Annotated in this window: 44 protein-coding genes and 1 pseudogene; 12 read left to right on the forward strand and 33 right to left on the reverse strand. The window is 56.5% G+C overall.

The genetic code is table 11. The annotated features are described in order from the left end of the window. The coding region (locus A1830_RS23115) for an S-type pyocin domain-containing protein (RefSeq protein ID WP_231877539.1) at positions 1-725 on the reverse strand (725 nt) is incomplete at its 3' end. A gap of 197 nt (positions 726-922) precedes the next feature. On the opposite strand from A1830_RS23115, the gene A1830_RS00010 reads away from it, so the two are divergent. The 4 genes from A1830_RS00010 to A1830_RS00025 all read left to right on the forward strand — a co-directional run bounded on the left by A1830_RS00010 (position 923) and on the right by A1830_RS00025 (position 7,749). Beyond that, positions 923-3,244 (forward strand): Tex family protein, encoded by a 2,322-nt coding sequence (locus A1830_RS00010; protein WP_067699886.1) that lies wholly within the window; start codon positions 923-925, stop codon positions 3,242-3,244. 148 nt (positions 3,245-3,392) lie between these two features. Beyond that, positions 3,393-3,617: a ferrous iron transporter A gene (feoA, locus tag A1830_RS00015; RefSeq protein WP_067699889.1), complete on the forward strand. Its 225-nt coding sequence runs from the start codon at positions 3,393-3,395 to the stop codon at positions 3,615-3,617. 13 nt (positions 3,618-3,630) lie between these two features. Then, positions 3,631-5,931, forward strand: coding sequence for a Fe(2+) transporter permease subunit FeoB (feoB, locus tag A1830_RS00020; protein ID WP_067699892.1), 2,301 nt, complete (start codon positions 3,631-3,633; stop codon positions 5,929-5,931). A 114-nt stretch (positions 5,932-6,045) separates the two neighbouring features. Next, a complete protein-coding gene (locus A1830_RS00025) occupies positions 6,046-7,749 on the forward strand; it encodes an alpha-amylase family glycosyl hydrolase (protein WP_067699895.1) in 1,704 nt (567 codons plus the stop codon). A 35-nt stretch (positions 7,750-7,784) separates the two neighbouring features. On the opposite strand, the gene A1830_RS00030 is transcribed toward A1830_RS00025, so the two are convergent. Then, positions 7,785-8,054 carry a YdgH/BhsA/McbA family protein gene (locus A1830_RS00030; RefSeq protein WP_067699898.1) on the reverse strand — a complete coding sequence of 90 codons (270 nt, stop codon included), beginning with the start codon at positions 8,052-8,054 and terminating at the stop codon, positions 7,785-7,787. A 171-nt stretch (positions 8,055-8,225) separates the two neighbouring features. After that, positions 8,226-9,002: a pimeloyl-ACP methyl ester esterase BioH gene (bioH, locus tag A1830_RS00035; protein ID WP_067699901.1), complete on the reverse strand. Its 777-nt coding sequence runs from the start codon at positions 9,000-9,002 to the stop codon at positions 8,226-8,228. Positions 9,003-9,036: 34 nt separating this feature from the next. On the opposite strand from bioH, the gene gntX reads away from it, so the two are divergent. Together gntX and nfuA are read left to right on the forward strand one after the other, a co-directional pair. Beyond that, entirely contained in the window at positions 9,037-9,720 is a 684-nt protein-coding gene (gntX, locus tag A1830_RS00040) for a DNA utilization protein GntX (RefSeq protein WP_067699904.1), read from the forward strand. A 58-nt stretch (positions 9,721-9,778) separates the two neighbouring features. Then, positions 9,779-10,354, forward strand: a complete 576-nt coding sequence (gene nfuA, locus A1830_RS00045) for a Fe-S biogenesis protein NfuA (RefSeq protein WP_067699907.1) — start codon at positions 9,779-9,781, stop codon at positions 10,352-10,354. Positions 10,355-10,358: 4 nt separating this feature from the next. On the opposite strand, the gene malQ is transcribed toward nfuA, so the two are convergent. The 4 genes from malQ to glpE form a co-directional block, all read right to left on the reverse strand. Then, the gene (gene malQ / locus A1830_RS00050) at positions 10,359-12,419 is read right to left on the reverse strand and encodes a 4-alpha-glucanotransferase (RefSeq protein ID WP_067699911.1); all 2,061 of its coding nucleotides are present in this window, start codon (positions 12,417-12,419) and stop codon (positions 10,359-10,361) included. Between the two features lie 221 nt (positions 12,420-12,640). Next, positions 12,641-13,399: a DeoR/GlpR family transcriptional regulator gene (locus tag A1830_RS00055; RefSeq protein ID WP_067699914.1), complete on the reverse strand. Its 759-nt coding sequence runs from the start codon at positions 13,397-13,399 to the stop codon at positions 12,641-12,643. A gap of 44 nt (positions 13,400-13,443) precedes the next feature. Beyond that, on the reverse strand, positions 13,444-14,259 hold the full coding sequence (glpG, locus tag A1830_RS00060) for a rhomboid family intramembrane serine protease GlpG (protein WP_067700692.1): 816 nt from the start codon (positions 14,257-14,259) through the stop codon (positions 13,444-13,446). A gap of 221 nt (positions 14,260-14,480) precedes the next feature. After that, positions 14,481-14,807, reverse strand: a complete 327-nt coding sequence (gene glpE / locus A1830_RS00065; RefSeq protein ID WP_067699917.1) for a thiosulfate sulfurtransferase GlpE — start codon at positions 14,805-14,807, stop codon at positions 14,481-14,483. Between the two features lie 225 nt (positions 14,808-15,032). Between glpE and glpD the strand changes: the two genes are divergently transcribed. Continuing rightward, on the forward strand, positions 15,033-16,541 hold the full coding sequence (gene glpD, locus A1830_RS00070; RefSeq protein WP_067699919.1) for a glycerol-3-phosphate dehydrogenase: 1,509 nt from the start codon (positions 15,033-15,035) through the stop codon (positions 16,539-16,541). A 124-nt stretch (positions 16,542-16,665) separates the two neighbouring features. On the opposite strand, the gene glgP is transcribed toward glpD, so the two are convergent. The 5 genes from glgP to glgB form a co-directional block, all read right to left on the reverse strand. Then, on the reverse strand, positions 16,666-19,113 hold the full coding sequence (gene glgP, locus A1830_RS00075; RefSeq protein WP_067699921.1) for a glycogen phosphorylase: 2,448 nt from the start codon (positions 19,111-19,113) through the stop codon (positions 16,666-16,668). Between the two features lie 21 nt (positions 19,114-19,134). Beyond that, a complete protein-coding gene (glgA, locus tag A1830_RS00080; RefSeq protein WP_067699923.1) occupies positions 19,135-20,568 on the reverse strand; it encodes a glycogen synthase GlgA in 1,434 nt (477 codons plus the stop codon). Positions 20,569-20,649: 81 nt separating this feature from the next. After that, positions 20,650-21,939 (reverse strand): glucose-1-phosphate adenylyltransferase, encoded by a 1,290-nt coding sequence (glgC, locus tag A1830_RS22875; protein WP_067699925.1) that lies wholly within the window; start codon positions 21,937-21,939, stop codon positions 20,650-20,652. Positions 21,940-21,951: 12 nt separating this feature from the next. After that, a complete protein-coding gene (gene glgX, locus A1830_RS22880) occupies positions 21,952-23,937 on the reverse strand; it encodes a glycogen debranching protein GlgX (protein WP_197473269.1) in 1,986 nt (661 codons plus the stop codon). After that, positions 23,934-26,120: a 1,4-alpha-glucan branching enzyme gene (glgB, locus tag A1830_RS00095; RefSeq protein WP_067699927.1), complete on the reverse strand. Its 2,187-nt coding sequence runs from the start codon at positions 26,118-26,120 to the stop codon at positions 23,934-23,936. Before glgB ends, glgX begins: the two co-directional genes overlap by 4 nt. 63 nt (positions 26,121-26,183) lie before the next feature. Here glgB and A1830_RS22425 point away from each other — a divergent pair, with 63 nt between their 5' ends. Further along, entirely contained in the window at positions 26,184-26,480 is a 297-nt protein-coding gene (locus A1830_RS22425) for a hypothetical protein (RefSeq protein WP_156484900.1), read from the forward strand. A gap of 83 nt (positions 26,481-26,563) precedes the next feature. Here A1830_RS22425 and asd read toward each other — a convergent pair whose 3' ends face one another. Further along, positions 26,564-27,673: an aspartate-semialdehyde dehydrogenase gene (gene asd / locus A1830_RS00100; protein WP_067699930.1), complete on the reverse strand. Its 1,110-nt coding sequence runs from the start codon at positions 27,671-27,673 to the stop codon at positions 26,564-26,566. A 281-nt stretch (positions 27,674-27,954) separates the two neighbouring features. On the opposite strand from asd, the gene A1830_RS00105 reads away from it, so the two are divergent. Next, positions 27,955-28,548 carry a YhgN family NAAT transporter gene (locus tag A1830_RS00105; RefSeq protein WP_067699932.1) on the forward strand — a complete coding sequence of 198 codons (594 nt, stop codon included), beginning with the start codon at positions 27,955-27,957 and terminating at the stop codon, positions 28,546-28,548. 453 nt (positions 28,549-29,001) lie between these two features. On the opposite strand, the gene gntU is transcribed toward A1830_RS00105, so the two are convergent. The 4 genes from gntU to A1830_RS00125 all read right to left on the reverse strand — a co-directional run bounded on the left by gntU (position 29,002) and on the right by A1830_RS00125 (position 32,921). Further along, positions 29,002-30,342, reverse strand: a complete 1,341-nt coding sequence (gene gntU, locus A1830_RS00110; protein ID WP_067699935.1) for a gluconate transporter — start codon at positions 30,340-30,342, stop codon at positions 29,002-29,004. A gap of 6 nt (positions 30,343-30,348) precedes the next feature. Beyond that, positions 30,349-30,888, reverse strand: a complete 540-nt coding sequence (gene gntK / locus A1830_RS00115) for a gluconokinase (protein ID WP_067699937.1) — start codon at positions 30,886-30,888, stop codon at positions 30,349-30,351. A gap of 245 nt (positions 30,889-31,133) precedes the next feature. Then, on the reverse strand, positions 31,134-32,129 hold the full coding sequence (gntR, locus tag A1830_RS00120) for a gluconate operon transcriptional repressor GntR (RefSeq protein WP_067699939.1): 996 nt from the start codon (positions 32,127-32,129) through the stop codon (positions 31,134-31,136). A gap of 96 nt (positions 32,130-32,225) precedes the next feature. Beyond that, positions 32,226-32,921: a pirin family protein gene (locus A1830_RS00125; protein WP_067699941.1), complete on the reverse strand. Its 696-nt coding sequence runs from the start codon at positions 32,919-32,921 to the stop codon at positions 32,226-32,228. Between the two features lie 349 nt (positions 32,922-33,270). Between A1830_RS00125 and A1830_RS00130 the strand changes: the two genes are divergently transcribed. Then, the gene (locus A1830_RS00130; RefSeq protein ID WP_067699944.1) at positions 33,271-33,765 is read left to right on the forward strand and encodes a GNAT family N-acetyltransferase; all 495 of its coding nucleotides are present in this window, start codon (positions 33,271-33,273) and stop codon (positions 33,763-33,765) included. Between the two features lie 125 nt (positions 33,766-33,890). Here the strand turns inward: A1830_RS00130 and ggt are convergent, their stop codons facing one another. Beyond that, positions 33,891-35,624, reverse strand: a complete 1,734-nt coding sequence (gene ggt / locus A1830_RS00135) for a gamma-glutamyltransferase (protein WP_369815681.1) — start codon at positions 35,622-35,624, stop codon at positions 33,891-33,893. 170 nt (positions 35,625-35,794) lie between these two features. On the opposite strand from ggt, the gene A1830_RS00140 reads away from it, so the two are divergent. Then, entirely contained in the window at positions 35,795-36,088 is a 294-nt protein-coding gene (locus A1830_RS00140; RefSeq protein WP_067699951.1) for a DUF2756 domain-containing protein, read from the forward strand. Positions 36,089-36,253: 165 nt separating this feature from the next. On the opposite strand, the gene A1830_RS00145 is transcribed toward A1830_RS00140, so the two are convergent. From A1830_RS00145 to A1830_RS00195, 11 genes are all read right to left on the reverse strand, one after another. Further along, a complete protein-coding gene (locus tag A1830_RS00145) occupies positions 36,254-37,207 on the reverse strand; it encodes an Rpn family recombination-promoting nuclease/putative transposase (protein WP_067699955.1) in 954 nt (317 codons plus the stop codon). A 394-nt stretch (positions 37,208-37,601) separates the two neighbouring features. Next, positions 37,602-38,345, reverse strand: a complete 744-nt coding sequence (gene ugpQ / locus A1830_RS00150; protein WP_067699958.1) for a glycerophosphodiester phosphodiesterase — start codon at positions 38,343-38,345, stop codon at positions 37,602-37,604. Further along, positions 38,342-39,415, reverse strand: coding sequence for a sn-glycerol-3-phosphate import ATP-binding protein UgpC (locus A1830_RS00155; RefSeq protein WP_067699961.1), 1,074 nt, complete (start codon positions 39,413-39,415; stop codon positions 38,342-38,344). The genes ugpQ and A1830_RS00155 overlap by 4 nt, the downstream gene beginning before the upstream one ends. A 3-nt stretch (positions 39,416-39,418) precedes the next feature. Next, positions 39,419-40,264, reverse strand: coding sequence for a sn-glycerol-3-phosphate ABC transporter permease UgpE (ugpE, locus tag A1830_RS00160; RefSeq protein ID WP_067699962.1), 846 nt, complete (start codon positions 40,262-40,264; stop codon positions 39,419-39,421). Next, entirely contained in the window at positions 40,261-41,148 is an 888-nt protein-coding gene (gene ugpA, locus A1830_RS00165) for a sn-glycerol-3-phosphate ABC transporter permease UgpA (RefSeq protein ID WP_067699964.1), read from the reverse strand. Before ugpA ends, ugpE begins: the two co-directional genes overlap by 4 nt. A gap of 56 nt (positions 41,149-41,204) precedes the next feature. Beyond that, complete coding sequence (ugpB, locus tag A1830_RS00170; protein ID WP_067699969.1) at positions 41,205-42,527, reverse strand: sn-glycerol-3-phosphate ABC transporter substrate-binding protein UgpB; 1,323 nt, start codon at positions 42,525-42,527, stop codon at positions 41,205-41,207. Positions 42,528-42,726: 199 nt separating this feature from the next. After that, a complete protein-coding gene (gene livF, locus A1830_RS00175; RefSeq protein WP_067699972.1) occupies positions 42,727-43,428 on the reverse strand; it encodes a high-affinity branched-chain amino acid ABC transporter ATP-binding protein LivF in 702 nt (233 codons plus the stop codon). A gap of 10 nt (positions 43,429-43,438) precedes the next feature. Then, positions 43,439-44,203: a high-affinity branched-chain amino acid ABC transporter ATP-binding protein LivG gene (livG, locus tag A1830_RS00180; protein ID WP_067699975.1), complete on the reverse strand. Its 765-nt coding sequence runs from the start codon at positions 44,201-44,203 to the stop codon at positions 43,439-43,441. Continuing rightward, positions 44,200-45,474, reverse strand: coding sequence for a high-affinity branched-chain amino acid ABC transporter permease LivM (locus A1830_RS00185; protein WP_067699980.1), 1,275 nt, complete (start codon positions 45,472-45,474; stop codon positions 44,200-44,202). The genes livG and A1830_RS00185 overlap by 4 nt, the downstream gene beginning before the upstream one ends. Further along, positions 45,471-46,397: a high-affinity branched-chain amino acid ABC transporter permease LivH gene (gene livH / locus A1830_RS00190; RefSeq protein ID WP_067699983.1), complete on the reverse strand. Its 927-nt coding sequence runs from the start codon at positions 46,395-46,397 to the stop codon at positions 45,471-45,473. Before livH ends, A1830_RS00185 begins: the two co-directional genes overlap by 4 nt. Positions 46,398-46,490: 93 nt before the next feature. Beyond that, entirely contained in the window at positions 46,491-47,606 is a 1,116-nt protein-coding gene (locus tag A1830_RS00195) for a branched-chain amino acid ABC transporter substrate-binding protein (RefSeq protein ID WP_067699985.1), read from the reverse strand. Between the two features lie 388 nt (positions 47,607-47,994). Here A1830_RS00195 and panM point away from each other — a divergent pair, with 388 nt between their 5' ends. Further along, a complete protein-coding gene (gene panM, locus A1830_RS00200; RefSeq protein ID WP_067699987.1) occupies positions 47,995-48,390 on the forward strand; it encodes an aspartate 1-decarboxylase autocleavage activator PanM in 396 nt (131 codons plus the stop codon). Positions 48,391-48,645: 255 nt separating this feature from the next. Here the strand turns inward: panM and rpoH are convergent, their stop codons facing one another. From rpoH to ftsY, 4 genes and pseudogenes are all read right to left on the reverse strand, one after another. Next, complete coding sequence (gene rpoH, locus A1830_RS00205; protein WP_067699990.1) at positions 48,646-49,500, reverse strand: RNA polymerase sigma factor RpoH; 855 nt, start codon at positions 49,498-49,500, stop codon at positions 48,646-48,648. A 262-nt stretch (positions 49,501-49,762) separates the two neighbouring features. Then, a complete protein-coding gene (gene ftsX, locus A1830_RS00210) occupies positions 49,763-50,755 on the reverse strand; it encodes a permease-like cell division protein FtsX (protein ID WP_067699993.1) in 993 nt (330 codons plus the stop codon). Then, on the reverse strand, positions 50,745-51,413 hold the full coding sequence (gene ftsE / locus A1830_RS00215; protein WP_067699995.1) for a cell division ATP-binding protein FtsE: 669 nt from the start codon (positions 51,411-51,413) through the stop codon (positions 50,745-50,747). Before ftsE ends, ftsX begins: the two co-directional genes overlap by 11 nt. Positions 51,414-51,418: 5 nt before the next feature. After that, a pseudogene (ftsY, locus tag A1830_RS00220) lies at positions 51,419-52,459 on the reverse strand (signal recognition particle-docking protein FtsY); the annotation flags it as partial. Positions 52,460-52,635: the final 176 nt, after the last annotated feature.

Genomic DNA, 52,635 nt, shown 5'->3' on the forward strand with positions numbered 1-52,635 from the left:
GCTACCGCAGGCAGCGTGATGATATCCAGCCCTGTCGCTGCATCCCGCACCGCCGTCAGGACCGGTACCGCCGACGGTAATCCACCCTCTCCGGTTTTCAGCAGTTTTAACGCCAGCTCACCGTTGCTCATCACCAGCGAAGCGCGTACCGCCAGGTCTGCCGTCCGTACGCCCGGCTCCAGCCCTTTCCTGTTAGGTAACAGAGTGCTGGCAGGCATTGCGAACATCGCAGCGACATCACGCCCCGGCACTCTGTCGCTGCCAGCCCCCACCTCCGGAGAATGGAAAATGGCGGCAATCGCAATGCCGCCTGCCGCGCCTGCGGCCACAGCCGAGGCGGCCCGGCCTAACGCGGCCAGCAAGGAGCTGGCAGCACCCATCACCCCTTCTCCGGCGATTGCCAGCTGTACCGCGCCCGGGGCTCGCGCCAGCGCCAGCGCGCCAGCAGCAGTCAGAGACGCTTCGGCCGCTTTAACCGTTTCCGGGGTATACCGGGGTGACTCTGAAACGCCCAACATGGCCAGGGCGAGCTTAATTTCCCTGTCTGACAAAGGCATGCAAAACGCAATGCCCCCGTCACCTCTGTCCATAACCCATGCCCAGCTTCCGCCATTCATTAATGTCAAATAGCAGGCTTTCTGGGGGCCCTTAAACTGAAACTTTCCGTCGCCCAGATAAATGGGGGTAATGTCCCGCGAGCGCGGGTTTCCTTCCTTTTTACTCATCCTTAAGTTCCTTTTCCGGGGTACTTTTTATTTAATCCGGCCGACGCTTTTACTACGCCAGTGACGGCTCACGCTGAAACAAACCGGGGAGAACAGGNGAACAATTCCTAATGACGTGGATTTACCGCCCCGCCGCTGGCAATTTTTGCCCGCAATCCGTATAACTGTCCGCTGACTCTTAAGCCACAAAGTAACCGATGATGAAAGAATCACTGAGCCGCATAATTGCAAATGAACTCCAGGCACGGACAGAGCAGGTTGATGCCGCTGTTCGTCTGCTGGATGAAGGGAACACCGTGCCGTTTATCGCACGCTATCGTAAGGAGGTGACCGGTGGCCTGGATGATACCCAGCTACGCCAGCTGGAAACCCGGCTGGGCTATCTGCGCGAGCTGTCCGAGCGCCGCCAGGCGATTCTCAAATCCATCGGCGACCAGGGCAAGCTGACCGACGAGCTTGCTAACGCCATCAGCAACACCCTGAGCAAAACCGAACTCGAAGACCTCTACCTGCCCTATAAGCCAAAGCGCCGTACGCGTGGAATGATCGCCATTGAGGCCGGTCTGGAACCGCTGGCCGAGACGCTGTGGCAGGATCCATCTCACCTCCCGGAGACGCTGGCCGCCCGCTTCGTAGATGCCGATAAGGGCGTTGCCGATACCAAAGCCGCGCTGGACGGCGCCCGCTACATTCTGATGGAGCGCTTTGCAGAAGACGCCACGCTGCTGGCTCAGGTACGTGCCTGGCTGTGGAAGAACGCCCACCTGGTCTCGCGCGTGACGGAAGGCAAAGAGGAAGAGGGCGCGAAGTTCCGCGACTACTTTGATCACCATGAAGCGCTGGCATCCGTGCCGTCCCATCGTGCGCTGGCGATGTTTCGCGGCCGCAATGAAGGCATATTGCAGCTATCGCTTAATCCGGACCCACAGTTTGACGAGCCGCCGCGCGAAAGCCACGGCGAGCAGATTATTATCGACCACCTTGGCCTGCGGCTGAATAACGCCCCAGCGGACGCATGGCGTAAGGCCGTGGTCAGCTGGACGTGGCGTATTAAGGTGCTTCTGCACCTGGAAACCGAGCTGATGGGTACGGTACGCGAGCGCGCTGAAGATGAGGCAATCAACGTTTTTGCCCGCAATATGCACGACCTGCTTATGGCGGCACCCGCCGGGATGCGGGCGACCATGGGCCTGGATCCTGGACTGCGTACCGGCGTAAAAGTTGCGGTCGTTGACGCCACCGGCAAGGTGGTTGCCACCGACACCATTTACCCGCATACCGGGCAGGCGGCGAAAGCGGCCGCCGCGGTGGCCGCACTCTGCACCCGACATCAGGTGGAGCTGGTGGCGATCGGCAACGGCACCGCCTCACGTGAAACCGAACGCTTCTTTATCGACGTCCAGAAGCAATTCCCCCAGGTACAGGCGCAGAAGGTGATCGTCAGCGAAGCGGGCGCATCCGTCTATTCCGCCTCCGAGCTGGCTGCGCTGGAGTTCCCGGATCTGGACGTCTCGATCCGTGGGGCCGTCTCCATCGCGCGCCGCCTGCAGGATCCTCTCGCTGAACTGGTGAAGATCGACCCGAAATCGATCGGCGTGGGCCAATATCAACACGACGTCAGCCAGAGCCAGCTGGCGAAAAAGCTGGATGCGGTCGTGGAAGACTGCGTAAACGGCGTCGGCGTGGATCTGAATACCGCCTCGGTGCCGCTACTGACCCGAGTGGCCGGGCTGAGCAAAATGATGGCACAGAATATCGTCAGCTGGCGTGATGAGAATGGTCGCTTTCAGGACCGCCAGCAGCTGCTGGCGGTGAGCCGTCTGGGGCCAAAAGCCTTTGAACAGTGCGCTGGCTTTCTGCGCATCAGCCAGGGTAAAAACCCGCTGGATGCCTCAACGGTTCACCCGGAGGCTTACCCGGTCGTGCAGCGCATTCTGGCCGCCACCGAACAGTCGCTGGATGTGCTGATGGGTAATCCGACGGCGCTGCGCACCCTGCGCGCGGTGGACTTTACCGATGAGCGGTTCGGCGTACCGACCGTCAGCGATATTATCCGGGAACTGGAAAAACCCGGCCGTGACCCGCGTCCGGAGTTTAAGACGGCGCAGTTCGCTGAGGGCGTGGATACCATGAACGACCTGCAGCCGGGTATGGTGCTGGAAGGGGCGGTTACCAACGTGACTAACTTCGGCGCCTTTGTCGATATCGGCGTTCATCAGGACGGGCTGGTACATATCTCCTCCCTCTCCGATAAGTTTGTCGACGATCCGCATAAGGTGGTGAAAGCGGGCGATATCGTTAAGGTCAAGGTGATGGAGGTTGACCTGCAGCGCAAGCGCATCGCGCTGACCATGCGTCTGGACGAACAGCCGGGTGAAGCCGCTTCACCGCGCCGCAGTCCGGCCAGCAACAACCGTGATGCAGGCCGTCCGGCGGCGAAATCCCGTCCGCGTCCGGCACAGCCCGCCAGCAATAGCGCTATGGGCGATGCGCTGGCGGCGGCGTTCGGCAAAAAATAACGGCATTACCCCAGGGCGGATCGCCGTATCCGCCCTTCCCACTCCCCTGAAAATTGTTTTGCGTCAATACCGACGAGAATAATTCTCATTATAATTACCCCCCTCAATTATCACGATGCGGCAATTTTCCACGCCACGGGGTAAAAATATGCCTGTTGTACCCTTGCAGCACTACAAAATCGTTAGTTTCTCGCCCACCATCAATACCGCGTTTCGCCAGAAGCTGCTGTCACACGGCCTGCTGCCCGGCGCGACCTTCCAGGTAAAGCGCGTAGCGCCCTTTGGCGACCCGGTGCAAATCGAAACGCGCCGCGTCAGCCTGATGCTGCGTAAAAAAGATCTGGCGTTTCTTCGCCTTGAATCCCTGAACTGAGGCGGAGGTAAGGATGAAAACGTATACCATCGGGCTGATTGGCAACCCTAACGCCGGTAAAACCACGCTGTTTAACCAGCTCACCGGCGCGCGGCAGCGGGTCGGGAACTGGGCTGGGGTAACGGTTGAACGCAAGGAAGGCACCTTTACCACCGCTCAGCACAAGGTGCGGCTGATTGACCTGCCCGGTACCTATTCCCTGACGACGGTATCGGAACAGGCCTCGCCTGACGAGCAGATCGCCTGTCGCTATATGCTGAGCGGCGAAGCTGACCTGGTCATTAACGTCGTGGATGCCAGCAATCTTGAGCGCAATTTGTACCTTACCCTCCAGCTTCAGGAACTGGGGGTACCCTGCATCGTTGCGCTGAATATGCTGGATATTGCTGAAAATCAGCATATCGCGCCTGACGTTGCCGCGCTGGAAAAACAGCTCGGCTGCCCGGTGATCCCTATGGTGTCGAACCGGGGAACGGGCATCGACAGGCTGAAAAAAGCCATTGACGACGCTCATCGCTCCATCGGTAACGTTAACATCCCCTACCCCGCGGATGTCGAGGCTCGCGTCCGGCAGCTGTGCGACGCCATGCCGGAAAACCTTCCCCCGGTACAGCAGCGCTGGCTGGCGCTCCAGGCGCTGGAAGGGGATGTCTACAGCCTGGCCCGGGTGGCAACACCCGCAGGATCGCCTGATGCACTTAATCTGCACGATGCCCCGCTAAAGATTGTCTCTGCCCGTTATCAGGCCATTGAGGCCGTTTACCGCACCGTAACGGATACGCACCTGGCCACGCCGCACCGCCTCTCTGCCCGCCTCGACAGCCTGGTGCTTAATCGCTGGCTTGGACTGCCCATATTTCTGCTGATGATGTACCTGATGTTCTTTCTGGCCATTAATCTCGGCGGGGCGCTACAGCCGCTATTTGAGATTGGCTCGGCGGCGATTTTTATTCATGGCATACAGTGGATCGGCGCAGTGCTGCATTTCCCACTGCCGCTGACGCTGTTCCTGGCACAGGGCATTGGTGGTGGCATCAATACCGTGATGCCGCTGGTGCCGCAAATCGGCCTGATGTACCTGTTCCTGTCCCTGATGGAGGATTCCGGCTATATGGCCAGAGCCGCTTTTGTCATGGATCGACTGATGCAGGCGATAGGATTACCGGGTAAATCCTTCGTGCCGCTGATTGTCGGTTTTGGCTGTAATGTCCCGTCGGTCATGGGCGCCCGTACGCTGGATGCCCCGCGTGAGCGCCTGCTGACCATCCTGATGGCGCCCTTTATGTCCTGCGGCGCGCGGCTGGCTATCTTCGCGGTATTCGCTTCCGCCTTTTTTGGTCAGCGGGGATCGCTGGTGGTTTTCAGCCTTTATCTGCTGGGCATTGCCGTGGCCATCCTCACCGGGCTGCTGTTAAAGCATACGCTTCTGCGCGGCGAGGCCACGCCCTTCGTAATGGAGCTGCCCACCTGGCACGTTCCGCACCTGAAAACCCTGCTATTACAAACCTGGCAGCGGCTGAAAAGCTTTGTGCTGCGGGCCGGGAAAGTGATTGTTTTGGTCTGCGTGGTGATAGGCGGCCTGAACAGCTTCTCGTTCAGCGGACAGCCGGTATCCACGATTAATGACTCCGCGCTGGCCAGCGTCAGCCGCCATCTGACGCCGCTGCTGTCACCGATGGGCATACATGATGATAACTGGCAGGCAACGGTTGGCCTGGTCACCGGCGCAATGGCAAAAGAGGTGGTAGTCGGCACGCTGAATACGCTCTATACCGCACAGGCGCTGCATGAAGAGCCGTTTGATGCCGCCAGTTTCAGCCTGACCGGGGAGCTGGCGACGGCGGTCCAGGAAACCTGGGATGGAGTAAAAGAGGCGTTCAGCCTTAGCGTGCTGTCTAATCCCGTTGAGGCCAGCAAAGGCGACGGCGAGATGGCCGGCGGGGCGATGGGTGTGATGCACAGCAAATTTGCCAACGATGCCGCCGCCTATAGCTACCTGATTTTCGTGCTGCTGTACGTGCCCTGCGTATCGGTGATGGGCGCGATTGCCCGTGAAAGCAGCGGCCGCTGGATGCTGTTCTCTATATTCTGGGGGCTGAACCTGGCCTGGTGCCTGGCAACGCTGTTTTATCAGGTGGCGACCTTTAGTGAACATCCTCAGTACAGCACCATCGTGCTGCTGGCGGTATGTGCCTTTAATGTCGTGCTGTGGCTGGTGCTGCGGAGTATCACGCTCCCTGCATCGCCGCTGGCGGTCAGGCCCGTTGCTGAAAAGGGCTGCCCCGGCTGCCCCCGTAACGGCAGCTGTCACTGATTTAGCGGCATCATGCCCTTGTCGACCGCTTCGTTGCAGTTGCGGTTTTGCTTCCAGGGTCTACAGTGAAAGTTAACGTAGCTGTCCAAAAATGCGGTGGCGCACTGTATAAAAATGGAAATTATCAACAGCCTGCTCGATAAAATCTATGACCATGCCTTTCCCGCCGCCTGTCGGGAAAGGCTGACAGAAAGCATTCAACATACCCGCAGCGCCATCAACCACCCGCGCAAGGCCCACTGGGATGAAAAAGATGTGGTGCTGATCACCTATGCCGATCAGTTTCGTGAAAGTGATGCCCCCACTCTGCAAACCTTCTGCCGTTTTTATCAGCGCTATCTTCACGCCAGCTTTAACCTGGTTCACCTGCTGCCTTTTTTTCCCTGGTCGTCCGACGATGGTTTTTCGGTAATGGATTACCATCAGGTCAGCCCGGCCTGTGGCGAATGGTCCGATGTCGCCGCGCTGCATCAGCGCGTCCGGCTAATGTTTGATTTCGTCTGCAACCACATGTCAGCGCACAGCGCCTGGTTCAAACACTACCTGGCAATGGATCCCGGCTGGGATGATTTCTTTATCAGTATGCCCCCGGCGACCGATCTCAGCAGCGTCACCCGGCCAAGAACCTCCCCTCTGCTCACCCCTTTTACGCTGGCCGATGGCAGCACGCGGTTTATCTGGACGACTTTTAGCGCGGACCAGATTGACCTTAACTTCGCCAATCCCAGGGTGCTGGTGATGATGGTGGAGGTGCTGCTGGACTATCTGGCGAAGGGGGCAGACTATGTCCGGCTGGATGCAGTGGGCTATATGTGGAAAACCCCCGGTACCGCCTGCATTCATCTGGAAAAAACCCATCTGCTGGTTAAATTATTTCGCGCTATCGCCGGTGAGGTCGCGCCCGGTACGGTGATTGTGACGGAAACCAATGTGCCGCACCGGGACAATATCAGCTATTTTGGCAACGGGCAGGACGAGGCGCAGATGGTGTATCAGTTTTCGCTGCCGCCGCTGGTACTGCATGCCATCCATTACGGTTCGTCCCGCGCGCTGAAGCAGTGGGCCAGCTCGCTGCCAGCGGGCGACGGCAGGACCACCTATTTCAATTTTTTGGCTTCCCATGATGGCATCGGTCTGAATCCACTGAGGGGGCTTTTACCTGAGACGGAAATAGTGTCGCTGGTGCGGGATCTGGCGATGGAAGGCGCGCTGATTTCTTATAAAAATAACCCTGACGGCACCGCCAGTCCCTATGAAATTAACGTCACCTATATGGACGCACTAAACAGCAAAGAGGAGAGTGACGATATTCGCCTGCAACGCTTTATGCTAGCGCATGCGCTACTGCTGGCTTTCCCTGGCGTTCCCGCGATATATATTCAGAGTATTCTCGGCTCGCGGAATGATATGGCGGGGGTTAAGGCGGCGGGGCATAACCGGGCGGTTAACCGCGAGAAATATGCGCTCCACGACATTGAAGCGGCGCTCGCCAATAAGCAAACGCTGCGCCATCGGGTTTATTACGCACTCAGCGGACTGATTCAGCTGCGGATCCGCCAGCCTGCCTTGCACCCTGATAATCCAATGACGGTACTGGCGAGCGATAATGCCCTGTTTATTTTCCGCAGGCAGGCAGTTAAGGGGGGGGAGGCTTTGCTTTGTGTTTACAACCTCAGCAGTCGGGAAATAACCTGGTCACCGCCGGAGAGAGAACGCTACCGTGATATTTATCACAATGTCATTATAGAGAGCGAGGCGGAACTGACGCTGGCCCCATGGCACTGGCTGTGGCTGGAAAGCTGCCCACAACGGGCCTGAGGGGAGTCGGGCGGGGGGAGACCCCGCCCGCCATATTATTTATAAACGTCTGCAACGGCGCTGAATTTACCGTGCTCACGACCGGCGATAATCAGATAGTATTTACCGCCTTTCTCATCAGCCAGTTTGGATAACGCATGTTTGGCATCCATCGGTGACGTCGTTTCCGCCGTCGTATTGACCGTGCCAATTTTTTCCAGCTTCATGCTTTTCACTTCTTCTTTGGTGACTTCTTTTGCCGCAAAGGCACCGAAAGAAACAGAACCCATCACTAAAGCAATCGCAACAGTTTTAATCATTTTCATCAAAGATACTCCAGTTAATATTGTTGTAAGGAATAAGCAGCCGCTTGATGATCAGACAGGGAGGAAACCCGGGCCCGCTCCCTGGACAGCTCAGAGGTAAAAGTAAGCGCCCCTGCTCACCTCACTGATTATTACCGGAAACGAATAAATTGCCAGTTTTGTAAGCGAAAATTAATGGGGGATTTCAAGGGCGAATTCCTTAAGTCGATCGCAAAAAACGTCCGGGTGGGAAATAAAGGGCGCGTGTGCCGCTTTTTCAATAATAACCGACCGGCTGCCGGGCCATGCTTTATCCAGCACTGGCGCTATCCGGCGCGGGACCAGGCCATCAAGGGCGCCATAAATACGCAGCAGCGGCACGCTGAGCGTCAACATTTCCTGGCGCAGATCGAGGGTGCGCAGCGTTTCCAGCCCGCCATTCAATACCTCAACCGACGGGGATGGCAGGGCCAGTACCACGCTCTTTAACAGGCGCGCATCCTGACGGGCCGATTCCGTACCCAGCGTTTGCAGGGCAAGAAACCGCTCAACGGTGCGCTGAAAATTTTCGCTAAGCTGGTGCTGAAAGCCGCTTAGCGTTTCAGGCCTGATGCCAGGCCACTCCTCTTCGGCGGTGAAACAGGGTGATGACGCCACGCTAACCAGTCCGGCTACGCGCCCGGGGTGCAGCAGCGCCATTTTGCTGGCGACCAGGCCACCCAGTGACCAGCCCAGCCATATCGCCCGCGCAGGAGCCTGCGGCAACAGAGTTTCAACCATCTCCTCAACGTGCATCGGCGGAAAGGCCTGGCTGCGACCGTAGCCCGGCAGATCGACCAGATGCAGACGAAAATGAGGGCTGAGCCGCGCAATGAGATGCTGCCATACGCCCGCATTCAGCCCCCACCCGTGCAGCATCACAAGATCGCGATCGCCGTCGCCGATAGTCTGCCAGTAAAGCTGAGTCATCCGTTAATATCCTGTTTTTGCCATGGAGGCCGCTATGCTATCAATCCCTGCCCTCTGTTGGCTATGCCAGATGCCGTTAGCCATCGCCCATCATGGCTGCTGTAGCCTGTGCCTGCGCCACCTGCCCCGTCTGCCCCCGTGCTGCCCACGCTGCGGATTGCCCGCTCTGCATGAGGGAACCCCCTGTGGTCGCTGCCTGGTCCACCCCCCGGCCTGGAGCAGGATCGTTGCGGTTTGCGACTGGCAGCCGCCCGTTAAGGCGCTGGTTAAGCGCCTGAAGTTTTATCGCGTCACCGCGCTTTCGCTGATGCTGGCCAGGCTGATGCTGCTCGCCTGGCTCGCAGCCCGCCGTCAGCACGGGCTGCGTAGACCTGATGTGATGATGACGGTACCGTTACAGAAGAATCGCGCCTGGCAGCGGGGCTTTAATCAGATGGATGACATCGCCCGCTACCTGGCCCACTGCTGCGGCTGCCGCTATCTCCCCGCAGCTCTTAAACGCACCCGTAAGGCAAAAATCCAGCACCGCTTAACTGCATCTGCACGGCGGCGTAATTTACGCGGTGCATTCAGGGTTGAAATTGACGTCAGGGAGCGGCATATCACTCTGCTGGACGATGTGGTCACCACGGGCAGTACCGCTCAGGAAATTAGCCGCATACTGCTGGCCGCCGGTGCGGCCAGCGTAGAGATATGGTGCCTGTGCCGAACCTTGTAGAGCGTCGGCGATGGGCGTATTATAACCAACTAAATTAGTCAACTATTGAGCAATCGCCATGATCCGAATTACTGATTCTGCGCAAGAGCACTTTGCAAAACTGCTTTCGAAACAGGAAGAGGGCACCCAGATCCGCGTATTCGTTATTAATCCGGGTACGCCGACCGCGGAATGTGGCGTCTCTTACTGTCCACCCGATGCCATTGAAGCCACCGATACTGAACTTAAGTTCGACAAGCTTTCGGCCTTTGTTGACGAACTGAGCGCGCCGTACCTGGACGACGCTGAAATCGACTTCGTTACCGATAATCTGGGTTCTCAGCTTACGCTTAAGGCACCCAATGCCAAGATGCGTAAGGTCAGTGATGACGCCCCGCTTATCGAGCGCGTGGAGTACCAGCTACAGGCACAAATTAACCCGCAGCTGGCCAGCCACGGCGGCAAAGTTTCGCTGATGGAAATTACCGACGACGGCTACGCTATTCTGCAATTCGGCGGCGGCTGTAACGGCTGTTCAATGGTTGACGTGACCCTGAAAGAAGGCATCGAAAAAGAGCTGCTGGTGGCCTTCCCTGAACTTAAGGGCGTGCGCGACCTGACCGAGCATCAGCGCGGCGAGCACTCTTTCTACTAAAACGTCACCGTCTGCGATCAACATCTTTGATTAAGCGGTTAACGCGCGGATCGGCAAACATCTCCTCCAGCGTGGCGCTCAGTTTGCGCCGCCAGTTGGGGTACTGTTCGGTGGTTCCGGGAACGTTAACCGGCTTGTCCATATCGAGCCAGTCTTCCGGTTGCAGGCCGAGTAAAGCGCTTTCGCTATCAGCGATAAATCGCTGCATGCCGCGATTCAGTTCGTGGCTCATTTTCATCCGGCTGGCTTTTTTACCGCTATGCTTTGGCAGGCAGCCATACTGATGCAGCGCATTCAGCAGGGCCTGTTTCTGCCGGGCGCGGTCCTCATAAAGTCCGCGCAGGATGACTTTGTCCGGGTAAAGCCCCAGCCGCTCGCCCAGCGCCAGGTCATCTGCCGTCCAGAAACCCCGTAAGGTAGGCAAGTCGTGCGTCGTGGCGCTGGCCATTGACTGCCGTGGCCAGGCCTCGGGGGAACGGTAGCTGTCCTTATCCTGCTGCTCGAAATAGAGCACCTTCCACGAGTAGATACCGCTGTCCCTTAGCAGGGCGACGATCTCCTGTGGGACGGTTCCCAGATCCTCCCCGATCACCATGCACTGGTTGCGCTGACTTTCCAGCGCCAGGATCGCCAGCAAATCCTCCACCGGGTAATGGACATAGGCACCAAAATTGGCCGTTTCCCCGGCGGGGATCCACCACAGGCGCAGCATTGACATAACATGATCGATGCGCAGGGCGCCGCAGCTCGCCATATTGGCTCGGATCATGTCGATAAAGGGCTGGTAGCCGCGCGCGGCCATAACATGCGGATCCATCGGCGGCAGCCCCCAGTTTTGCCCAAGCGGGCCGAGGATATCCGGCGGCGCGCCAACCGACGCCCCCAGGCAGTAGAGCGCTCTGTCGCACCAGGTTTCCGCTCCGCCTTCTGAAACGCCAACCGCCAGATCGCGATATAATCCTACCGGCATCCCCCGCTGCTGGCTAAGCTGCCAGCAGGCGTCAAACTGGCCTGCGGCCAGCCACTGAAGCCAGAGCCAGAAGCGGATCTCCCGCTTATTTTGCTGACAAAACTGCTGCACCGCCTGGCCGCCGGGATCCTGCATCACCTCCGGCCAGGCTGGCCAGCCCCAGCGTGCTGCATCCTCCTGCAGCATCGCACCATGCAGCGCATCGTAGGTCGCCTGCCACCAGAGACCTGATCCACCACCGACAATAAACGCCTCAAATTCGCTAACGGCCGGGTCATCTGCTGTGCGCTGCTCAAACTGCTGCCAGGCATGCCGCAGGCCGGCAATTTTCAGCTCTGCCACCCGGGAGTAGTCCACCCAGTCGCTCTGTCTGGCCTTCGCCAGCTGCGCCTGGGTGTTTTTTTGCTGCCACCAGCGCTGAGCAGCGACGCTCTGCTGGAAGTCCGGCACCGCCGCTACGTCGATATAGAGCACATTCAGCCAGCGCCGTGATGAAGGGCTGTATGGACTGGCGTTTTCCGGGCTGGCAGGGTAAAGCGAATGAATTGGATTGAGTCCAATAAAGGCACCGCCGCGATCGGCAAGCTCCGCCAGCATCTGTCTCAGATCGCTGAAATCACCCATCCCCCAGTTACTTTCGGACCGCAGGGTGTAGAGCTGCACGCAGGCACCCCACAGCTTTGCCCCCTGCCGCAGCGGTTCAGGCTCGAAGCAGCGCGTTGGCGCGACGATAATCCGGCACGTCCAGTCTTTTTTACCCTGGTGAAGATGAAGCTGATGATAGCCAAACGGCAGGCTGCCCGGCAGCGGCAGCGCCTGGCCCGCACTTACCTGGCCACTGTATTCCCGTCCGCTTTCCAACACCAGCTGCCACTGATACTCGCCGCGTCCGGCAATATCGACCTTTACGCTGCGCCGACGGGTAAACACTTTGCAGGCCGGGATCGGACCAGGCTTCGTCCTGCCAGCTTCAGACATTGCAGCCAGCAGGCGCTGACGAACCTGCTGGCTTATTGCCTCGGGTTCACCTTTTGCATTGATATAGTTTGCGGCTATTCCCGCTGCCGCTGAAGCCTGCTCAAACTTGTTATCCATTGTCCCGTCCTTACGGTTTGCCCTGCCTGACAGGCTGTTGATCATGATGAAAGGCGCGTTCCACGCTGTGGTTCACCGTTGATAAAAAACACAATTACAGGCTCTTACAGTTAAGACCGGATCGGATAAAAAAGCTTCCCGGCGGAGAAGATATTCTGGTGTGAGGGCAACGTTCTGAAAGCGGAGCAGCATCCATGCTACAACTTGATAAGGGTCAAACTTCAGCAAAGCTCAAGATGCACATCATGCTGTTCAATCATCTTCAGCACGCCAGGGGGCGGGGCTTCGTCGGTAAACAGATAATCGATCAGGCCCATATCCCCCAGATTGATCATCGCATTGCGGCCAAACTTGGAGTGGTCGACCGCCAGCATCACGCAGCGTGAGTTCTCGATAATTGCCCGCTTGGTGCGCACCTCGTGGTAGTCGAAATCAAGCAGCGAGCCATCCATATCAATACCGCTAATGCCCAGAATGCCGTAATCCAGGCGGAACTGGGAGATATAGTCCAGCGTCGCTTCGCCGATGATACCGCCATCACGGGTGCGTACCTCGCCGCCAGCGATAATCAGGCTGAAGTCGGGTTTCGACATAAGCAGCATCGCCACGTTGAGGTTATTCGTCACCACCCGCAGATTGCTGTGATTAAGCAGCGCATGGGCCACCGCCTCAGGCGTGGTGCCAATATCAATAAACAGAGAGGCACCATCGGGAATGTGGCTGGCGACCCGCTGGGCGATACGCGCCTTTTCCGCCGACCACATTCTCTTGCGATCCTGCCAGGCCGTATTTTCCGAGCTGGACGGCAGGGCCGCGCCGCCATGATGACGCTGAATTTTGTTCTGTTCAGCCAGATCGTTCAGATCGCGGCGAATCGTTTGTGGGCTGACGGTAAAATGCTCCACCAGCTCCTCCGTACTGACATACCCCTGACGACGCACCAGCTCGATGATGGCGTCATGACGTTGCGTCTGCTTCACATAGCTCTCCTGTTTTCGCGACCGTGCCCGCTATACCTACAGGCTCATTTGACATTACGGGTATCAACAAAGGCCATTGCCAGCCCCACCAGCAGCCCGGTCACATGCGCGGCGTTGGCAATGGACAGCCCAAACCACCCCATATAGCCTACCACCAGCCAGACCACCGCGAAGACCATCATCCCACGCTCCAGATACACGCCGCTATCGGGATCGCGCTCGCCTCTGAGCCAGGCATAGCCCATCAGCGCATAGACCGCGCCGGAGAGTCCGCCAAACATTACGCCGCTGAAGCGGGACTGCATCCAGCCGCTGAGCAGGGCGGATATCACCAAAATCACAAAGAGCTTACCGGCCCCGAGACGTTTTTCAATGGCCCCGCCGAGATACCACCACCACAGCAGATTGAAAGCGATATGGAGAAACGAGAAGTGCAGCAGAGCCGGGGTAAACCAGCGCCACAGCTGAAAATGCTGGTTTTCACTGGGCCACGCCAGCCACGACATGACGGTTTGATCGCCCAGCAGCTGCATCAGGATAAAAACCAGGACACAAAGACCGATAACCGTCAGCGTAAGCGGTCCCGCGCGCTGGGTGATGTTAGCCATCAGCGACGATCCCTGATAGCGAAGGCCGCTGGAGGTGGTGCCAGAGTGCCAGCTCGCGGCCTGGTAGCGTGGGTGATTAGGATCGCGGATAAACCGCTCAAGTTCGCTTTCAACCAGGCTGACCCTGGTATCATCATCCAGCCACAGGATGCTTTGGTTCTCGTGTTCAATCCTGATCGCTACGCCCTGGGTAGCCATATAATCCACAAAGGCCTGCGCCATACGGGGATTGGAAAATTCAGTAATGCGCATCATCACCGTGGAAGTCCCTGTTTATCATCAAAAAAGAACAGTATATACCCTAAATAATTCGAGTTGCAGGAAGGCGGCAAGAGAGTGGATCCCCGGGAGCTTAAAAAGGTAAATGACTGGGGTGAGTGAACGCAGCCAACACCCCTGCAACCTGAAATTTGACGGGGATATCTTACTGTTTTACCGGGTACAGGCTGTTACACCCAACCTGCGCTCACCCCTTATGCCAGGCTTTCCACCCGCAGCGGGAAAGCGGCCTGCCAGGCCTCGAACCCGCCATCTACGCTGTAGACCTCAGTAAAACCCTGAGTCAGCAGGTACTGCGCCGCACTTTTACTGCTGATGCCGTGGTAACACATGACCAGCACCGGCGTGGCCACATCGGTCTGTTCAATAAAGGCACTCAGTGAGTGATTAGTCAGGTGGATCGCACCGGTGGCGTGTGCCACCGCATAGCTTTGCGGATCGCGTATATCGACCATCTGCGCCTGTTTTTCGATTAGCTGTGCCTGGGCCTGCTGCACGCTGATGCACTGAAATTGATCCATGATGGTGTCCCGTAAGAGCGAAATAAGATCCATTGTAACGCGAACGATGAAGACTATAACCCGGATAGCCGCAGGGTTAATCCTCTTTTCTGGGGGCAATTTTGTTACCTGCATCACGCATAAATGTTTTTATTCGGTTAACGCTGGCATCAATGTTGGTTTGCGATTATTATTATGCTCGAAAACGAACATTTGAGAACTATTCCGAACATCGGAGGGGATGACGTGGAAACCAAAGACTTGATCGTAATCGGCGGCGGTATCAACGGCGCTGGGATTGCGGCAGATGCTGCTGGACGCGGCCTGTCAGTACTGATGCTGGAAGCGCAAGATTTGGCCTGCGCCACCTCTTCAGCCAGCTCCAAACTGATCCACGGTGGCCTGCGCTATCTGGAACACTATGAATTCCGCCTGGTCAGCGAAGCGCTGGCGGAGCGTGAAGTCCTGCTGAAAATGGCCCCGCATATCGCGTTCCCTATGCGTTTCCGTTTGCCACATCGTCCTCATCTGCGTCCGGCCTGGATGATCCGGGTAGGCCTGTTTATGTATGACCACCTGGGCAAGCGTACCAGCCTGCCCGGCAGTAAAGGTGTGCGATTTGGTGCAGATTCAGTGTTAAAGCCCGAGATCGTGCGCGGTTTCGAATATTCAGACTGCTGGGTTGATGATGCCCGCCTGGTGGTGTTAAACGCGCAGGAAGTGGAAAAGCGCGGCGGCGAAGTCCGTACCCGTACCAAAGTGACCCGTGCATGGCGTGAAAACAATCTGTGGATGGTGGAAGCGGAAGACGTCGACAGCGGTAAAACCTTTACCTGGCAGGCCAGGGGTCTGGTCAATGCTGCGGGTCCCTGGGTTAAAGAGCTGTTTGACGACGGCCTGAAGCTGAAATCCCCTTACGGCATCCGCCTGATCAAAGGTAGCCATATCGTGGTGCCGCGCGTTCACACCCAGAAGCAGGCCTATATCCTGCAAAATGAAGATCACCGCATCGTGTTTGTGATCCCCTGGATGGATGAGTTCTCCATTATCGGCACGACCGACGTCGAGTATAAGGGCGACCCGAAAAACGTGCATATTGATGAGAAAGAGACGGCCTATCTGCTGAACGTGTTTAACAGCCACTTCAAAAAGGCGCTGACCGCTGAGGATATCGTCTGGTCCTATTCCGGTGTCCGTCCGCTCTGTGATGATGAATCGGATTCGCCTCAGGCTATCACCCGTGACTACACGCTCGACGTCCGCGATGATAACGGCCAGGCACCGTTGCTGTCGGTATTTGGCGGCAAGCTGACCACCTATCGCAAGCTGGCTGAACACGCGATGGAAAAGCTGGCGAAGTATTATCCTAAAGCAGGCCCGGCATGGACCAAATCCTGCGTGCTGCCCGGGGGCGATATTGCCGGCACCCGTGAAGACTACGCCGCCAGCCTGCGTCGTCGCTATCCGTTTATCAGTGAGGCCATGGCGCGTCACTATGCCCGTACCTATGGCAGCAACACCGAGCTGTTCCTGAAAGAGGCCAAAAGCCTGGAGGACCTGGGCGAGCTGTTTGGCCATCATCTGTATGAAGCGGAACTGCGCTACCTGGTAGCCAATGAGTGGGTGCGTGAGCAGGATGATGCACTGTGGCGCCGTACCAAGCTGGGTATGTGGCTGAATGATGAGCAGCGCGCGCACGTTGGGGCATGGCTGGCGCAGCATGCGAAAAAGCCTGCGCTATCGCTGGCTTCTTAATGACGAAATAACAGCGGGACGGGGTAAAACTGCTGTCAGCATTAACTAATACCTGGTCAGGAGACTGCTGTCAGCCATAACTGACAGCAGTGCGAACCGGTCCGGTGTGCCCCCCCGCCTAAACCTAAAGCTGTACCGGCTTTATCCCCCAAATCTCATCCGCATATTCCTGAATGGTGCGGTCAGAAGAGAAATAGCCCATATTGGCAATATTCAGCAGCGCCCTTCTCGTCCAGTCGTCGGGATTGCGATACAGCTCATCTACCTTATCCTGTGTGTCCACATAGCTGCGATAGTCCGCCAGCAGCTGATAGTAATCGCCCAGGCTTACCAGGGAATCAAAAATATTCCGGTAACGCCCTGCATCCTGTGCGCTGAATTGCCCGGTGGCAATCTGCGTCAGCGCCAGATGAAGTTCGGCATCCTGCTCATAGATTTCGCGCGCGTTATAGCCAGCCGCTCGCAGTGCCTCTACCTGCGGCGTGGTATTTCCGAAGATAAAGATATTCTCTTCACCAACGTGCTCCCGCATTTCAACGTTGGCACCATCCAGCGTACCGATGGTCAGCGCGCCGTTAAGGGCAAATTTCATATTACTGGTGCCGGAAGCCTCGGTACCCGCCAGTGAAATTTGCTCAGAGAGATCGGCGGCCGGAATAATGATCTGCGCCAGGCTGACGCTGTAGTTGGGAATAAAGACCACCTTCAGCTTATTGCGTACCTGGGGATCGTTGTTGATCACCTCTGCCACATCATTGATCAGATGGATAATATGCTTCGCCATGGTGTATGCCGAGGCGGCCTTACCGGAAAAGATGTTCACCCTCGGTACCCAGTCTGCATCCGGGTCGGCCTTAATGCGGTTATAGCGGGTAATGACGTGCAGCACATTAAGCAGCTGGCGCTTATATTCATGGATACGTTTGATCTGCACGTCGAACAGCGCGTGGGGATCAACAACAATATCCATTTTCTGCGCAATATATTCTGCCAGGCGTTTCTTATTTTTCAGCTTGGAATCGCTGATTTGCGTCAAAAAGCTGGGGTAGTCAATATACTGATTCAGCTCGTCCAGCTGGCTCAGGTCCACACGCCAGGTCCGGCCAATCGTTTCGTCCAGTACGCCGGAGAGCGACGGGTTAGCCAGCGCCAGCCAGCGACGCGGCGTCACGCCGTTCGTTTTATTGGAGAAGCGGCCGGGAAACAGCGCGGCAAAATCGGCAAACAGCGACTGGACCATCAGCGTAGAGTGCAGTTCAGAGACGCCATTAACCTTATGGCTGACCACGACTGCCAGCCAGGCCATCCGTATTTTACGTCCGTTATTTTCATCAATAATCGAAATGCGCGCCTGCAAATCCCAGTCGTCGGGATAGTGTTCCTGAATGGTTTTGAGAAAGTAATCGTTAATATCGAAAATAATTTGCAGGTGGCGCGGCAGGATTTTCCCAATCATATCCACGGGCCAGGTTTCCAGCGCCTCCTGCATCAGGGTGTGGTTGGTGTAGGAGAAGACCTGGCAGGTCACTTCAAACGCATCGTCCCAGCTATATTTATGCTCATCTATCAGCAGACGCATCAGTTCGGGGATGGCCAGCACCGGATGAGTATCGTTCAGGTGAATAGCAATCCTGTCTGCCAGATTGTCGAAGGTTTTATGCATCGTCCAGTGGCGGGCAAGAATATCCTGTACCGTCGCCGAGACCAGAAAATACTCCTGGCGCAGGCGCAGCTCCCGTCCGGAGTAGGTAGAATCGTCCGGGTAGAGTACGCGGGAAACGTTCTCTGAATGGTTTTTATCCTCTACCGCCGCAAAATAATCGCCCTGGTTAAATTTCCCCAGATTGATTTCATTACTGGCCTGCGCGCTCCAGAGCCGCAGCGTGTTAGTCGTATCGGTATCATAGCCGGGGATGATCTGATCGTACGCCATGGCCAGTACCTCTTCGGTCTCCAGCCAGCGGGAACGACTGCCCTCCTGCTGAATACGGCCGCCGAAGCGCACCTTGTAGCGGGTGTTGTAGCGCTGGAACTCCCAGGGATTGCCATATTCCAGCCAGTAATCCGGTGATTCCGCCTGGCGTCCGTCGATGATATTTTGCTTGAACATGCCGTAATCATAACGAATGCCGTAGCCGCGTCCCGGTAGCCCCAGCGTCGCCAGCGAGTCCAGGAAACAGGCTGCCAGCCGCCCAAGCCCCCCATTGCCCAGCCCCGGATCGCTCTCCTCTTCGATCAGTTCCTCCAGGTCGAACCCCATCTCATTCAGGGCGTCGCGGGCATCGTTGTAAATCCCCATGGAGAGCAGCGCGTTGGAGAGCGTCCGCCCGACCAAAAATTCCATCGACAGATAATAGACCTGGCGAACATCCTGCGAGCGCTGCGCGCGATTGGAACGCAGCCAGCGCTCAACCATACGGTCCCGCACCGCCAGCAGCGTAGCATTCAGCCATTCATGCTTGTTGGCGATGACCGGATCCTTACCCAGGGTAAACATCAGTTTATAGGCAATGGAATGTTTTAACGCCTCCACGCTGAGCGTGGGGGCGGTGTAGGTAAAAGGAGCCTTCATAGCAATTTTCCCATTCACTGATTACAACAGCCGCTGATAAAGATCGCGGTAGGCCAGCGCGGCCACCTGCCAGCTAAAATCCATCGCCATCGCCTGGCGCTGTACGTAGCGCCACAGCGAGGGACGGGACCACAAAACAAAGGCGCGGCGGATGGCGCGCAGCAGCGACCAGGCGTTGCTGTCCTCAAAGGCAAATCCGCTGGCAATGCCGTCGGCAAGGTTTTCCAGCGAGCTGTCATTGACGGTATCCGCCAGGCCACCGGTGCGCCGGACCAGTGGGAGCGTGCCGTATTTCAGCCCGTAGAGCTGCGTCAGGCCACAGGGCTCAAAGCGGCTCGGCACCATAATCACGTCGGCTCCGCCCATAATCCGGTGGGAAAACGCCTCGTGATAGCCAATCTGCACGCCCACCTGCCCCGGATACTCCGCCGCCGCGGCAAGGAAGCCCTGTTGCAGAACGGCATCGCCCGCCCCCAGCAGCACCAGCTGACCACCCTGCTCCAGCAGGCCGGGGAGCGCCTCGAGTACCAGATCCAGCCCTTTCTGTTTCGTCAGGCGGCTGACGACGGCAAAGACCGGCACCTTCTCATCTATTTTCAGCCCCATGGCAATTTGCAGCTGGCGCTTGTTTTCAACCTTCGCATCAAGGACATCGCGGTTGTAGCGCGCGGTCAGCAGCAGATCGTGTGCCGGGTCCCAGATGGCCGGATCGACACCGTTCAGGATGCCGGTTAGTCGCCCTTCCATCTGCCGCTGCCGCAGCAGGTCCTCCATGCCGTAGCCAAACTCAGGCAGGGTGATTTCCCGCGCATAGGTTGGGCTAACCGCCGTAATATGATCGGCAAAAAACAGACCCGCCTTCAGATAGGAGATCTGACCGAAAAACTCCAGGCCGAACATATCGAAATAGGCGGCGGGCAGCTCTATCTCCTCCAGATGGTGCGCGGCAAACAGCCCCTGATAGGCGAGGTTATGCACGGTGAAGACCGATTTAGCAGGCCGTCCGCGCGCGGCGAGATAGGCACAGGCCAGGCCCGCGTGCCAGTCATGCGCGTGTACCACTTCCGGTCGCCACAGGTTATCCACGCCGCAGGCCAGTTCACATCCCATCCAGCCCAGCAGCGCGAAGCGCAGATAGTTATCCGTATAGGCGTACTGCGATTCATCGTGATAGGGACTGCCTGGCCGGTCATACAGCCCCGGCGCATCAATGATGTAAATCCCTACGCCTGCAAATTCTCCATAGTGCAGCTCTACTCTGCCCGCGAACGTCTGCAGCGTGGCGACAACCTGGGTATCCTTCACCCCTTTTTTAATATCCGGGAAACCCGGGATCAACACTCTGGTATCAATCCCCTCTGCGATTTGCGCCGCAGGTAATGCTCCGACAACATCAGCTAGTCCACCCGTTTTTAGCAGTGGAAAAATCTCTGAACAGACATGTAACACCTGCATTATCAACCCCTTAACTGTATGCTGACGCATTGACCCGCATCAGATGTTTTTTCTTATTACGGCCCAGCGTTGTTAAAGGCTTCAGTTCCGCCAGCCTAACTTCGCCAACATAGTGCGGGTCACCAGAACAATGCCCTCTTCAGAACGATAAAAACGGCGCGCGTCGTCGTCCGGGTTCTCACCAATGACGGTCCCCTCCGGAAGTTCGCAGGCACGATCAATCACGCAGCGGCGCAGGCGACACGAGCGTCCAACCACCACGTCCGGCGAAAGAACGGAGGAATCAATATTGCAAAATGAGTTGATGCGCACGCGGGAAAACAGCACCGAATTGACCACCACCGAACCCGAGATAATGCAGCCTCCCGATACCAGCGAATTCATCGTCATGCCATGGCTGCCGGATCGATCCTGGACAAATTTCGCAGGCGGCAGAGGCTCCATATGGGTGCGGATCGGCCAGTCGCGATCGTACATATCCAGCTCCGGCATCACTGAGGCAAGATCGAGGTTAGCTTTCCAGTAGGCTTCGAGCGTACCCACGTCACGCCAGTAGGGCAGTGAGCTATGATCGCTCTGCACGCAGGAGTCGCTAAAGGAGTGGGCCAGCGCTTCGCCGGTTGCCACGACCCTGGGCAGGATGTCCTTGCCGAAGTCGTGATTCGACTCCGGCAGCGCCAGGTCCTCTTCAAGCAGCTGATAGAGATACTCGGCGTTGAAGGCGTAAATTCCCATGCTGGCCAGCGCCTGGGTTTTATCGCCCGGCATCGAAGGTGGATCGGCGGGTTTTTCGAGAAAGCCGACCACTTTGTTATCGTCGCTGACCGCCATCACCCCGAATGCGCTGGCCTCTTCAATGGGAACCGGCAGGCAGGCAATGGTACAGTTCGCGCCGTTCTCCACGTGATCCAGCAGCATCCGTGAGTAGTCCATTTTATAGATATGATCGCCGGCCAGGATCACGATGTACTGCGCCTGATAGCGGCGAATGATATCGAGATTCTGGGTGACGGCATCGGCGGTGCCGCGATACCAGTGCTCGGTCGAGAGCCGCTGCTGCGCGGGCAGCAGGTCGACAAACTCGTTCATCTCCTCATTTAAAAAGGACCACCCGCGCTGAATATGCTGCACCAGCGTGTGGGACTGATACTGGGTGATCACCGCGATCCGTCGGATCCCGGAGTTCAGGCAGTTCGACAGAGCAAAATCGATGATGCGGAATTTTCCGCCGAAGTGGACGGCGGGCTTGGCGCGGGTCGCGGTCAGGTCTTTCAATCGCGTGCCTCGTCCGCCCGCCAGGATCAGGGCAACAGTTTGAGATGGCAATTGTCTTGCCAGCATCAGGGGATCGTTCTTATCTAATTTGACCATGTCTGACTCCTGTTATGATTGTTTGTGGAATACGCACACGCCGTGCGCGGCTCCATGCCAGACAGTTGACAGAATCGGGTTATCATCCCCGGCGAAAGGAGGGATGGCGCGCCATTCCCCCAGGGGTAATATCAGTTCGCACACTTCTTCGGTGGCGTTCATGGTAATAAGCCAGCGCTGCGAGAGGAGGATTTGCAGTGGTTGCAGCCCCTCCTGCCACGCACTGGCATCCAGCGGCTTTCCATGCTGGCCGAGCCACTCAACGTTCCCATCGCCCTCCTGCCACCAGCTATCGCAGCCGAGCGCCGGAATACGTCGCCGCAGATGGATGAGCGCGGCGGTGAAGGCGAACAGTTCGCTATCGTTATCATCCCAGTTGAGCCAGGTCAGCGCGTTACCCTGGCAGTAGGCATTATTGTTGCCGTGCTGGCTGTGGCCGTGCTCATCACCGGCCAGCAGCATCGGCGTACCCTGCGACAGCAGCAGCGTGGTGAGCAGGGCCTGTACGCTGCGACGACGCTGTTCCCTGACCGCCTGCGGGGCATCGAGCCCTTCCACCCCGTGGTTATGGCTAAAGTTAGCGTTATGCCCGTCACGGTTATCTTCACCGTTGGCCTCGTTGTGCTTCTGGTTGAAACTGACCACGTCACGCAGGGTAAAGCCGTCATGGGAGGTAATCAGGTTGATGGTCGCCGAGGGTCGCCTGTCATCCTGCTGAAACAGGTCACTGGAGGCGGCAAACCGGCTGGCAAACTCCCCGTTGGTCATATCGCCATGCAGCCAGTAGCGGCGCATGACGTCGCGGAACTGGTCGTTCCATTCTGCAAACGGCGGCGGGAACTGCCCCAGCTGATACCCCTCCGGGCCGATATCCCAGGGTTCAGCGATAATTTTGCAGTTGCCGAGCAGCAGATCGGCTTTGATCAGCTGCAACATTTCCGCATCACGACGATATTCCGGCGTGCGGCCCAGCACCGGGGCCAGATCGAAGCGAAAACCGTCCACATGACAGACCTCCACCCAGTAGCGCAGGCAGTCGAGCGTCCACTGCATGACGCTGGGCTGGCTGGTGTTTAGCGTATTGCCGCAGCCGGTCCAGTTTTCGTACTCACCGCTTTCACCCAGCCAGTAGTAACTTTTGTTGTCCACGCCGCGGCCGGAGAGGGTCGGGCCAGTCTCTTCCAGTTCCGCGGTATGGTTAAACACCACGTCCAGAATCACCTCGATACCTGCCAGATGGAGCGCTTTGACCGCCTGCTGAAATTCACTACGAGGATCCGCCCCATTCGCGCCCGAGGCGTAGCGGGCATCAACGGCCCAGGGCGCCAGCGGGTTATAGCCCCAGTAATTAGTCAGCCCGGCGCGCTGCAAACGCGGCTCATCGGCAAAACAGGCGATGGGCAACAGCTCCAGGCTGGTGATGCCAAGGCGCTTCAGGTAGTCGGTCACCACCGGATGGCCCAGCGCGGCATAGGTGCCGCGTATCTCAGGCGGAATGCCCGGATGGCGCTGAGTCAGGCCGCGAACGTGCGCCTCATAAATAACCGTCTCTCCCCATGGAACGCGCGGCGCGCTGTCGCCCTCCCAGTTGAAGTCACCGGACAGCACCACGCTTTTCGGCGCAACCGGGCCGCTGTCGCGTTGATCCATTTCACTATCGCCACACTGAAAGCGCGGGTCGTCCGGCACGCCGCCTTCAATCGCCAGCGCACAGGGGTCCACCAGCAGCTTAAACGGATTAAAGCGGTGCCCCTGCTGTGGCTGCCACGGGCCGTGTACGCGATAACCATAGCGCTGGCCCGGGCCTATGCCCGCCAGGTAGCCGTGCCAGATATCACCGGTACGGCCCGGTAAATCTCTGCGCGTCTCCACGCCCTGCTCATCAAACAGACAGAGCTCCACGCGTTCGGCGTGCCGGGAAAACAGCGTAAAATTAACGCCATTGCCGTCCATAACGGCACCGGCTGGCGCGGATCTTCCCGGCAGGACCCGATTCACGCTGGCTCCCTGACCAGCCACACCGTGGACAGGGGCGGCAGCGTCATACTGAGCGAATGATCGCGATGGTGGCTGGGATGTGCCTCGGAGTGAATCACCCCCAGGTTACCCGTGTTGCTGCCGTGATAATGCCCCGAGTCGGTATTAAGGATTTCACGCCAGCTACCCGGCTGTGTCACGCCAAAGCGATAGTGATGTCGGGTGACCGGCGTAAAGTTACTGGCGACGATCAGCTCATTGCCCTCGCGGTCACGACGGACAAAAACAAAAATGGAATTCTCAAAGTCATCCACCACCAGCCATTCAAAACCGGCGGGATCAAAGTCGAGCTGATAGAGCGGCGGATTATCGCGATAGGTGTGGTTCAGATCCTTCACCAGCCGCTGCACGCCATGGTGGAAGTTGTCTCCGCCCTCCAGCAGATGCCAGTCCAGGCTGATATCGTGATTCCACTCCTTGCCCTGGGCGAATTCGTTGCCCATAAACAGCAGCTTTTTGCCCGGATAAGCGAACATCCAGCCGTAATAGGCCCGCAGGTTGGCGAATTTCTGCCACGCATCGCCGGGCATTCTGCCGAGGATCGACTTTTTACCGTGGACCACCTCATCATGCGAAAGCGGCAGCACAAAATTTTCGGTGCTGTTATAGAGCATGCCGAAGGTCAGGTTGTTGTGATGGTGCTTGCGGTATATCGGGTCCAGCTTCATATAATCCAGGGTGTCGTGCATCCAGCCCAGATTCCACTTGTACCAGAAGCCCAGGCCGCCCGACTCAGGTGGACGCGTTACGCCCGGGAAGTCAGTTGACTCTTCGGCCAGGGTGACCGAACCAGGAACCGTCTGGCCCAGCGTTCGGTTGGTGTAGCGCAGAAATTCGATGGCTTCGAGATTTTCTCGCCCACCCAGATGATTCGGCACCCACTCCCCTTCGGCGCGGCTGTAGTCGCGATGGATCATTGAGGCCACGGCGTCAACACGCAGCCCGTCTATGCCAAAGCGTTCGATCCAGTAGAGCGCGTTACCGGCCAGGTAATTGCTGACCTCACGGCGGCCAAAATTGTAGATCAGGGTATTCCAGTCCTGATGGTAGCCTTCACGCGGGTCGCCATGCTCATAGAGCTCGGTGCCGTCGAACCTGGCCAGACCGAAATCATCGGACGGGAAGTGGCCCGGCACCCAGTCCAGCAGGACATTCAGCCCCGCCTGGTGAGCGACGGCGATAAAATTACGAAACTCGTCGCGGGTGCCAAAGCGGCGCGTTGGCGCATACATGCCGGTAGGCTGATATCCCCAGCTACCGTCAAACGGATGCTCGTTAATCGGCATCAGCTCCAGATGGGTAAAGCCCATCTCCTTCACATAGGGGATAAGCTGCTCGGCCAGCTCCTTGTAGCTCAGCCAGAAATTATTGTCGGTATGACGCCGCCAGGATCCCAGATGTACTTCATAGATGGAGATCGGCGCATCAAAATCATTCGCCCGCTTACGCGCTTCCGTCATCGCCGTCTTGGGCGGGATCCCGCAGATCATTGACGCGCTTTCCGGCCGCATTTGTGCTTCAAAGGCGTAGGGATCCGACTTGAGGCGCAGCTGTCCGTGCGCATCAATCATTTCAAACTTATAGAGCTGTCCCGTCACCGCGCCGGGGATAAACAGCTCCCAGACGCCAATTTCCCGACGAAAACGCATGGGATGGCGTCGGCCGTCCCAGTAGTTGAAATCCCCCACCACTGCGACCCGCTGGGCATTCGGTGCCCATACTGAGAAACGGGTACCGGGCACGCCATCAATCACATCCGCATGGGCGCCCATGGTTTCATACGGACGCAGATGGGTACCCTCCGCCAGCAGCCAGCTATCCATCTCGGCCAGCAGGGGGCCGAACCGGTAGGGATCGTCAATCAGGTTTTGCTGTCCATGCCAGGTGACGGCCAGCTGATAGCGAAAGGGCGTTTTGCGACGGGGAATGACGCTGTTGAAGAACCCGCGTGAATCAAGGCATTCAAGCTGAGCGCACTTACGCCCGGTATTGGTTTCAATCACCCAGACTTCGGTAGCATCAGGCAGCAATGCCCTGACCTCCAGACCGTTTTCAGTCTGATGCATGCCAAGTAACGAAAAAGGATCAGCATAGTGACCCGAAATTAATGCATTAATAAGCTGACGATCCGTAGGCGCGGACATGACTTTCTTCCCATGATATAGGGCAGACGATCCCCAATTATTTCAGGAATGAACTGCTCTTCATTGAGCAAAAGCACGCTGACGGGAGAGGTGACCATCCAGTGGGAAAAACCGCCGCAGCGTGCGACAAATTCAGTTGGATACTCAAAAAAATTTTTTGGACCAGAACGGGCAAACTTTCCAGTCATGTTTAAAAGACGCTATTTTTTAAGCATAGCTAAGCCGCCACTAAAGCCCTCACCGAAACGACAAAAATATGACTTCCAGATCAAACTTTCAGAGATTGGCGATGGGAATTCAGGGAAGAAAGCGAGTGAAGGCGCGCCAGCGCTACAGATAAACTTAGCTAATGGCGTTTGAACACAACGTGCTGTGGGCGGGTGGGGGTAAAGCGCGGGAGCGGCCGGGCAGGTTTTTCGCCTGCCCGGCAGAGAAAAATAATGTTAATCGACCAGCAGGCGCAGCATACGGCGCAGCGGTTCGGCGGCACCCCACAGTAGCTGGTCACCCACGGTAAAGGCTGACAGATAGTCCGGCCCCATATTGAGCTTACGCAGGCGGCCAACCGGGGTTTTCAGCGTACCGGTAACGGCGGCAGGCGTCAGTTCACGCATCGTCAGTTCGCGGTCGTTAGGCACCACGTTAACCCACTCGTTGTGGTCGGCCAGCATCTGTTCGATCTCACGCAGCGGCACGTCTTTTTTCAGCTTTAGCGTAAAGGCCTGGCTGTGGCAGCGAAGCGCTCCGACGCGTACGCAGAGCCCGTCAACCGGGATAAGCGTGGACGGCTGCAAAATTTTGTTGGTTTCCGCCTGCCCTTTCCACTCTTCGCGGCTCTGACCATTTTCGAGCTGCTTATCTATCCACGGGATCAGACTGCCTGCCAGCGGCACGCCGAAGTTGTCCGTCGGCAATACGCCACTGCGGCTCATTTCAGTGACCTTACGCTCGATATCCAGAATGGCGGAGGCCGGATTCTGGAGCTCTTTCGCCACATGGTTATGTAGCATGCCCATCTGGCTTAGCAGCTCACGCATGTGACGAGCGCCGCCGCCGGATGCGGCCTGGTAGGTCGCTACCGAAGCCCACTCGACCAGATTGCTGGCGAACAGGCCGCCCAGTGACATCAGCATCAGGCTGACGGTGCAGTTGCCGCCCGCAAAGGTTTTAATGCCTTTGTCCAGCCCCTGACGAATAACCTGGTGATTAACCGGATCGAGAATAATCAGCGCATCGTCGTCCATGCGTAGCGTCGACGCCGCATCGATCCAGTACCCCTGCCAGCCTGCGGCACGCAGTTTTGGATAAATTTCAGTGGTATAATCCCCGCCCTGACAGGTAATGATGATATCGAGCGCCATCAGCGCATCAATATTAAAAGCATCCTGCAGCACACCCGCAGGCTGGCTACCCAATTCGGGAGCGGCCTGGCCGTACTGCGAGGTTGAGAAAAACACCGGGCGAATCACGTCAAAGTCGCGCTCTTCGCTCATGCGCTGCATCAGCACGGAGCCAACCATGCCGCGCCAGCCTATTAATCCAACTGATTTCATGTTGTACCTGCTTCAGGGGCTTTACTGGCATCTGCTCGCCGGCAGCGATTCGCGCCTGTGACGCAACGATAAGGTCGCGGAGGGCGCAACGCGCGGGCGGTAAGCAATCTGACTGCGACAGTCGCGCCTGACCTGTTAGAGTAAATGGATAAGGGATCGATCTGACGTTTACCTTACAAAATGCTGGAAAAGTGGCAAGTGAATTAAATCGATTGCAGGCAAATTTTTAGCAATGCTGCTTATATCCTGCGGCAAACTGCGCAAATACGAGAACAACAACGATGACTGAAATGATCTCGGCAACAATATTATTGCTGCTTATTATGGATCCGCTGGGCAATTTGCCGATTTTTATGTCGGTTTTAAAACATCTGGAGCCGAAACGTCGACGGGTGGTGCTGATCCGCGAAATGCTGATTGCGCTGGTGATCATGCTGCTGTTTTTATTCGCCGGCGAGAAAATTCTCGTCTTTCTGAATCTGCGTACCGAGACCGTGTCGATTTCCGGGGGAATTATCCTGTTCCTGATCGCTATCAAAATGATTTTCCCTTCGCCGGAGAGTAGCAGTACCGGACTGCCTGCGGGAGAAGAGCCTTTTCTGGTACCGCTGGCGATCCCCCTGGTTGCCGGCCCTTCCCTGCTGGCTACGCTGATGCTGCTTTCACATCAGTACCCCGACCGGATGAGCTATCTTGTGGGCGCGCTGCTGTTTGCCTGGGGGACCACGGTAGTGATTCTGCTGCTTTCGGGGCTATTTTTACGCCTGCTGGGCGAGAAGGGCGTTAACGCACTGGAGAGGTTGATGGGACTGATCCTGATTATGCTGGCGACCCAGATGTTTTTGGATGGGATCCGCGCCTATCTGAAGATTTAACGCGTTTTGCCGCGTTAGCGGTGAGGCTGGGGGCGGACCCGGTGCTGCAAAGTTCAGCGGCATCGCCTACGGGTGGGGCCCGGTGCTGCAAAGTTCGGAGGTGTCGCCTACGGGTGGTCCCGGTGCTGCGAAGTTCGGGGGTGTCGCCTACGGGTGGGGCCCGGTGCTGCAAAGTTCAGTGGCATCGCCTACGGGTGGGGCCAGGCGAGGGCAGCAGGGATGCTGCACTCAGGGAGCGGCGGGCAGGGATGCCCGCTCGCGACCGGGCCGTCCGGGCCGGAGCCGGAGCCAAAGGCACCACGCAGAGCGTGGCGTGAGGACGCCCGGCGAACGCTGGGATTGTCCACCGGCATCGCGAATAGTGCAGCTTGTATGACTGGCCTGCGAACGCTGAGATTATTCACCGTAACAGCAGATATCATCCCAACGCCCCTGTTAATACCCTCTCAAACGTCAGGAAAGTATCTCAAACGCAATCATACCGACCACTGCACCAACGGTGCCGAGAATGGTTTCCATCAGCGTCCAGGTCTTCAGCGTTTGCGCTTCCGTGGCGCCGGTAAAACGGCCAAAAAGCCAGAAGCCGGCATCATTAACGTGACTCACCACAATTGAACCACCGGCAATGCAAATAGACAGGGCGGCCATCTGCGCGCCGGAATAATGCAACGGCTCAATCACCGGCATAATCAAACCGACGGCGGTCAGACAGGCAACGGTTGCTGAGCCCTGAATAATCCTCACCGCGGCAGCAAGAATAAAGCAGGCCAGCGCCACTGGCAGACCCGCGCCGGTCAGGGCATTCCCCAACGCCGGGCCGACGCCAGAATCCACCAGCACCTGCTTAAACACGCCACCGGCCCCAATCACCAGCAGAATAATTCCCGCAGGCTGAAGCGCACTGCCGCAGATCTGCATCACCCGCTCTTTATCCATTCCCTGACGGTAAGCCAGGCCGTAGATAGCGACCAGACAGGCCAGCAGGATGGCAATAAAGGGATGCCCGATAAACTCCAGCCACTCATACAGCGTACTGCCCTGCTCGGTAAAGCGCGCCCCGATGGTTTTCAGTCCGACGAGGATTAGTGGAAACAGGATCAGCGAGAGACTAAAGCCAAAAGAGGGCAACTTGCTTTCTTCAAATTCAGGATGGCTGGTCTCTGCCGGGAGCGAAAAGGTGACGCGGCGGCTGATAAAGTTACCGAATAGCGGCCCGGCAATTAACATGCTCGGGATCGCCGCACACAGGCCCAGCAGAATCATCCAGCCGAAGTCCGCATGCATCTGCGACGCCAGCAGCATGGGTGCCGGCCCCGGCAGCAGAAAGGCAGCAGACGCGGCCACCCCGGCAAACAGAGGGATAACCAGCTTGACCAGATTATCCTGAGTACGACGCGCGACCGCAAAGGCGATGCTTATCAACAGGACGACAGCCACTTCAAAAAACAGCGGCAGCGCGCAGATCAGTCCGGCGATCCCCATAGCGTAATGCGCACGGCTTTCGCCGAAGGTTTTCAGCATCTTAATCGCTATCTGATCGACCGCGCCGGTTTCATGCAGAATTTTACCGAACATCGCGCCAAGCGCGACCACAATCGCCAGAAAGCCCAGCGTGCCGCCCATGCCTTTTTGCATGGTGTCGGCAATTTTATCCAGCGGCATACCGGAGAACAGACCGGCACCCACCGAAACTAACATCAGCGCCACAAAGGCGTGCATCCGCGCTTTCATGACCAGAAACAGCAGCAGCAATACGGAACCTGCCGCGGTTAAAACCAGCGTTGCAGTAGCCATGGCAGCCTATTGAGTCTTATTGATTGCGCCGTTGATGGTGGTAATGGTGTTCGCCACAACCTCATCCAGCGTCTGATTAATGTCTACAACCAGCACGTCGTGCTCGTCGCCTGCGGGCTCTTCCAGCGTGGCAAACTGCGTCACCAGCATCTGTGGCTTAAAGAAATGACCTTTACGCGCACGCAGGCGCGATTCGATGGTGTCGAAGTCTCCACGCAGATAAACAAATGAAAGGTTTTCATTACCCTTACGCAGAATGTCCCGGTAGCTCTTTTTCAGCGCAGAACAGACGATCAGTGAGACAGCATTGGTGCGCTGCATCGCGAATGCCGCATCGTTAATTGCCGTCAGCCAGGGTTTACGATCGCCATCGTTCAGCGGATGTCCTTCAGACATTTTCTCAATGTTCGCGCGAGGATGAAGGAAATCACCGTCGAGGAAAGCCGCTTTCAGCTGGTGCGCCACGGCATTGGCAACGGCTGATTTGCCGCTTCCGGATACGCCCATCAGCACAAAAACGTGATTGGACGAAGGGGATGTTTTCATGAGTGTTGCTCCGGCAGGTAATTCTCGTGACCCGGCTGATTTAAGGTTCGCAATCAGGTTCAGGGTGTTATCGGTAACATTGTCTGGTGGCGCGCCTGCCAGGGCAACAGCTGTGGAGGAAAAAGCTGGTATCTGTGAAGTGGTTCAAACAATTGACAGTTTAGGAACAATTTCGCACAAAGGATCAAAGCAGCGGGTGAGCAGCTTAATGCTGCCCCTTCAGGCACAGGAATCAACAACGGGGGTTAAATGCTGCCCCCTTCGAAAAGGGTGAAGCCCACATTTATCGGCTCCGCCTCGGCATGGTCACCGCGGATCCTCGCCAGCAGCAGCGCAGCCGACGCCTTTCCCATCTGCTCACGAGGGGTCATGACTGTCGCGAGCTGCGGGGTGACTACCTGGGTAATATCGTGTCCGTGAAAGCCCGCAATCGCCATATCCTGCGGTACGCGTAATCCCTGCCGCTGGCATTCAAACATCGCGCCGACTGCCAGATCGTCATTGGTACAGAACAGGCTGTCGGCATCGGGATAGCGTGTCTGAGCCTCTTTTAACAGCAGGCCGCCCATTGAGAACGATGACGCCTCTTCCATCATCACGCTGCGTGGGGTCAGTCCAGCTTCCCGCATCGCCAGCTCGTAGCCCTGATGCTTAAGCAGGGTACGCTCATCCAGCCGGGCGCCCAGATAGACCGTATTGCGGTGTCCCTTACGCAGAATGGCCTGCGTCATCTGGCGCGCGGCCTCAACGTTGTCAAAACCGACTGCCATATCCACGCAGGGAGAGATGCAGTCCATCATCTCCAGCACCGGTATGCCTGCCGTTTCGATCATGCGCAGGCTCGCTGGGGTATGGGTGCGTTCACTCAGAATCAGCCCGTCAATATTCCAGCCCAGCAGCGAGCGGATTTGCAGCTCTTCCTTTTCAGGACTGTAACCGAAATGGCCCAGCATGGTCTGATAACCCGCCGCATCGGTCACCGCTTCAATACCGCGCAGTACATCGGCAAATACCTGGTTAGTCAGCGAGGGCAGCAGTACGCCAATCGCCCTGCTGGTGGCGTTTGAAAGAATGTCCGGCGCCCGGTTGGGAATGTAGCCCAGCTCATCCAGCGCTTCAGCAATGCGGATTTGCAGAGCGGCAGAAACCCGCTCAGGGTTGCGCAGATAGCGGCTCACAGTCATTTTGGTGATGCCCACGCGATCGGCAACATCCTGTAGCACCGGTCTTTTTTTCTTCATGGTTATATCAGGTCATGGAGGGAGATAGGGTGAGTGTAACAAAACTGAAGGGAAAACGGTGCAGGGCGCGGATAACCGCGCCCAAAGTGTGACGGATCAGACAGGAGGGAGATCGAACAGCAGGATTTCAGCCTCGCTGGCGGCATTGATGCTCAGCAGTTCCTCATCCCAGATGGCAAACGCATCACTGGTAGATGCCGCTGCGCCGTTAACGGTGACATCACCCCTGACCACCTGGATCCAGATGCGGCGACCCGCATCTACCGTAGCACTCCCCTGCTCGCCCGGTTTAAACGCCCAGCGAGAGAGCGTCATGTCCTGGAAAACCTTCAGCGAACCGTCGCGCGCATCCGGTGACAGCACCAGCTGACGCCCCTGAACATCATCGAACCGGCGCTGTGCGTATCGCGGTTCAATCCCGGTTTCCTGCGGGATGATCCAGATCTGATACAGGTGCAGCGGCACCTCTTCACTGGCGTTGTATTCAGAGTGACGCACGCCGGTACCGGCACTCATAATCTGGAACTCACCCGCCGGGATCTGCTCTTTATTGCCCATGCTGTCTTCGTGCTCAACGGTACCGGAGAGCACGTAGGTCAGGATCTCCATATCTTTGTGCGGATGGGTACCAAAGCCCTGTCCGGCATCGATTACATCTTCATTAATAACCCGCAGCGCCGAGAAGCCCATAAAATCAGCGTCATAATAGTTAGCGAAGGAGAAAGTGTGATAGCTGTCCAGCCAGCCGTGATTAGCGTGGCCGCGCTCCTGTGCCTTACGTATATAGATCATATTCAATCCTCTTCAATGTTTTAATCCAGTCTGGACCGGTTATGAACAGGATGATAGCGGAGAAAATTGTCTTCTCTGTTCAAATAATTCGACAGAGAAAAGCGGCGCTTTTCAGACATTTTGACGTGGAGATATGACGGGCAAAAAAAAGCCAGCACCCGAGCTGGCTAAGTAATACCGGAAGCAATGTGAGCAATGTCGTGCTTCTCCGACTGGTCCGTGAAGCCCATGTCGAAAACGCATGACAATAATAATCATTATCATTCGCGTCTGTAAAGTTTTTTTCTTGATTTTATTGTCAATGCCCCTGATGTTTAAGGGGATTGCCCGTTTAAAAAAAGGAGATAAAATGAGTGAGATTGTGATTCGCCATGCCCTGAGTGGCGATGCCGCCGCCCTGCATCGCATCCTGAGCCAGCCGGAAACCTATGCCGACACGCTGCAAATCCCTCACCCCTCACTCAAGCTGTGGCAGGAACGCGTGGAAAATACTCCTCCTGGCACGCAGCGGCTGGTGGCCTGTATTGATGGTCAGGTGGTGGGCGATCTCACCCTGGAGGTTTACCAGCGGGCGCGGCGTCGCCATTCCGCTACCTTTGGTCTGTGCGTGGATTTTCATCATCGCGGGAAGGGAGTTGCACGGGCATTAATGCAGGAGATGATTAATCTCTGCGATAACTGGCTGAGCGTCGATCGTATTGAGCTGACGGTGTTTGCGGATAACGCCCGTGCGATCGCGCTGTATCAGCATTTTGGTTTTGAAACCGAAGGGCTTGCACGACGCTTCGCCGTACGCAACGGTCAGCAGACCGATGCCCTCTATATGGCCCGCCTGAAGGAGTAACTCCTTCGGGTCGCTTTTCTTTTGCCGGTGAGATAAAAGAAAAGCGACGGCAATCCGGACGCCGTCGCTGTTGGTCAGACGTACCCGTTTGGCAGTAATGAGCACGTCATTCGGCAGGAGTAAGGTTAATACCCGGCCGTCAGGTCATCAATCGCGCGCGGATCGGATGCGCCATAGAGCATACCGTCCGGGCCGATCATAATGCTCTGGGTGCTGCCCATGGTTGGCATGACTTTCACATGCTGTCCTCTGGCTTCCAGCAGCTTCAACGTATCAGGGCTAAATCCTTTCTCCACGCGCAGCTGATCGGGCAACCACTGATGGTGGAATCGGGGTGCATTGGTCGCTTCGGCGACGTTCATGCCGAAATCAATACTGTTCACGACCATTTGCAGCACGGTGGTAATGATGCGGCTGCCGCCAGGGCTGCCCGTTACCAGCCAGGTTTTCCCTCCCTTCGCGATGATGGTCGGTGACATAGATGATAGTGGTCGTTTGTAAGGCTGTACGGCGTTGGCTTCACCGCCGACCAGGCCATAAACGTTCGGTGTCCCCGGTTTAGCGGAGAAGTCATCCATCTCATTATTCATCAGGATGCCACTGTTGCCCGCGACGATCCCGCTGCCAAAATAGGTATTCAGGGTGTAGGTGACCGCCACCGCATTCCCCTGCTTGTCCACGACGGAGAAGTGAGTGGTTTGGTTGCTCTCGTAGGGGGCCAGCTTGCCCGGCTTTATTTCCGCGGAAGGCCGTGCCGTATTTACGTCAATTTTCTGCGCCAGCGATTTAGCATATGCTTTGCTGGTCAGCGCCTGCCACGGCACCTTAACGAAGTCGGGATCGCCAAGATATTCAGAGCGATCGGCGTAGGCATATTTTTCCGCTTCGGCCATCACCTGCATGGCATCTGCGCTTCCGAAGCCCATTTTCGCCAAATCGAAGTTTTCGAGAATGTTCAGGATCTGCACGATATGGATCCCGCCAGAGGACGGCGGCGGCATGGAATAGACTTCATATCCACGGTAGGTGCCGCTGATGGGCTTGCGTTCAATGGCCCGGTAGTTCGCCAGGTCCGCCTTGCCAATCAGGCCACCGTGGGCCGCCATTTCACTGGCGATCTGGTCGGCTATTTCACCTTTATAAAAGGCTTCAGGTCCCTGCCTCGCAATCAGCGTCAGGCTGTGCGCCAAATTTCGCTGTACCAGCGTTTCGCCACGCTTCCAGGGCGTTCCATCCGGGCGGTAAAAGATTGCCTTACTGTTGGGATGATTTATCAACACCTCTTTGCCATAGACGTTAAGATCGTCTGCCAGCGCTTGGTCAACCACAATCCCTTTACGGGCTAACGCAATGGCCGGTGCGATCAGGCGGCTGAGCGGCAGCGTACCGTACTCTTTATTCGCCAGCGCCAGGCCTGCAACCGTACCGGGAACACCGGAGGCCAGGGGCGAAGTCAGCGATTTTTTACTGTCGGCATTACCCTGAGCATCAAGGAACATATCGCGGCTGGCATGGGTCGGTGCCATTTCGCGGAAATCGATGGCCGTGGTGTGCCCGGAGGCGGTGCGCAGCAGCATGAATCCCCCACCACCAAGATTTCCAGCCTGAGGGTGGGTCACCGCCAGCGCATAGCCTACGGCAACGGCGGCATCAACGGCGTTACCGCCCTGTTTTAGAATGTCCACGCCAACCTGGGTCGCCAGGGCGTCAACCGACGATACCATCCCGTGCTGTTCCTTAACCGGGTGGGACGTATCCGCTTCCACGCCATAAGAAACGGGCGCTGCCGCAGGAGCGGCCGTTGCGCCCTGTAAAAATAACACACTCACTATCAGCGATCCTGCAAACCGCCCCATCATGCCCTGTCTGCTCATTTATACCCCTTAACATTATTATTTACGTTTATTTACCCAGGCTAAGTGTGCACGAAATAACAGAAAAGGCGAAGTCTCGTCTAAATCAGTCAACTCCTGGAGTGACGCAGGTATGTCTGGGATATAATTAGGTATCGAAACAAGGAGGGCGTTTTATGAAATGGCTAATCATTTTTGCCGCACTGGCACCGCTAAGCGGCATGGCAAACATGCTAAACAACACCAACGATCCAAATCAGCCGGGGTATAACCCGAGCACGCAGCGCGTTCAGTCACAGATGCAGACACAGCAGGCTCAGCAACAGCTCAAGCTGCAGGCCGATCAGCAGCGCCAGAGCCAGGATCTACAGCGTAAAGTTCAGGAGCAGCGTAACAGCGCTTCGCAGCGTATTTTGAAATCGCAGCCGGGAAGCAATACTCAACCTCCGGTGCAGCAGAACAGCAACTAATATTGATGGAGTATCTGCCGAGAATATATTTTTTGTGCAGATACTCCTGTTATTTTCGCCGCCAACGGTGAAAAAACTTTCATTTCTTCTGTCAGGCCGATGTGACGCATTTACGTTATCCGGCAGCGCTCCGACTCATCAGATAAACATAACTAATAAGGCCGATCAATGTTGAATTTTAGCCAGTTCGTCTTCTGAAAGTCCGGTCATTTTCATCACGGTATTGCGATCTATTCCATTCTGCAGCATGGCCATTGCGATTTTCAGCGTAGCTTTACGCTCGCCTTCAAAACGCCCTTCTTCTCTCCCAAGCTGGAGACCTTGTTCCAGACCCTGTTCCAGGCCCGTTTTAATGCCTTTTTTTTCAAGCTGTTGTGCAATGGTCATCAGTACTTCTCCGTGTTGCGGCACCCGCTGTGCCAGTCCACATATAAAGGCTTCTGCATCTGACGATTCGCCTGCCTGTACGATATAGTGTATCAGCGATACTACCTGCGTTGAAGAAAGATATCCGGCCAGCAGAATTGCAGCCAGTCTGTCAGTCAGCTCCGCCATATCACGTTGATGAATGTGCTTTTGCAGCAGGGTCAGGGCGGCCATACTGCGGTGACCGGCTATTTCCTCGTCCGGAATAACCGTGACGTCAACCAGCGGAAAATCACTGCTATAGAGTTTACCTGCCCGTTGCGGATCCGCAAATTCCTGCAGCCAGTTGGTGGAATAGGGATATGGACTGCGTTTACCCGCATAGAACAATATCGGTATCACCAGCGGCAGTTTGGGGTTGCCGGCTTCAAGATGGCGCTGCATTGCTGCCACCGCGTAGCGTAGTAGCCTGAATGCCATATGTTTATCCGGCGTGGACTGATGCTCAATCAGGACATGGATATATCCGTCACCCGCCACCGTTTTCAGACTGTAGAGCACATCGCTGAAATACTGGCGAAGATCATCCTCAACAAATGAGCCCGACTCCAGCTTCAGCGTGTTGAGATCGCAAAGTTCGCGCAGCGCTACCGGAAGGTGGGTTTCAATAAAATCACGGGCAATTTCCGGCTGCGCCAAAAACTGGCGGAATATGGCATCGTGGGGCATGGGAGTGCTTGTTTTCTTTTTCACGGACGGGTCGCCTCTGGCTATGAATAGCCACAATATTATCACCCACCCTTTGTGAAAAATATTAACCGGAAACTATTAGTTAATATCAGGAAACGAAAGTTATACCAATATTCACCCCAAGGGAAAGAGAAAGAAAAAAGTGTTAAATTTAAGGTAAAAAAGTTGAAAGTTGAAAGTTGAAAGTTGAAAGTTGAAAGGATATTTATCTTTCATTGCCGTGAATATGCTCTGGATATTTAATATTATACAATCGCCCATGCCCTCCATTCATGACCGCGAAAATAATGAAGTCTTCACGCCGAACGTAATAAAGATGGCCTGTAAAGAAAGCGTAGCCACAACCGATCATCGACGGGTCTGCCGTCCGCCCTGGCAGACCCCTGTAATAAAAGGGTCAGCTAAAATCAGGTCCCAGCAGATCGATACGATCGGTACAAATCGCATCTACCCCCCACTTCAGCAGCGTTCTCGCCCGTTCTGGGCTATTCACCGTATACACCAGCACGCGCAGCCCCGCCGCTTTCAAAACCGCGACCCGCGCTTCATCCAGAATTTTGTGATTAAGATGAATGGAGATGCAGTCAAGCTCCTGTATCAGTGAGAGCCAGTCCTCGCGCCACTCATGCAGCAGCAAGCCCCGCGGAAGCTCGGGTGCGGCCTGCTTTGCCGATTCCAGCGCCTGAGTGGAAAATGAGGAGAGCAGCGGTGGGATCTGCGTATGCCAGAAGTCACGCGCCGCCACCGCCACCGCATGACCGGTTTCAGCGTCAAGGCCGGTCGTTGGTTTGATCTCGATATTCGCCATCATCTGATATTTCGCGCAGCGCTCAGCAACATCCGCCATAAGCGGCAGCCGTTCATGAGCAAAAGCCTTGCTAAACCAGCTGCCGGCATCCAGCTGCAAAAGTTTTTCCCACGGAAGCTGCCCCGCGAGGCCCCAGCCATTGCTGGTGCGGTCCAGCGTGTCATCGTGCAGCAGAAATATTTCGCCATCGAGCGAAAGCTTTGCATCAAACTCAATCATTTTGTGCCCCAGCCTGGCCGCCGTATCAATACCGGCTAAGGTATTTTCCGGGGCCAGCTTACCGCCCCCGCGATGGGCGACAATGTGAGGATAGGGCCAGATGTCATACGTCATTCGAGTCGTTGTCCGTTACTGGTATCAAAGAAATGAAGCGCGTCAGGCGGCAGATGAAGCCAGAGCGTGCTGCCCGGCACAGGCCGCTGATCATGCGGCAGACGTGCTATCACACGACTACCCGCCCATCGACCATGGGCAAGATTATCTGCCCCCAGCATCTCCAGCGACTCCACCACCATCGGCAGGCCACCTGCCGATGCCGTAGAGAGCTTAATATGCTCCGGACGGATACCCAGCGTCAATGCACGCCCTGCCCAGCCACTTTTCTGTTCCACCAGCGGAAGGGAAAAATCACCCGACATCACCAGCTGCGTCCCTGACGCATTGATCACCCCCTCCAGCAGGTTCATCGCTGGCGCGCCGATAAAACTGGCGACAAAGCGCGTTGCCGGGCGCTCGTAGATCTCTACCGGCGTACCCAGTTGCTCCAGCACACCACTGTTCATTACCATCACCCGCTGCGCCAGCGTCATGGCTTCGACCTGATCGTGCGTAACATACAGGCTGGTCGTGTTCAGACGCCGATGAAGCAGCTGTAGCTCCAGCCGCATCTGCACGCGTAGACGGGCATCCAGGTTGGATAAAGGCTCATCGAAGAGAAACACGGCAGGCTCGCGGACGATGGCCCGTCCCATCGCCACCCGCTGACGCTGTCCGCCGGAAAGCTCCCGTGGACGGCGGTCCAACAGCGCCTCAAGCTCCAGGCTGCGCGCCGTGTCGAGTACGCGCTGGCGTATATGCGTTTTGCCCATGCCGCGAATTTTCAGGCTGTAGGCCATATTCTCCCCGACGCTCATATGCGGATAAAGCGCATAGTTTTGAAACACCATCGCAATACCCCGATCTTTCGGCTCCCGATCGGTAACGCGCTGGCCATCGATATAAATATCGCCGCTGGTGACCCGCTCCAGTCCGGCCACCATGCGCAGCAGGGTCGATTTACCGCAGCCGGAAGGCCCCACCATCACCATAAACTCGCCGTCATGTATGGTCACGTTAAGCGGCTGAATAATCTGATTTTTACCATCATAGGACTTGGTTACAGCCTGAATACTGACTTCTGCCATCGTTTATTTCTCTCTCTCAACCAGCCCGCGCACAAAGGCGCGTTGCATCAGTAAAACTACAGCGATGGGCGGTAACATGGTCAGCAGCATCGCTGCCATCACCAGGTTCCAATGCGTCGCGCCATCCCCGCTGCCAATCATGCTGCGAATNCCCGCCACGGCGGTACCCAGATGGGTATCGTTGACGATCAGTAGGGGCCACATATATTGGTTCCAGCCGTAGATAAAGGTCATGACGAACAGCGCCGCCAGGTTGGTTTTCGACAGCGGCAGCACGATGTCACGGAAAAAGCGCATCGGACTGGCGCCGTCAATGCGTGCTGCTTCAACCAGCTCATCGGGGAGCGTCATAAAGAACTGGCGAAACAGGAAGGTGGCGGTGGCCGACGCCATCAGCGGCAGCGTCAGCCCCTGGTAGCTGTCGAGCATATCCAGCCGGGCGATCACCTCCACCGTCGGAAATATGCGCACCTCAACGGGCAGCATAAGCGTGATAAAGATCATCCAGAAAAACAGACCGCGCAGCGGGAAGCGAAACCACACCAGTGCGAAGGCTGAAAGCATTGAAACCGTGATTTTTCCGGCAGTAATGCTTAGCGCCATGATGGCGCTGTTCATCAGCATGACGCCAAAGGGCGCACTGTTCTGCGCCACGCCGTTATGCCAGATATCGACAATGTTGTCCCAGAGGTGCTGCCCGGGGATCAGGGTCATCGGCACCTGAAAGACTTCACTGTTGTTAAGCGTGGCGGCAACAAAGGCCACATAGAGCGGGAACAGCACCGTCAGTACACCAACTACCAGCATAATATGGCTAAAAATCGTCAGCCCGCGTCGATTCTCAATCATTGATAGCGCACCTTTTTCTCCACGTAGCGAAACTGAATCACCGTCAAAATAATCACCAGTACCATCAGCACCACCGACTGCGCGGAGGAGGAAGAGAGGTCGAGACCGGCAAATCCTTCACGATAGATTTTATAAATCAGGGTGGTGGTGGACTGAACCGGCCCGCCTCCCGTTGCAGCGTCAATCACCGGGAAGGTATCGAAGAAGGCATAGACAAGGTTCACCACCATCAGGAAAAAGCCGACGGGTGTAATCAGCGGTAGGGAGAGCTGAAAAAAACGCCGCACCGGCCCCGCACCATCAATGGCAGCCGCTTCGTTCAGCGACTGGGGAATTGACTGTAGCGCGGCAAAGAAAAACAGAAAGTTGTAGCTCATCTGCTGCCAGACGGAGGCCAGCACCACCAGAAACATCGCCTGCCCGCTATTTTGCGCGTGGTTCCAGCTGTAGCCGAATTGACCCAGTAGCCACGTCACCAGACCCTGGCCAGGGCTGAATAAAAACATCCACAGAACCGCCGCGATGGCCGGGGCCACCGCATAAGGCAGCAGAAAGAGCGTCTGCCAGACACGCTTCATACACAGAACATGGTTCACCAGCGCGGCGAAGAACAGCGATACCGTCAGACCGATAGCCGTCACCAGGCCGCTAAAAATTAGCGTGGTCGAGAATGATGCGAGGTAGCTGTCGTCACCGATCAGACGGCGAAAGTTTTCCAGACCGACGAAGGAGCTGGTAATACCGAAAGGATCGACATTCTGTACCGAATACCACAGCGCTTCACCCGCAGGCCAGAGGAAGAAGACTATCGTTATCAACAGCTGCGGCAGCACCAGTAAATAAGGCAGCCAGCAGGAACGGAACACGGGGCGAGAAGAAGACATAGCGTTACTCTGAGAAAGGGCGCTTAATGCCCGCGCATGGGCGCGGGCGGAGGCGGCTACTGCCTGGCCGTCTGTTCAAAACGACGCAGCTGCTGGTTACCGCGTAGTACCGCGTTATCCAGTGCGGCCTGCGGCGTTTTCTGACCCGTCCAGACCCCTTCCAGCTCCTCATCAATCAGAGTGCGGATTTGCGGCATGTTGCCCAGACGCATTCCCCGGGTAAACGGTAGCGGCGGTTTGTTGAGCATCTGGCGGGTAGCGGTTTCGGTTCCGGGATTTTTGTCATAGAAACCCTGCTGACGGGTCAGCTCCCATGCCGCCGTGGTAATCGGCAGGTAGCCGGTTTTCTGGTGCCATTCCGCAGCAATTTCCGGCTGGGCCAGGAACTGCATAAATTCAGCAACCCCTTTATACGTTTCAGCATCCTTGCCCTTCATGACCCACAGGCTGGCACCGCCGATCATTGCGTTCTGCGGGGCATTGGGAACGGAGGCATCGTAAGGCATCATGCCTGTGCCGTAGTTAAAGCGGGCATAATGGCGGATATCAGCCAGCGAGCCGGACGAGGCGGTCGTGATGCCGCAGTCGCCGTTATAGAATTTAGCCGTGGACTCATCTTTGCGGCCAAAGTAGCTGAACTCGCCCTTTTTGTTCATCTCTTCCAGCATGGCGATGTGCTGCACCTGAGCCGGTTGATTAAACACCAGCGCTGCATCGGTGCCGTCAAAGCCGTTATTTTTAGTCGCCACCGGCAGGCCGTGCCAGGCGCTGTAGTTTTCAATCTGAATCCATCCCTGCCAGCCGCTGGCGTAGCCGCAGATCATTCCCGCTTTACGCAGCGCGGCGGCATCCTGCTGTAACTCCTGCCAGGTTGCTGGCGGCTTGTCCGGGTTAAGGCCGGCCTTTTTGAACGCATCTTTATTGTAATAGAGCACCGGCGTGGAGCTGTTGAACGGTTGTGATATCAGATGGCCGGTTTTGGCGTCGCTGTAGTATGCGGCGATCGTGGGCACAAACTGTTTCTCATCAAGGGGGATCCCGGCGTTTTTGAAAACGTCATAGACTGGCACAATCGCTTTTGATGCCATCATCGTTGCCGTACCCACTTCGTAGACCTGCAGGATCGCCGGCGCCTTGCCCGAGCGCACGGCAGCAATACCCGCCGCCAGGCTCTGTTCATAGTTGCCTTTCCAGGTCGGGACAATTTTATATTCCGGGTGCGATTCGTTAAAACGCTGAGCCAGTGAATCGACCTCTACGCCCAGATCGCCCTGCATCGAATGCCAGAAAGGGATCTCGGTTACGGCTAACGCCTGTCCGCTGAGGGTCAGCCCCATCAGCATGCTGAGTGCAGTATGACGAAATGATCGTGATGACATAGTGGTTTCCTGTTCCCGGGGTAAGGTGCGCAATAGCGCGCACTAAAGGTATCCGGCAGGTAACATGACATGGAAAAATGACAGAAAAATAACGGGATGATGACGGTGAGGTGACAGCAGGGTGACGCACTGAGGCGTGATGCAGATCACGCTGCGGTAAAAAGGCCAGCCTGCTGGCTGGCCCTGGGGGACGGGCTTATCAGCCGCCGAGGTAGGCGCTTCTGACCGCCTCGTTAGCCAGCAGGGCGTCGCCGCTGTCCTCCAGCACCACGCGACCGTTCTCCAGCACATAGCCGCGATCGGCCAGCTTTAGCGCCTGATTGGCGTTTTGCTCAACGAGGAAAATCGTCATGCCCTCCTGCCGCAGCTGTTCGATGGTGTCGAAGATCTGCTGGATAATAATGGGCGCAAGGCCAAGGGAAGGCTCGTCCAGCAGTAGCAGACGCGGCTGGCTCATCAGCGCCCGGCCAATCGCCAGCATCTGCTGCTCGCCGCCGGACATGGTCCCCGCACGCTGCGTCCGGCGCTCATACAACCGCGGGAAGAGCGCATAGACGCGCGCGATCAGGGTCTGATACTGCTGGCGAGCGGCAAAAAAACCGCCCATTGCCAGATTTTCCTCCACCGTCATGCGGGCAAATACGCGCCTTCCTTCCGGAACAATGGCAATCGCCTCGCGCATAATGCGCGCGGTCTGCCAGCCGGTTATGACCTTATCATCAAAAATGATGTTACCTTCGGTGGCGCGCGGCTCGCCACACAGCGTGCCCAACAGCGTAGTTTTACCTGCCCCATTGGCGCCGATGAGCGTAACGATCTCGCCCTGGTTAATATGCAGGCTAACGTCGTGCAGCGCCTGGATTTTACCGTAGTGGGCACTGATATTTTGCAGAGATAGCATTGGATTCACCTTATGCCTCCCCTAAGTAAGCGCGGATCACATCCGGATTGTTACGGATTTCATCCGGCGTACCGTTCGCCAGCGGCGTACCCTGGTTAACCACATAAATCCGGTCGGAAATGCCCATCACCAGTTTCATATCGTGTTCAATCAACAATACCGACACCTTATGTTCACGTCGCAGCTCGGCGATAAGCGCGTCCAGCTCATGCGTCTCTTTGGGGTTCAGCCCCGCTGCGGGCTCATCCAGCATCAATATTTCCGGCCGGGTTACCATACAGCGGGCAATCTCCAGCCGGCGCTGCTGACCGTAGGCGAGGTTGCCCGCCTGACGATTGGCGAGCGCCAGCAGGCCGACGCGTTCAAGCCACGTCGCCGCCCTGTCCAGCGCCTCGCTCTCCGCGCGACGGAAAGCGGGCGTTTTTAACAGTCCGGCAAATACCCCGCTTTTCAGATGTTGATGCTGGGCGACCAGCAGATTTTCAATTACCGTCATCTCACGGAACAGCCGTACGTGCTGGAAGGTGCGTACGATGCCCATTCGGGCAATTTTTTGTCCCGCCAGACCCGCCAGCTCGCGATCGCGCAGCCTGATGCTGCCGCCGGTTGGCCGGTAAAAGCCGGTCAGGCAGTTAAAGACTGTGGTTTTACCCGCCCCGTTTGGACCAATCAGCGAAACGATCTCCTGTGGGCGCAGCTCCAGCTCGACATTGTTTACGGCAAGCAGGCCACCAAAGCGCATCATCAGGCCGCTTACGGACAAGACCGGCGTCATACGGCATCTCCTTTTTCCACGCTTTTCAGCTTGAGATGCGGTCGCTTCATCGGCAGCAGCCCCTGCGGGCGCCAGATCATCATCAGCACCATCAGCCCGCCGAGCACCAGCATGCTGTACTCGTTCAGATCGCGCATCAGCTCGCGCGAAACTACCAGCAGAACGGCCGCGAGGATCACTGCGAACTGCGATCCCATCCCGCCCAGTACCACGATAGCCAGCACGAAGGCAGACTCCGCAAAGGTGAAGGATTCCGGACTGACAAACCCCTGGCGGGCGGCGAACAGGCTGCCGGCAAATCCGGCAAAGGCCGCGCTGATGGTAAAGGCGGTCAGCTTGATGCGCGTTGGGTTTAGCCCCAGGGAGCGACAGGCGATTTCATCCTCGCGCAGCGCTTCCCAGGCGCGACCCAGCGGCATCCGCAGCAGCCGGTTAATCACGAATAGCGTCAGTACCACCAGCAACAGCGCCACCATATAGAGGAAAATAATGCGATCGCTCGGATCATATTTCAGTCCAAAGAAATGATGGAAGGTATCCCAGCCGCCATCGCGTACGCTGCGGTTAAATTCCAGTCCGAACAGCGTTGGCTTAGGGATCTGGCTGATGCCGTTGGGACCGCCGGTAATCTCCGTATTATTGAGCAGCAAAATACGGACGATTTCCCCAAAGCCGAGCGTAACAATTGCCAGATAATCCCCGCGTAGCCGCAGTACCGGGAAGCCAAGCAGCAGTCCGAACAGTGCCGTCACCAGCCCGGCCAGCGGCAGACATTCCCAGAAGCTCAGTGCGTAATAGTGATTAAGCAGCGCAAACGTGTAGGCACCGATGGCGTAAAAGCCGCCGTAGCCCAGAACCAGCAGGCCTGACAGACCCACCACCACGTTCAGCCCCAGACCCAGCATCACATAAATCAGCGTCAGCGTGGCGATATCCACCGTGCCGCGCGTCACCAGGAAGGGCCAGGCAATGGCGGCAACGATCAGCAGCAGCATAAACAGCTGCTGCTTTCGCGTTGAACCGTCGATCCCCGGCAATACCAGCGACGGCGCAGAGACTTTTTTCAGGCCGTGCTGTAGCAGTGGGCGCAGCAGCTGAAAGAAGAAGACCACCGCACAGCCGATTGCTATCCAGTTCCAGCGCACGCTTCCGGCGTTGTTGACCACCAACCGGGTGCCGTCCAGATCCAGGCGCATGCCCATAAAGAAAGCGGCCAGCAGCAACAGCATCGCGGCGGAGGCCAGGGCGTTAAGCAGGTTGAGGTGTTTCATACTTTCTCCACCTCTGGACGCCCCAGGATACCGGTCGGCATGACCAGCAGCACCACGATCAGCAGCGCGAAAGAGACCACATCCTTGTATTCCGTGCTGAGGTAAGCCGAGGTCAGCGCTTCAGCAATACCAAGGATCAGCCCACCGACCATGGCCCCTGGAATACTCCCTATTCCGCCCAACACCGCAGCAGTAAATGCTTTCATCCCGGCCATAAAGCCAATGTAGGGGTTAATGACGCCGTAAAACTGGCCCAGCAATACACCCGCCACCGCCGCCATTGCGGCCCCGATAACAAACGTCAGGGAGATGACGCGGTCAGTATTAATGCCCAGCAGGCTGGCCATTTTCAAATCCTCGGCACAGGCGCGGCAGGCACGTCCCATCCGGGAATAGCGGATAAACAGCGTCAGCGCCAGCATCGCCACGAAGGTGACCAGCCAGATAACAACCTGCATCGTTGAGAGCGTGGCGGAAAAGCCGTTACTTTCGCCCAGCATCCACTGACCCGTTATCAGGCTCGGCAGCGCAAGGTCGCGCGATCCCTGAGTAAGGCTGACGTAATTTTGCAGGAAAATGGACATGCCGATGGCGGAGATCAGCGCAATCAGCCGTTTTGAGGATCGTACCGGACGGTAGGCAACGCGTTCGATGCTCCAGCCGTACGCGCTGGCAATCACGATGGCGACGATAAATCCGGCACCAATCAGCATCCAGCCGACGTCGATACCCATCATCATCAGCGCAGCAATCACAATAAAGGATACGTAGCTGCCAATCATATAGACCTCGCCGTGGGCGAAGTTGATCATCCCAATGATGCCATACACCATGGTATAGCCAATGGCGATCAGCGCGTAGGTGCTGCCTAACGTTACGCCATTGAACATCTGTTGCAAAAAATAGAGGAGCTGCTCGGACATACCTGAATACCTTACTTCCTCCCGCGTCGGCGGAGAGAATAAAAACGCCTGGCATCTGAACAGGCTGGCCGGTGTGTTGGCCAGCCGCCGGTTTTATTTCACCGCCGTGGAGGAACCGTCAGCATGCCACTGGAATATGCCAAACTCGAACCCTTTGAGGTCCCCTTTCGCATCCCAGCTCAGGTCGCCCATCACCGTGGGCACGGGCGCACCCTCCTTCAGGTTTTTCGCAATGTCCGCTGGTTCTGCGCTCTTACTGCGCGTCATCCCGGTAGTCAGCGCCTGTAGCGCAGCGTAGGTGGTCCAGACGAATGGGCCGGTAGCGTCGAGTTTTTTCGCCTTAAGCGCATCAACGATCGGTTTATTGGCAGGCTCCTGATCGTAGCGCTTCGGCAGCGTCACCAGCATCCCTTCGGAAGCCGCACCCGCGATATTCGACAGCGATGAGTTGCCGACGCCCTCAGGACCCATAAACTGCGTTTTCAGACCGGCTGCGCGAGACTGACGAAGGATCTGTCCCATTTCCGGATAGTAACCACCAAAATAGACGAAATCGACGTTCTCTTTTTTCAGGCGGGCCACCAGGGTAGAGAAATCTTTATCTCCTGCGGTGACCCCTTCAAACATCACCACGTTGCCGCCGGATTTTTTCAGACTATCCTGCACGGACCGCGCCAGGCCTTCACCGTACTGCTGCTTGTCGTGGATTACGGCGATCCGCTGCGGTTTAACCACGCTGAGGATATATTTCGCCGCAGTCGGCCCCTGATCGGAATCCAGCCCGGTGGTGCGCATAATCATTTTATAGCCGCGGGTAGTCAGCTCGGCGCTGGTTGCCGCGGGCGTGATCATTAGCACACCCTCATCTTCGTAGATATCCGACGCAGGCTGGGTGGAAGAGGAGCAGATGTGGCCGATCACGTAGTGAATGCCGTCGTTGATCACTTTGTTTGCTACGGCTACGGCCTGTTTGGGGTCGCAGGCATCGTCATATTCAACGCCAACCAGCTTGTCGCCGTTGACGCCGCCTTTTGCATTAATGTCCGCGATGGCCTGCTTCGCGCCGGTGAACTCCATATCGCCATACTGTGCAACCGGACCCGACATGGCTCCGACAATAGCCACTTTAATCTCTTTCGCTACCGCCGCCTGACTCATTGCCAGCGCAATGCATCCTGCCAGCAGCGCGCTACCTTTAACGATTTTCATCCTCGACTACCCCGCCTGTTGTGTTTGCTGTTTTTATAGCCATCGAATCTACGTAAAACGCTTTAGGAATAAGGCGTTAGGAGATTTCAGGCCATTTTTATTAATAACTCTTTATTATCAGTCCATTAAACAGGAGTTTTCTTCTGCAAAGCAACTGACATATTAAGAAAACTCTGCCCTTAACGGACGTATTCACTGGCAGAAACGGTGGCATAGTAAGCAGTTATCCAGCGCGTTATGCTGGCTTTTCGGTGATTATTTAAGCTTATCTCTGCCGGAGCGGCGCGGCACAGAGCGAATGCTTTGTTTTCAGATTAGCAAAAGTTAAACTGTCCTTTAACAGGGATTTTAGATAAACCAGGCCTTTCACCTTGACCCGATCGGAATTATGAAACTTACCATTATCAGACTGCACCACTTATCTGCGCAGGACCGACTGGACCTGGGGAAAATATGGCCCGACACCTCGCTGGATGCGCTGGAGAGGAGGCTGGATGAGCAGCATCAGCTTTACGCCGCCACGTTCAATGAGCGCCTGCTTGCTGCGGTCAGGCTGACGATTGAAGGCGCGCAGGGCGAACTTGAAGCGTTGATGGTACGTGAAGTGACGCGTCGTCGCGGCGTGGGGAGTTATCTGCTGGCCGACACGCTGGCGCAGAATCCGACGGTGACGCGGTGGTGGATGGCAACGAATGACGATAGCGATCCCGAGGTTATTGCGGCCTTTATGCATCAGGCCGGATTTGTGCCTGCTGATGGCGGCTGGGTGTGCCTTCGTAAATAGCAGCCTGAGCCAGTCCTTACTTTAACGAAATGCGCGCCGGTCAATTTTCCGCACGCTGCCCTGTACGCTAAAAAGGGTGAAGGAAGCGGCCGATATCCTGTTGATGCATGTCAGCGTGGCTAAATAATGAAGGGCTGGGGTAATTCAGAAGGATTAAGACGGTTTAACAGAAGTGGGTAAGTTACGGCGGGTTCAGATCATCGCCCCTGGCGGGGGCGATGATTCGCTTAGCGCGGATGTTCCAGGCTACGCTTCTCAGGCTTCGATAGCCACGCGCAGCTTTTTCATGGCGTTCTTTTCAAGCTGACGCACGCGCTCGGCGGAAACGCCGTATTTATCGGCCAGCTCCTGCAGCGTGGTTTTATTATCGTCGTCCAGCCAGCGGGCACGAATAATGTCCTGACTACGCTCATCCAGGCCCAGCATGGCATCGCTCAGCTTATCAGCAGCGTGTGCATCCCAGTTGTCCTCTTCAATGCCACCGGCAAAGTCAGATGACTTATCCTGCAGATAGAGCATCGGCGCCATTGAGCGGCCTTCACCTTCGTCATCAGGCGTTGGGTCAAAGGTCATATCCTGAGCCGCCATACGCGACTCCATTTCCAGTACGTCTTTGCTGGAAACACCCAACTCACGGGCCACCATTTCAACCTCTTCCTGGTTAAACCAGCCTAAACGCTGCTTAGCCTTACGCAGGTTAAAGAACAGCTTGCGCTGTGCCTTAGTGGTCGCAACCTTGACGATACGCCAGTTACGCAGCACGTATTCGTGGATCTCAGCTTTAATCCAGTGAACGGCAAAGGAGACCAGACGCACACCCACTTCCGGGTTAAAGCGGCGTACGGCTTTCATCAGGCCAATATTGCCTTCCTGAATCAGGTCAGCCTGCGGCAGGCCGTAGCCCGAATAGTTACGGGCAACATGAACAACAAAGCGCAGGTGAGACAGGATCAGCGTCTTAGCCGCATCCAGATCGCCCTGGTAATGCAGCCGTTCAGCCAGCGCTTTTTCCTCTTCTGCCGTCAGCATAGGCCAGGCATTGGCGGCCCGGATGTAGGAATCCAGGTTGCCTAAAGGAGCAATAGCTAAAGTTTGCATTTCTTTGGTCATTCAAACCCTCTCTGTAATAAGCATTATTGCTGTGCCATTCCCTGCACAATTTACCAGACTACGTGAACGCGGGTCATAAGTTAAAGCAATCCGTGCTACTTCGACTGCAAAGTTATCCACAAGTTCACTTTTAAGTGTGCATAAATTAAACACAGCTTCTGGCGGGCTGGAGCCGATGCGGGAAGACGCTGAAACTCACGCTTCCTCTGTGGCTTTACTCAAACAGCAGAGGAAGATTATAACAAAAAATCGTGAAAAGGGGTTACTGCGGCGTAAATCGACGTAAATGTTGTACCGTCGCGAGCCAGGCCGCGATCCAGCCAATCATGGCAGAAATCAGCAGCAGCAGCAGGCTCTCGTCCCAGGCCAGGCCGTGCAGGTTGAAGGTGGTGCCAAACACGGCGGCAACCTGCGTTACGACGGACTCCAGACGGAATACCAACACCTCCGACAGCACCAGCGACAGCAGCGCCCCGGTAAAGCCCAGCAGGGCACCGCCGTACAGGAATGGCCGCAGGATAAACCCGTCGGTCGCGCCGATAAGTTTCTGCACGTTAATGGTGTCGCGACGGGCAAAAATGCTGAGCCGCACGCTGTTGCCGATGACCAGAAATACCGCCACGATCATCAACACGCCGATCATCGCTGCAACCTGCCCTACCAGACCGGTCAGCGCCGCCAGCCGGGCGAACCAGCTATCATCCATTTTCACTTCGTCGATACCCTGCACCTTCGCCACGCGATCGCGCAGATTATTCATGGTGTCAGAGTTCTGGAAATTCAGCTTAGGCGTGATAATCGCCACCGCGGGTAGCGGGTTTTGCTCCAGCATATCCATGGCGCCGCCAAAGCCGGACCAGTTACGAAACTCGCCCATCGCCTCTTCGCGTGACAGGTAATTCACCTTGTCCACGCCGTCCTCTTTTTTCAGCTGAGCCACCACGTTTTCCGCTGCGTCATCATCCAGCGTCTTGCTGAGATAAACGGTCAGCTGCGGCGCGGGATACCACTGTTCAGCGGCCTGGCTAACGTTTTTCCACACCATAAAACAGACGCTCGGCAGGGTGAGTGAGATAGCGATCACCATCACCGTGAGCAGCGTGGCCAGCGGCTGACGCCACATGTCCGACAGCGAGCCGCGCAGCGCATAGCGCCACTGCTCCTGCCACCCTCCCTTTAACGCCTGACTTTTAGAGGGCTGCTTTGGCTTCGCGGTTTTTGGCGCCGGTGCGCGGGTATTGCGTTTATTGGCCACCTTGACCTCCGTGTAAACGTCCCTGATTGAGCCTCATCAGGCGGTAATTACGCCGGGCGATCAGCGCCTGGTCATGGGTGGCCATCAGCACCGTGACGCCAACGCGGTTAAACTCTTCAAACAGACGCAGAATGTCTTCCGACAGCGCATCATCCAGATTTCCGGTAGGCTCATCGGCCAGCAGAACTGCGGGCTTGTTCACCACCGCACGGGCGATGCCCACCCGCTGCTGTTCACCGCCGGAGAGCTGGATTGGATAACTCTTCGCTTTGTCCAGCAGGCCCACTTTATCCAGCGCAGCCGATACGCGACGGCGGATATCTTCACCGCTCGCCCCGGCAATAATCAGCGGGATCGCCACGTTGTCATAGACAGAGCGGTCCATCAACAGATGGTGATCCTGAAAGATCATTCCAATCTGGCGGCGCAGGAAAGGGACTTCGCTGCTTTTCAGGCGGCTGATGTCGTGCCCGCTGAACCAGATATGCCCGGCGCTGGGACGTTCAATGCCGCAAATAAGTTTCAGCAGCGTACTTTTTCCCGCTCCCGAATGCCCGGTCAGAAACGCCATTTCCCCCGGACGCAGATGGAAATCTACCCCCTGAAGCGCTTGCCGACCGCCGAGATAAGCCTTACTGACCTCTTCAAAGCGAATCATCCTAATTAGTCCTCTCGGGCAAAAAGTGCCTCAATAAAATCGTCTGCCTTAAACGATCGCAAATCTTCAATGCCTTCACCCACGCCGATATAGCGAATGGGAATGTTGAACTGATCCGCTACCGAGAAAATAACGCCACCCTTTGCGGTGCCGTCCAGCTTGGTTAGCGTAATACCCGTCAGCCCAACCGCCTCATGGAAGAGTCGGGTCTGGCTGATAGCATTCTGTCCGGTGCTGGCATCAATGGTCAGCATCACCTCATGCGGCGCCTGTTCATCGAGCTTCTTCATCACGCGGGTGATTTTTTTCAGCTCTTCCATCAGATGCGATTTATTTTGCAGGCGGCCTGCGGTATCAGCAATCAGCACGTCAACGTGGCGGGCTTTTGCTGCCTGGATCGCGTCAAAGATAACTGAAGCAGAATCGGCACCGGTTTGCTGGGCAATCACAGGAATATGATTACGCTCGCCCCACACCTGGAGCTGTTCAACGGCTGCCGCCCTGAAGGTGTCGCCAGCAGCCAGCATGACCGATTTTCCTTCAGCCTGATACTGGCGCGCCAGCTTGCCGATAGTGGTGGTTTTACCCACGCCATTCACGCCAACCATCAGGATGACAAACGGCGACTTCGTGCCGACATCCAGCGGTGCTTCAACCTTCGACAGAATTTCGGCCATCTCCTGCTTTAGCAGGCCATAAAGCGCTTCGGCATCGCGAAGCTGCTTGCGGTTGGCCTGAGCCGTGAGGTTACCGATAATCCGACGGGTCGTTTCAACGCCCACATCGGCAATCAGCAACTGCTCTTCCAGCTCTTCAAACANCTGCTTGCGGTTGGCCTGAGCCGTGAGGTTACCGATAATCCGACGGGTCGTTTCAACGCCCACATCGGCAATCAGCAACTGCTCTTCCAGCTCTTCAAACAGATCGTCATCAATCTTTTTACCCCGGAACAGGCTGATAAAGCCCGATCCCAGGTTCTGCCGCGTTTTGACCAGGCTACGCTTCAGACGCGCAAAAAAGCCCTCTTTGCTGGGGCGCTCCTGCTCGGTGTGTTCGGTGTTCTCAACCTTTGCCAGTGCCGCAGCGATCGAGTCTTCTGGCGCGATTGGCTCGGGCTGGATCTCAACGCGTTCTTCCGGCAGCAGCACGGCTTCCGGCTCGGGCTGGATTTCAGCGCGTTCTTCCGGCAGCAGCACGGCTTCCGGCTCGGGCTGGATTTCAG

This window comes from Erwinia sp. ErVv1 (assembly GCF_900068895.1).
In the GTDB taxonomy this organism is placed as follows: Bacteria; Pseudomonadota; Gammaproteobacteria; order Enterobacterales; family Enterobacteriaceae; genus Erwinia.

Coding starts and splice junctions, on each gene's coding strand:
- A1830_RS00010 (WP_067699886.1), top strand. CDS start 923: ATGATGAAAGAATCACTGAGCCGCATAATTGCAAATGAACTCCAGGCA.
- feoA (WP_067699889.1), top strand. CDS start 3,393: ATGCCTGTTGTACCCTTGCAGCACTACAAAATCGTTAGTTTCTCGCCC.
- feoB (WP_067699892.1), top strand. CDS start 3,631: ATGAAAACGTATACCATCGGGCTGATTGGCAACCCTAACGCCGGTAAA.
- A1830_RS00025 (WP_067699895.1), top strand. CDS start 6,046: ATGGAAATTATCAACAGCCTGCTCGATAAAATCTATGACCATGCCTTT.
- A1830_RS00030 (WP_067699898.1), bottom strand. CDS start 8,054: ATGAAAATGATTAAAACTGTTGCGATTGCTTTAGTGATGGGTTCTGTT.
- bioH (WP_067699901.1), bottom strand. CDS start 9,002: ATGACTCAGCTTTACTGGCAGACTATCGGCGACGGCGATCGCGATCTT.
- gntX (WP_067699904.1), top strand. CDS start 9,037: ATGCTATCAATCCCTGCCCTCTGTTGGCTATGCCAGATGCCGTTAGCC.
- nfuA (WP_067699907.1), top strand. CDS start 9,779: ATGATCCGAATTACTGATTCTGCGCAAGAGCACTTTGCAAAACTGCTT.
- malQ (WP_067699911.1), bottom strand. CDS start 12,419: ATGGATAACAAGTTTGAGCAGGCTTCAGCGGCAGCGGGAATAGCCGCA.
- glpG (WP_067700692.1), bottom strand. CDS start 14,259: ATGCGCATTACTGAATTTTCCAATCCCCGTATGGCGCAGGCCTTTGTG.
- glpE (WP_067699917.1), bottom strand. CDS start 14,807: ATGGATCAATTTCAGTGCATCAGCGTGCAGCAGGCCCAGGCACAGCTA.
- glgP (WP_067699921.1), bottom strand. CDS start 19,113: ATGAAGGCTCCTTTTACCTACACCGCCCCCACGCTCAGCGTGGAGGCG.
- glgA (WP_067699923.1), bottom strand. CDS start 20,568: ATGCAGGTGTTACATGTCTGTTCAGAGATTTTTCCACTGCTAAAAACG.
- glgC (WP_067699925.1), bottom strand. CDS start 21,939: ATGGTCAAATTAGATAAGAACGATCCCCTGATGCTGGCAAGACAATTG.
- glgB (WP_067699927.1), bottom strand. CDS start 26,120: ATGTCCGCGCCTACGGATCGTCAGCTTATTAATGCATTAATTTCGGGT.
- asd (WP_067699930.1), bottom strand. CDS start 27,673: ATGAAATCAGTTGGATTAATAGGCTGGCGCGGCATGGTTGGCTCCGTG.
- A1830_RS00105 (WP_067699932.1), top strand. CDS start 27,955: ATGACTGAAATGATCTCGGCAACAATATTATTGCTGCTTATTATGGAT.
- gntU (WP_067699935.1), bottom strand. CDS start 30,342: ATGGCTACTGCAACGCTGGTTTTAACCGCGGCAGGTTCCGTATTGCTG.
- gntK (WP_067699937.1), bottom strand. CDS start 30,888: ATGAAAACATCCCCTTCGTCCAATCACGTTTTTGTGCTGATGGGCGTA.
- gntR (WP_067699939.1), bottom strand. CDS start 32,129: ATGAAGAAAAAAAGACCGGTGCTACAGGATGTTGCCGATCGCGTGGGC.
- A1830_RS00125 (WP_067699941.1), bottom strand. CDS start 32,921: ATGATCTATATACGTAAGGCACAGGAGCGCGGCCACGCTAATCACGGC.
- A1830_RS00130 (WP_067699944.1), top strand. CDS start 33,271: ATGAGTGAGATTGTGATTCGCCATGCCCTGAGTGGCGATGCCGCCGCC.
- ggt (WP_369815681.1), bottom strand. CDS start 35,624: ATGATGGGGCGGTTTGCAGGATCGCTGATAGTGAGTGTGTTATTTTTA.
- A1830_RS00140 (WP_067699951.1), top strand. CDS start 35,795: ATGAAATGGCTAATCATTTTTGCCGCACTGGCACCGCTAAGCGGCATG.
- ugpQ (WP_067699958.1), bottom strand. CDS start 38,345: ATGACGTATGACATCTGGCCCTATCCTCACATTGTCGCCCATCGCGGG.
- A1830_RS00155 (WP_067699961.1), bottom strand. CDS start 39,415: ATGGCAGAAGTCAGTATTCAGGCTGTAACCAAGTCCTATGATGGTAAA.
- ugpA (WP_067699964.1), bottom strand. CDS start 41,148: ATGTCTTCTTCTCGCCCCGTGTTCCGTTCCTGCTGGCTGCCTTATTTA.
- ugpB (WP_067699969.1), bottom strand. CDS start 42,527: ATGTCATCACGATCATTTCGTCATACTGCACTCAGCATGCTGATGGGG.
- livF (WP_067699972.1), bottom strand. CDS start 43,428: ATGCTATCTCTGCAAAATATCAGTGCCCACTACGGTAAAATCCAGGCG.
- livG (WP_067699975.1), bottom strand. CDS start 44,203: ATGACGCCGGTCTTGTCCGTAAGCGGCCTGATGATGCGCTTTGGTGGC.
- A1830_RS00185 (WP_067699980.1), bottom strand. CDS start 45,474: ATGAAACACCTCAACCTGCTTAACGCCCTGGCCTCCGCCGCGATGCTG.
- livH (WP_067699983.1), bottom strand. CDS start 46,397: ATGTCCGAGCAGCTCCTCTATTTTTTGCAACAGATGTTCAATGGCGTA.
- A1830_RS00195 (WP_067699985.1), bottom strand. CDS start 47,606: ATGAAAATCGTTAAAGGTAGCGCGCTGCTGGCAGGATGCATTGCGCTG.
- panM (WP_067699987.1), top strand. CDS start 47,995: ATGAAACTTACCATTATCAGACTGCACCACTTATCTGCGCAGGACCGA.
- rpoH (WP_067699990.1), bottom strand. CDS start 49,500: ATGACCAAAGAAATGCAAACTTTAGCTATTGCTCCTTTAGGCAACCTG.
- ftsE (WP_067699995.1), bottom strand. CDS start 51,413: ATGATTCGCTTTGAAGAGGTCAGTAAGGCTTATCTCGGCGGTCGGCAA.